The 56,977-nt window shown below is 69.2% G+C and carries 47 protein-coding genes and 2 pseudogenes (2 of these 49 only partly in view); 25 read left to right on the top strand and 24 right to left on the bottom strand.

The genetic code is table 11. The annotated features are described in order from the left end of the window. Positions 1–721: the 5' portion of a hypothetical protein gene (locus QFZ71_RS11670; protein WP_307668180.1), read on the bottom strand. It extends 191 nt beyond the left edge of the window; only the first 721 of its 912 coding nucleotides appear in the window; the start codon lies at positions 719–721; its stop codon lies off the left edge, out of view. Between the two features lie 51 nt (positions 722–772). Here QFZ71_RS11670 and QFZ71_RS11665 point away from each other — a divergent pair, with 51 nt between their 5' ends. Next, a complete protein-coding gene (locus tag QFZ71_RS11665) occupies positions 773–1,135 on the top strand; it encodes a helix-turn-helix transcriptional regulator (RefSeq protein WP_229823724.1) in 363 nt (120 codons plus the stop codon). Between the two features lie 212 nt (positions 1,136–1,347). Here the strand turns inward: QFZ71_RS11665 and QFZ71_RS11660 are convergent, their stop codons facing one another. From QFZ71_RS11660 to QFZ71_RS11630, 6 genes and pseudogenes are all read right to left on the bottom strand, one after another. Beyond that, entirely contained in the window at positions 1,348–1,926 is a 579-nt protein-coding gene (locus tag QFZ71_RS11660) for a hypothetical protein (protein ID WP_189431689.1), read from the bottom strand. 577 nt (positions 1,927–2,503) lie between these two features. Then, positions 2,504–3,234: pseudogene (locus tag QFZ71_RS11650) on the bottom strand (transposase family protein). A gap of 339 nt (positions 3,235–3,573) precedes the next feature. After that, positions 3,574–4,410 (bottom strand): phosphoadenosine phosphosulfate reductase family protein, encoded by an 837-nt coding sequence (locus QFZ71_RS11645; RefSeq protein WP_031082430.1) that lies wholly within the window; start codon positions 4,408–4,410, stop codon positions 3,574–3,576. Further along, a complete protein-coding gene (locus QFZ71_RS11640) occupies positions 4,407–8,087 on the bottom strand; it encodes an ATP-binding protein (RefSeq protein WP_307668179.1) in 3,681 nt (1,226 codons plus the stop codon). The genes QFZ71_RS11645 and QFZ71_RS11640 overlap by 4 nt, the downstream gene beginning before the upstream one ends. Next, positions 8,084–9,208: a DUF4007 family protein gene (locus QFZ71_RS11635; protein ID WP_307668178.1), complete on the bottom strand. Its 1,125-nt coding sequence runs from the start codon at positions 9,206–9,208 to the stop codon at positions 8,084–8,086. The genes QFZ71_RS11640 and QFZ71_RS11635 overlap by 4 nt, the downstream gene beginning before the upstream one ends. Before the next feature lie 35 nt (positions 9,209–9,243). Beyond that, complete coding sequence (locus tag QFZ71_RS11630; protein WP_307668177.1) at positions 9,244–10,419, bottom strand: cysteine desulfurase family protein; 1,176 nt, start codon at positions 10,417–10,419, stop codon at positions 9,244–9,246. A 419-nt stretch (positions 10,420–10,838) separates the two neighbouring features. On the opposite strand from QFZ71_RS11630, the gene QFZ71_RS11625 reads away from it, so the two are divergent. The 5 genes from QFZ71_RS11625 to QFZ71_RS11605 all read left to right on the top strand — a co-directional run bounded on the left by QFZ71_RS11625 (position 10,839) and on the right by QFZ71_RS11605 (position 16,191). Then, positions 10,839–12,455: a DEAD/DEAH box helicase gene (locus QFZ71_RS11625; protein WP_307668176.1), complete on the top strand. Its 1,617-nt coding sequence runs from the start codon at positions 10,839–10,841 to the stop codon at positions 12,453–12,455. Continuing rightward, positions 12,440–14,323: an ATP-binding protein gene (locus QFZ71_RS11620; protein WP_234433249.1), complete on the top strand. Its 1,884-nt coding sequence runs from the start codon at positions 12,440–12,442 to the stop codon at positions 14,321–14,323. The genes QFZ71_RS11625 and QFZ71_RS11620 overlap by 16 nt, the downstream gene beginning before the upstream one ends. Beyond that, the gene (locus tag QFZ71_RS11615; protein ID WP_307668175.1) at positions 14,320–15,237 is read left to right on the top strand and encodes a phospholipase D family protein; all 918 of its coding nucleotides are present in this window, start codon (positions 14,320–14,322) and stop codon (positions 15,235–15,237) included. The genes QFZ71_RS11620 and QFZ71_RS11615 overlap by 4 nt, the downstream gene beginning before the upstream one ends. A gap of 19 nt (positions 15,238–15,256) precedes the next feature. Continuing rightward, a complete protein-coding gene (locus QFZ71_RS11610) occupies positions 15,257–15,592 on the top strand; it encodes a nucleoside triphosphate pyrophosphohydrolase (RefSeq protein ID WP_031082445.1) in 336 nt (111 codons plus the stop codon). A 323-nt stretch (positions 15,593–15,915) separates the two neighbouring features. Further along, positions 15,916–16,191 carry an IS3 family transposase gene (locus QFZ71_RS11605; RefSeq protein ID WP_307668174.1) on the top strand — a complete coding sequence of 92 codons (276 nt, stop codon included), beginning with the start codon at positions 15,916–15,918 and terminating at the stop codon, positions 16,189–16,191. A gap of 164 nt (positions 16,192–16,355) precedes the next feature. Here QFZ71_RS11605 and QFZ71_RS11600 read toward each other — a convergent pair whose 3' ends face one another. Next, positions 16,356–16,775 carry a hypothetical protein gene (locus tag QFZ71_RS11600; RefSeq protein ID WP_307668173.1) on the bottom strand — a complete coding sequence of 140 codons (420 nt, stop codon included), beginning with the start codon at positions 16,773–16,775 and terminating at the stop codon, positions 16,356–16,358. A 773-nt stretch (positions 16,776–17,548) separates the two neighbouring features. Here QFZ71_RS11600 and QFZ71_RS11595 point away from each other — a divergent pair. Beyond that, positions 17,549–18,775 (top strand): DNA cytosine methyltransferase, encoded by a 1,227-nt coding sequence (locus QFZ71_RS11595; RefSeq protein WP_307668172.1) that lies wholly within the window; start codon positions 17,549–17,551, stop codon positions 18,773–18,775. Between the two features lie 58 nt (positions 18,776–18,833). On the opposite strand, the gene QFZ71_RS11590 is transcribed toward QFZ71_RS11595, so the two are convergent. Beyond that, positions 18,834–19,595, bottom strand: a complete 762-nt coding sequence (locus QFZ71_RS11590) for a hypothetical protein (RefSeq protein ID WP_307668171.1) — start codon at positions 19,593–19,595, stop codon at positions 18,834–18,836. Between the two features lie 315 nt (positions 19,596–19,910). On the opposite strand from QFZ71_RS11590, the gene QFZ71_RS11585 reads away from it, so the two are divergent. Next, positions 19,911–20,582: a hypothetical protein gene (locus tag QFZ71_RS11585; RefSeq protein ID WP_307668170.1), complete on the top strand. Its 672-nt coding sequence runs from the start codon at positions 19,911–19,913 to the stop codon at positions 20,580–20,582. Between the two features lie 206 nt (positions 20,583–20,788). Here QFZ71_RS11585 and QFZ71_RS11580 read toward each other — a convergent pair whose 3' ends face one another. Beyond that, the gene (locus QFZ71_RS11580; protein ID WP_307668169.1) at positions 20,789–21,664 is read right to left on the bottom strand and encodes a pyridoxal-phosphate dependent enzyme; all 876 of its coding nucleotides are present in this window, start codon (positions 21,662–21,664) and stop codon (positions 20,789–20,791) included. Positions 21,665–22,174: 510 nt separating this feature from the next. Between QFZ71_RS11580 and QFZ71_RS11575 the strand changes: the two genes are divergently transcribed. Next, on the top strand, positions 22,175–23,392 hold the full coding sequence (locus tag QFZ71_RS11575) for a S1 family peptidase (RefSeq protein WP_307668168.1): 1,218 nt from the start codon (positions 22,175–22,177) through the stop codon (positions 23,390–23,392). A gap of 101 nt (positions 23,393–23,493) precedes the next feature. On the opposite strand, the gene QFZ71_RS11570 is transcribed toward QFZ71_RS11575, so the two are convergent. After that, positions 23,494–24,615, bottom strand: a complete 1,122-nt coding sequence (locus QFZ71_RS11570) for a helix-turn-helix transcriptional regulator (RefSeq protein ID WP_307668167.1) — start codon at positions 24,613–24,615, stop codon at positions 23,494–23,496. A 199-nt stretch (positions 24,616–24,814) separates the two neighbouring features. On the opposite strand from QFZ71_RS11570, the gene QFZ71_RS11565 reads away from it, so the two are divergent. Next, a complete protein-coding gene (locus tag QFZ71_RS11565) occupies positions 24,815–26,317 on the top strand; it encodes a sigma-70 family RNA polymerase sigma factor (RefSeq protein ID WP_307668166.1) in 1,503 nt (500 codons plus the stop codon). A 23-nt stretch (positions 26,318–26,340) separates the two neighbouring features. Here QFZ71_RS11565 and QFZ71_RS11560 read toward each other — a convergent pair whose 3' ends face one another. Next, a complete protein-coding gene (locus tag QFZ71_RS11560) occupies positions 26,341–26,832 on the bottom strand; it encodes a GNAT family N-acetyltransferase (protein WP_307668165.1) in 492 nt (163 codons plus the stop codon). Positions 26,833–26,881: 49 nt separating this feature from the next. On the opposite strand from QFZ71_RS11560, the gene QFZ71_RS11555 reads away from it, so the two are divergent. Next, on the top strand, positions 26,882–27,697 hold the full coding sequence (locus tag QFZ71_RS11555) for an exodeoxyribonuclease III (RefSeq protein WP_307668164.1): 816 nt from the start codon (positions 26,882–26,884) through the stop codon (positions 27,695–27,697). Between the two features lie 155 nt (positions 27,698–27,852). On the opposite strand, the gene QFZ71_RS11550 is transcribed toward QFZ71_RS11555, so the two are convergent. Continuing rightward, positions 27,853–28,494, bottom strand: coding sequence for a MerR family transcriptional regulator (locus QFZ71_RS11550; protein WP_307671417.1), 642 nt, complete (start codon positions 28,492–28,494; stop codon positions 27,853–27,855). A 169-nt stretch (positions 28,495–28,663) separates the two neighbouring features. Here QFZ71_RS11550 and QFZ71_RS11545 point away from each other — a divergent pair, with 169 nt between their 5' ends. From QFZ71_RS11545 to QFZ71_RS11530, 4 genes are all read left to right on the top strand, one after another. Then, the gene (locus tag QFZ71_RS11545; protein WP_307668163.1) at positions 28,664–30,274 is read left to right on the top strand and encodes an NAD(P)/FAD-dependent oxidoreductase; all 1,611 of its coding nucleotides are present in this window, start codon (positions 28,664–28,666) and stop codon (positions 30,272–30,274) included. Further along, complete coding sequence (locus QFZ71_RS11540; protein WP_307668162.1) at positions 30,271–31,254, top strand: alpha/beta fold hydrolase; 984 nt, start codon at positions 30,271–30,273, stop codon at positions 31,252–31,254. Before QFZ71_RS11545 ends, QFZ71_RS11540 begins: the two co-directional genes overlap by 4 nt. Continuing rightward, positions 31,251–32,144, top strand: coding sequence for an SDR family oxidoreductase (locus tag QFZ71_RS11535; RefSeq protein WP_307668161.1), 894 nt, complete (start codon positions 31,251–31,253; stop codon positions 32,142–32,144). The genes QFZ71_RS11540 and QFZ71_RS11535 overlap by 4 nt, the downstream gene beginning before the upstream one ends. Before the next feature lie 134 nt (positions 32,145–32,278). After that, complete coding sequence (locus QFZ71_RS11530; RefSeq protein ID WP_307668160.1) at positions 32,279–32,476, top strand: hypothetical protein; 198 nt, start codon at positions 32,279–32,281, stop codon at positions 32,474–32,476. 178 nt (positions 32,477–32,654) lie between these two features. Here QFZ71_RS11530 and QFZ71_RS11525 read toward each other — a convergent pair whose 3' ends face one another. Beyond that, on the bottom strand, positions 32,655–33,020 hold the full coding sequence (locus QFZ71_RS11525; RefSeq protein ID WP_307668159.1) for a helix-turn-helix domain-containing protein: 366 nt from the start codon (positions 33,018–33,020) through the stop codon (positions 32,655–32,657). Between the two features lie 216 nt (positions 33,021–33,236). Further along, positions 33,237–36,671 carry a S41 family peptidase gene (locus QFZ71_RS11515; RefSeq protein ID WP_307668158.1) on the bottom strand — a complete coding sequence of 1,145 codons (3,435 nt, stop codon included), beginning with the start codon at positions 36,669–36,671 and terminating at the stop codon, positions 33,237–33,239. 188 nt (positions 36,672–36,859) lie between these two features. Between QFZ71_RS11515 and QFZ71_RS11510 the strand changes: the two genes are divergently transcribed. Then, positions 36,860–37,432 carry a TetR/AcrR family transcriptional regulator gene (locus QFZ71_RS11510; protein ID WP_307668157.1) on the top strand — a complete coding sequence of 191 codons (573 nt, stop codon included), beginning with the start codon at positions 36,860–36,862 and terminating at the stop codon, positions 37,430–37,432. Between the two features lie 126 nt (positions 37,433–37,558). Continuing rightward, a complete protein-coding gene (locus QFZ71_RS11505) occupies positions 37,559–39,796 on the top strand; it encodes an MMPL family transporter (protein ID WP_307668156.1) in 2,238 nt (745 codons plus the stop codon). A gap of 280 nt (positions 39,797–40,076) precedes the next feature. Here QFZ71_RS11505 and QFZ71_RS11500 read toward each other — a convergent pair whose 3' ends face one another. Next, complete coding sequence (locus tag QFZ71_RS11500) at positions 40,077–40,508, bottom strand: SsgA family sporulation/cell division regulator (RefSeq protein WP_307668155.1); 432 nt, start codon at positions 40,506–40,508, stop codon at positions 40,077–40,079. 491 nt (positions 40,509–40,999) lie between these two features. On the opposite strand from QFZ71_RS11500, the gene QFZ71_RS11495 reads away from it, so the two are divergent. The 4 genes from QFZ71_RS11495 to QFZ71_RS11480 all read left to right on the top strand — a co-directional run bounded on the left by QFZ71_RS11495 (position 41,000) and on the right by QFZ71_RS11480 (position 44,070). After that, on the top strand, positions 41,000–42,166 hold the full coding sequence (locus tag QFZ71_RS11495) for a serine hydrolase domain-containing protein (protein ID WP_307671416.1): 1,167 nt from the start codon (positions 41,000–41,002) through the stop codon (positions 42,164–42,166). After that, a complete protein-coding gene (locus QFZ71_RS11490; RefSeq protein ID WP_307668154.1) occupies positions 42,163–42,966 on the top strand; it encodes an SDR family NAD(P)-dependent oxidoreductase in 804 nt (267 codons plus the stop codon). The genes QFZ71_RS11495 and QFZ71_RS11490 overlap by 4 nt, the downstream gene beginning before the upstream one ends. A 41-nt stretch (positions 42,967–43,007) precedes the next feature. Beyond that, positions 43,008–43,490 (top strand): N-acetyltransferase, encoded by a 483-nt coding sequence (locus QFZ71_RS11485; RefSeq protein ID WP_307668153.1) that lies wholly within the window; start codon positions 43,008–43,010, stop codon positions 43,488–43,490. 64 nt (positions 43,491–43,554) lie between these two features. Further along, entirely contained in the window at positions 43,555–44,070 is a 516-nt protein-coding gene (locus QFZ71_RS11480) for a hypothetical protein (RefSeq protein ID WP_307671415.1), read from the top strand. A 120-nt stretch (positions 44,071–44,190) separates the two neighbouring features. On the opposite strand, the gene QFZ71_RS11475 is transcribed toward QFZ71_RS11480, so the two are convergent. Together QFZ71_RS11475 and QFZ71_RS11470 are read right to left on the bottom strand one after the other, a co-directional pair. Next, a complete protein-coding gene (locus QFZ71_RS11475) occupies positions 44,191–44,781 on the bottom strand; it encodes a hypothetical protein (protein WP_307668152.1) in 591 nt (196 codons plus the stop codon). A gap of 58 nt (positions 44,782–44,839) precedes the next feature. Next, positions 44,840–45,277, bottom strand: a pseudogene (locus tag QFZ71_RS11470) (hypothetical protein); the annotation flags it as partial. A gap of 95 nt (positions 45,278–45,372) precedes the next feature. Here QFZ71_RS11470 and QFZ71_RS11465 point away from each other — a divergent pair. Then, positions 45,373–45,954: an exonuclease domain-containing protein gene (locus QFZ71_RS11465; protein WP_373465190.1), complete on the top strand. Its 582-nt coding sequence runs from the start codon at positions 45,373–45,375 to the stop codon at positions 45,952–45,954. A 276-nt stretch (positions 45,955–46,230) separates the two neighbouring features. On the opposite strand, the gene QFZ71_RS11460 is transcribed toward QFZ71_RS11465, so the two are convergent. After that, complete coding sequence (locus QFZ71_RS11460; protein WP_307668151.1) at positions 46,231–47,871, bottom strand: penicillin-binding transpeptidase domain-containing protein; 1,641 nt, start codon at positions 47,869–47,871, stop codon at positions 46,231–46,233. A gap of 288 nt (positions 47,872–48,159) precedes the next feature. Here QFZ71_RS11460 and QFZ71_RS11455 point away from each other — a divergent pair, with 288 nt between their 5' ends. Further along, a complete protein-coding gene (locus tag QFZ71_RS11455) occupies positions 48,160–49,668 on the top strand; it encodes a hypothetical protein (RefSeq protein ID WP_307668150.1) in 1,509 nt (502 codons plus the stop codon). 160 nt (positions 49,669–49,828) lie between these two features. On the opposite strand, the gene QFZ71_RS11450 is transcribed toward QFZ71_RS11455, so the two are convergent. Next, complete coding sequence (locus QFZ71_RS11450; RefSeq protein ID WP_307668149.1) at positions 49,829–50,674, bottom strand: hypothetical protein; 846 nt, start codon at positions 50,672–50,674, stop codon at positions 49,829–49,831. Positions 50,675–50,929: 255 nt separating this feature from the next. Here QFZ71_RS11450 and QFZ71_RS11445 point away from each other — a divergent pair, with 255 nt between their 5' ends. Further along, on the top strand, positions 50,930–51,448 hold the full coding sequence (locus QFZ71_RS11445; RefSeq protein WP_307668148.1) for a DUF3592 domain-containing protein: 519 nt from the start codon (positions 50,930–50,932) through the stop codon (positions 51,446–51,448). A 444-nt stretch (positions 51,449–51,892) separates the two neighbouring features. Here QFZ71_RS11445 and QFZ71_RS11440 read toward each other — a convergent pair whose 3' ends face one another. The 3 genes from QFZ71_RS11440 to QFZ71_RS11430 form a co-directional block, all read right to left on the bottom strand. After that, positions 51,893–52,516 (bottom strand): hypothetical protein, encoded by a 624-nt coding sequence (locus QFZ71_RS11440; protein WP_307668147.1) that lies wholly within the window; start codon positions 52,514–52,516, stop codon positions 51,893–51,895. 89 nt (positions 52,517–52,605) lie between these two features. Continuing rightward, positions 52,606–52,731: a hypothetical protein gene (locus QFZ71_RS11435; protein WP_307668146.1), complete on the bottom strand. Its 126-nt coding sequence runs from the start codon at positions 52,729–52,731 to the stop codon at positions 52,606–52,608. A 102-nt stretch (positions 52,732–52,833) separates the two neighbouring features. Further along, positions 52,834–54,177: a Fic family protein gene (locus tag QFZ71_RS11430; protein WP_307668145.1), complete on the bottom strand. Its 1,344-nt coding sequence runs from the start codon at positions 54,175–54,177 to the stop codon at positions 52,834–52,836. Between the two features lie 583 nt (positions 54,178–54,760). Here QFZ71_RS11430 and QFZ71_RS11425 point away from each other — a divergent pair. Continuing rightward, positions 54,761–55,438, top strand: a complete 678-nt coding sequence (locus QFZ71_RS11425) for a hypothetical protein (RefSeq protein WP_307668144.1) — start codon at positions 54,761–54,763, stop codon at positions 55,436–55,438. Between the two features lie 329 nt (positions 55,439–55,767). Here QFZ71_RS11425 and QFZ71_RS11420 read toward each other — a convergent pair whose 3' ends face one another. Then, positions 55,768–56,977, bottom strand: the 3' portion of a protein-coding gene (locus tag QFZ71_RS11420; RefSeq protein WP_307668143.1) for a dolichyl-phosphate-mannose--protein mannosyltransferase. It continues 560 nt past the right edge of the window; the window shows 1,210 of its 1,770 coding nt (coding positions 561–1,770); its start codon lies beyond the right edge, outside the window; its stop codon occupies positions 55,768–55,770.

The following is a 56,977-nucleotide window of genomic DNA, read 5'->3' as shown; positions in this document are numbered from 1 at the left end:
TCGGATCGCCGGGCTTGGTGCGTTTGACCCAGTTGCTGATGGCGTTCTTTGGGTAAAGGACTTGGCGGTCGGGCGCGTACAGGTAGTTGTCCCCGGCGGTCTGGGCGAGGTTGGCGAGGGTCTTCTCCCACAGCGAGCGGCACACGATGAGCCGGTCGGTCTCCGGGACGTGGACGACGACGGCGTCGCTGGGCAAAACGTGGATGTCGGTGCCGCGCACGGTGAGCATCTCCTTGGGCGGCAGGCCGCAGCCGGCGCCGAGCGCCAGCAGTGCCTTGCCATTGCCCTGGCCGGTGGGGGTCGGCGGAAGGTTGTTGGACCAGACGTCCAGACGGGTCAGGTCGCTGGTGCCGTAGGGCTCGGCGCGGGAGCGGTCACCACTCAGGTGAGGACGGGGCGCTTCGCCGCGCTCGACCCAGATGAGGGTCTCCCGGACGCGGGCCAGGATCGAGGCGTAGGTCTGCGTGCTGTTTGGGGCGATGTCTGTATTCAGCAGGAGCGAGCGGGTGATGGTGCCTTGTTCCAGCCAGACAGCCGGATCGCGTGCCAGTCCTGCGCGCTCGGCGCTGACGGCAAGGGTCGCCATGACGCCCAGCACCGTGGTGAGCCGGTAGGGAACGTGGTCGGCGACGGTGGCGACGACCATACGCACCCCGTCGGCCACCGCCTCCCACTCGGGAGGAGCGTCCTTGGGGCGGTACCGCAGGATTGCCTGACTCATCTCGGTCTCCAGCGCGATGCACCACGAATACCGGCTGAACAAATAGCCGCTTTGTTCGACATAGTGCACATCAACCTGGAGGAGCGCATCTCGATGCCCGGTGGCACCCAGCGCAGTACGACGCCGAGGGACCTTGCCGAGGACCCGGACGCGTGGCCCCACGCGATCATGACCGGTCACCCTCAAGCTCGGGTCGTCCAGGCGCTCGCGCGCGCCCTCGGGGAGAGGCTGAAGGAGCGAGGGCTGAGCCTGCGGCAGGCCGCCACCCTTACCGGGGTCAACCGGCAGGCGATCGTCAATCTGCTCAACGGGATCAGCTGGCCCGACGTGGTCACCGTGAGCCTGCTGGAGGACGGTCTCGACGTCGCATTGTGGCCGGGGGCTGCGAGCCCTGCCTCGGAGAAATGCGGATGAGTTCGGTGGATAAACCGGCACGAAAGCCTACTTTCCAAGCCATCGGTGAGCGGAATGGCATACAGAACTAGGCCACGCGCCTCCCAGCGGACGTGCCGTCGACTAGGCTGGGATGCACGTGAACCATGATCAGGGGCACGTATCGGTGCCGCCGGATTGCCCTCCGGCGGCACCACCCCTCTCACACAACTGATCAGAGGCGCATATCTAGGTCAGGCAGCCTCAGCTTTCTGCGCTGTCGGTAGGTCCCGGGCCACGGCGTAGGTGGCGGCGGCGACCTTCTCCACACGCCCCTTGCCGACCAGCCGGTTGAGCGCGGTGCGCACGTCTTCGCTGGGGCGTTTGGAGTTCCCGAGCTTCTCCGTGCGCCCCCTGGCCCGCAGAATGACGATGGCTTCGACCACCTCATCGACATGCATGGCGCGATCGGAGGTGGCGAGAATCGTCATGACGAAGTCCTGCAGGCTGTTGGACTCGTCGTCCTGGAGCTCGTCCAGAGAAGCCGTGGCAGAACTCTGCGGCGGCATGGGCGGCTCTTCCTCTGAGCTCTCCGGCGCGTCCGCCCCGGGTGCAGGAATGCGGTCCTCGACGAACTGGTACATCGTCTCCGCCTGCTCCAAGCCTTGTTCCTCGCCCGCGAGCCGGTCCTGAAGTTCGCTGACGCGGTTGAGGGCCTGGGAGAGCTCGTCGCGCAGTGCCGCACAGTCAGCACGCCGTTCGTCCCGGTCCTGGCGGATCAGAGCCAGTGCGTCAAGGAGCAGGTCGGAGCGCCTACTCGCTCCGTGCGCCATGTGGCCTCCCGTGTCTGACGTTGCCTACAGGCACACCCTACGGGTCTGACAAGCAGAGCGTAATGTAGTCTTCCAATCTTGTGGGTTGTGAGGGTCCGTTGGCGGGGGTGTGCTCTCGTGCGGCTTGCAGACCAAGACAGCTGAACCTACTTCGGTGCAGCAGGCGCATCATCAGGCTCTGTCCATGTATCGCCAGTTGGCGTATAGGGCGCTGCTTGAAGTCATCGATGCGGCATGGCCCACCGGGACTGCTGGCGCGGACTGCGTACTGGCTACGGTGCAGACGCCCGTCGAGGCGCTGCGCGAGCGCTATGAAAGAGCCCAGCAATCGCTTTCCGGCAGGAGGAGTCACGACGCAGCGAGTTCACCGACGACCTGCTGTACGGACGTGGCGACTTGGGACTCTGGTGGAGCGGGCAGAGCAGTTCGGGCTGAAGCTTTCCCACACAGTCGCCGTCGCCGAAGGCCCGCCCCCTACACCGAGGGCGAAGTCGTGCCCCGCCTCGTGGAGCGGGCCGTGAACGTGCGCTTCGGCGATCGCAACACCATGCTCACCATCAAGGAGCCTTCTCCAACCTCACGCTGATGCGTGGTGAAGGGCGAGGACTGCCTTCACCAGGGTCGGTGATGCGCTCGGTGCTGCAGTGGAGCTTCTGCAGGAGCCGCCAACCTTTGAAGGTGGCCATGGCCTGCTCGCCGAGGCAGGAGATCTGGGCGTGGGTGCTGTTGTGCCTGCGCGGCCACCGCTTGAGGCGACGGCCTCAGGAGGGCACCTGGATGGAACCGCTGGCGCTCTGATAAGCCTTGCCGGCCCAGCACTTCAGTCCGGCCTCGGCGAGTGCGGCGACGATGTCGTGGGTACGGGCGGCGGTCAGGTCGCGAGTGGGGCCGGGGAGCGCGGGTGAAGCCCACAGCAGCCGTCCACATAGGTCGGTGAGGACTTGGACGTCATGCCGTGCGCTTGTGCTTGCCGGGAGTGGTACGGGGTGTCGGCGGCGATTCGGTCGAGGATGACGAAGACCAGCTGGCGTGCGGTCCGCATCGCCTAGGCCAGGCTTGGAGCGAGTGAGGCCAGGGCCTTTATCGCTTCGCTGACGTAACGGTAGACGGTCCCGATCCCGATGCCGAATGCAGCGGCTGGCTGAGCGTGGGGGTCGCCGCGGCGCAGGTGAGCCAGGACCACAAGCGCCTGCCTGTTCGGCGTGATGCGGCGCGGGTGCCGATCATGCGGCGATGAGCGGCCAGGCACCGGGCAAGGTGACGAAGGTGCGCGCTGGACAGATCGATCGCCGATGGGTAAACAAGCACGCGAAGCTCCCCGCGACATGGGTGATCTTGGTCGTGAACCCTGCTAGGAGCTTCGTCATTCACCTCACGCAGCGTGCCCCAACCTGCCAGCCACGCCCGAAGGTTGGAAAAGGCTCAGTATCCTGCCCGCCCCCACACCAGGCCCATGACCTACGAGCTTCATGATGTACAGGTCTCAATCGACCGACCGTCAACGAGCGTTTCAGAGAGGGGGATTTGTGGTGCGTAAGTGGTGGGTTACAGTCTGGCATCCAGGGCCGACGCTCCGTCGGAAGACGCGAAGACCCGCCTGCCCTGTGCTTGTGAGCACAGGGCAGGCGGGTTCGGGTGGGAGTCGGATCAGAGGTGGCAGACCGCGCAAGCCGCCGAGTCGTCATCCTCGTCGAGCGCATCGGAGAGGATCTCCAACAGCGGCCGGTTCGGCTTCACACGCTTGGCTGCGCGCTCAAGGGCAGCCTCGTGCTTGGCCTCGATCTCGTCGCGGCGTTCTATCAGTTCACCCAAGGACTCGCCCTGAGACCAGGTGTACTTGCGACCCTGCATGGCCGTGTCCTGGTGCTTGAGCTTGTCTTCGTAGGCGACGGCCTTCTCGTATAGCTCTGGGTGTCGGTCCTTGAGGCCCACCCACTCGTGCTTCCGCTGGAAGAAGCAGAAGTAGCAGCCGGAGCGGGTACGCCACTCGTAGTAGCCAGGCAGGCCAATGCCGGCCTCTTCGAGGATGCGGTCGACGCCCGCGCGGTCGATCCCGTCTTCACGGAAGGGGAAGACCGCCGTGATGTTTGGCTTGGTGCTGACGTAGCCCAGCCGATTCTCGTCGGCACGGATTGCGACGTATGAGATGGCTTCGTCGTCGCCGATCCACTCTTCGAGCGGCCGGATCTTCAGGTTCTTCGTGCACCAGCGCATCTGAGGGCTGGGCAGCGTCCCCTGGTAGACCTCCAGCCAGTGATCGAAGTCGCGGGAGGAGTTGAGCCGCTCAATGGGCTTGCCGAGCGCGCCTTCGAGGCGATTCAGGTACTCGTAGGTCTCGGGCAGCTCGGCCCCGGTGTCGCAGAAGAAGTACTCCATCTCCGGCACCCGGTCGCGCATGTAGATCGCGAGGGATGAGGAGTCCTTACCCCCTGAGATCCCGAGTACGTGGCGCTTCTTGCTGCTCGTGCCGTCGGCGTCTGTCACGGCTGCTCCTTCCTTTCGGATGTGGCGCTGTCCTGCTGAGACAGGCGCTCGGCCAGCGCGGCGAGGAGGATGCGTGCGCCGTCCGGGCCCAGTGCTTCCTCAGCTTGCCTGATGACACTGACAACGAGCTTGTCCGCGGCATTCCGCGACTTCTTGGGTACGTGGATGAGCGTGCGCTCTTCAGCACCCTGGGGGGTGGTGAGTGTCAGGAGGTGAGTGTCGATCTGCCGCGGCTTCGGCTTGGCCCGCTTTGTGGCTGCGGAGCGAACCGTGACAGGTGAATCCTTGGCCTCGGCCTCCTCTAGGTCCTCGACTTCCTCGGCCTCCGTGACACTGTAGAGGTGGCTGACCCGGTCGAGGGCGCGAGCCCTGTCCTGTACGACACGAGGGAAACGATCCATATCGCGGTCGGTCCAGTCCCCGAGGGCCTGGTTGACCAGCTGGACCACGACCGTGCCGAGCCAGTCGTCATCGGGGAGCATCTCGTTCGTTACGCGGGACACGAAGCCGTGAAGGCTGACCTCAAGAGACGCGTCCGCGAAGCCCTGGAGTCGCTCGGCGAGACCTGCACGGAGTTCCGTGATGCTGGTGGCAGGAAGCCTGAACTCCTTGGCCAGAGTGTCCACCACGTACCGCTGGAGGCTCTCACTCGCGCCGGTGAGCTCGTTGAGCGCGGAGGTGAGCCGCTCGATGAACGACTCGGCCGCTTCCGCGTCCTTCTTGGTTCCAGGAGTGATCTCCTCGAAACCAAGCGCTTCCGGCAGCTCCTTGAAGACAAGATTGTCCGGGTCGGTAGCCCTGGACAGAACGTCGCGGACTGCGAGGGTGTCCTCACTGAGCCGCTGAGTCTTGCGGGAGTACTGATCCAGGACCAGGATGCGGTCCAGCATCCCGCGGGTGACGGCCAGCAGCGCCGGGTTGCGGTTTGCACGACTGCGAGGAATGTCGACGTCGAGCGACTTCACCAGGCCATCGAGCACGAGCCTGCGCTGTCCCCGGTCCACGGGGGTCGACTTCACGGTAAAGCGTTCCGGGTAGGGAACGTTGAGGCGCTCCACGATGGCGGCGGTGAGGCGAGGGCAGTAGTTGCCCTCCTCGAACAGCGCTACGTCGTTGCCCCGCAGGATGAGCCCTGCGACCACCAGGATCGGGACCACACCGGCCTTCACGCCGTACGGCGCAGCCATGAGACGCTCGTAGATGTCGACGATGGGGGTCGGCTCGGTGGCCTCGCTCAGGGCCTCCTCGAGAGCTTCCCAGACGGGCATGACGCTGGAGTTCTTCTCAGCGTTGGGGCGAGCCATGCCATGGGTGTGGAGGGTGCCGCCCGAGCTCGCGCTGCCGCTGACCTCGCCAGTGGCGCGGTGCAGACCGAGGTGCTCGACGACTCCGTCGTAAAGGGCACGCTCCGCGGGGAACTTGTCCTCGGGCCAGCCGAGCCGTGCCAGGCCGGTCTTCTCGATCATCGCCGTGAGGACCTCACGCCGCGTGCGAGCCGCGTTGCTGGTGAGCTGGTGGCGGCCCACCATTTCGTTCCTGACATGCGGGGTCTGGTGGTAGACCACGTTGCACGCCTCAGAGACGAGCCCTGCGTAACTGCGGGCACTGAGCTCCTGGGCGGGATCCCCGTCGGTGTCCTCACCGCTGGCCCAGAGGTACCAGCTCGACTCGTCGCTGCCAGGGCGGAACGCCTCCGCGAGCAACGCCGTGATCTTCTGGGAGAACTCCCCGGCTCGTTCTTTGATCTCTCGCCGGGCGACATGGTCGAGTTCCTCGTCGCCCATGAGGTCCTGAAGAGCTACGAGAGTGGTACCCGCGGCCAGCACCGCCTGCGGATTCCGGGTGAGCCCAACCACGACAGGAAGGGGAGAGTCCACTTGCGGGCTGTTCTTCAGTTCACCGAGGTGGAAGACCAACATGCCGTCTGCTGCGTCCTGCACGATCTTCGGGCCGCGCAGCTTCTCGGTCTTGTGGCTAACAGCGGTCACGAAGTGGCGCTGCATGCCGGTGAGCTGGCTGTGGGCGCCGGCAGCGACCGCGTTCGGGAGAACGTTGCTGCCGAGGTGCTTGTTGAAATAGCGGACGACGTCATCAGGCTGGAGCTGCGAGGCGATCTCGCTGACCCGGGCGTCGATATCGACATCGGTGCCCTGCCAGATCCGGTACTCGTCGCTGTACTCGCGGTGGACGACGAGCCCGTCCTTCACCAGCTTGTCCAGCCGCTTCTTCAGCTGCTCGAAGCGGTTGACGTCGGTAGCGTCGATCGGGTCGTTCAGCGCGAACTGAATCATCGCTGGCGTCGCCCGCAGCATGCCGTCCGCGTCGATGAGGTTCAGGACGCCGATGGCCTTGAGGAGCGACTGGTCTTCTTCCGGGAGGCCGTTAGCCTCTTCGAGCCGGGTGTTGATCTCCAGCCAGCGGCTCGCCTTGGAAGAGGCGAGAATCGTGGTCCGCCCGGCAGAGAAGAAGAAGTCGTACAGCTGCGGAATGCGCAGCGTTGAGGCTCGTTCCGGAGAGCTGGCCGCAAACGTGTCCAAGCTGCGCCGCACGGTGAACGGTTCGTCGTTGACGAGGAAACCGCTGAGGCTGCGGTCGTTCTGGCCGATCTGAGATGCCATGAGCGGCGCGGCAACTGCAGTGAGCGGGTGCAGCGGGTACAGGTTGGCGAATGACTCTACGGAGACATCGACCACCGAGTGCAGCGACTGGTGACGCCAGATTCCGTGGGCGGCCTGAGCCTGCGCCTTGATCAACTTGTGGCTCTGCTCCGGCAAGGCGGAGTGGTCCAACTTCCGCTGAAGAAGGTAGAGCGCGTCACCGAGGTTCGGGGCGAAGGTGACGTCCTCGAAACGGCCCTGGATCTTGGCCCATTCCTGGGTCTGGACCGAGTTCGACCGAGAGGTGTAGTCACTGAACGCCAGGTGCTGCAGGGTGAAGATGTAGAGCGGGAGGCCCTTTGCTCCGGCACCCTTCTCCGCGAGGAGTTGGAGCAGGAAGACGTCGCTGTCGGCGTTCTTCCTGTTCGCCTCGACGGACACCAGGTGTTCCAGCGTCTTGCCGAACTCATCGATGATCAGTAGAAGCGGTGCCCTGCCGCACAGCGTGGTGACGGCATTCAGCAGGCTGTCCGTAGTCGGGACGTCCGTCTCAGCGCAGGCAGCCATGACGGACGCGATGTCCTTCGGAACACGCTTCTTCCACTTACGTTCCACCGCAGTCTGGAGTGCCCGGTGGACGGTAACCGCCAGCGGCTCACGACGAGCCGTGGTGACTGCGCCCAGGAAGCCGTCGCCAGGGTGGGTATCCCGGTTCTCGGCGATCTCCTGCGCAAGTGCTGGGTGCGTTGCCGAAACGGCCTCGTGAGCAGCGGCTCTGCGGTTCGTGTCGTGACCGAGCAGAGCGTCGATCAAGTTGGAGAGCGTCGACTTGCCGGACCCGTACGGTCCGGTGAAGGACCATGCGCGGGAGCGCTTGAGGTCGCCCAGAGCGTTGCCCACGCGGTCGAGAACGTCGAACGCGCGTACACCGACGTACGGGGAATGCAGGTCCGCGTCGTATACGTCGCGTTCGAGGTTGGTGGAGCGGAACTCCGTGCCAACGAAGCTGATCCCGGCGGGGATCTGGGCACCAGTGTGCTTCGCCCTGGTGCGAGCAGAAGGCTGGGTGGCCGTGGTCACGCGAGCTCCTCGTTCTTGTCAGCCTGCAGGGGGAACAGCTCCTGGGCGGTCTCAGCGTCATCCGTGGCCTTCTTCAGGCCCGGCTTCTCCCGCATCCACTCCTCAGGGGTCGGGAAGCCGTCGCGGTCACGTACGCGGCCGTACTGCTCGTCGAGAATGTCCCAGGCGAGAGTCTCGGGATTGTCCGCGAAACGCAGACTCCGCTGTCCGAGAGACTCGACGATCTCCAGCTGCGGGTGCTTCTCGACGAGCGCTTCGATCGACCGCGCGAGCTCAGGGTCACGCATTCGGAAGGCGAGCCCGGGTGCTCCAGGCTCGTTGGCGAGCCGGGCCAATGAGATGGAAGCCGGCCTGCGCGAGAAGCGCGCGGCATAGTCAAGGCAGGCGTACAAGAGGACGCGAGGCGGGAGGCTGGGGCGGATGCCGCTGGTGAAGCGGTAGGTGCGCTCCTTACCGCGCCCTCCCTGGTACTCCAGCAGGCCGAGCTCGCGGAAGGGGCAGAGGAGCGAGTCCTCGAAGCTGCCCGGGGACAGGGGGTTCGCGTCGGGGTCGGGTGCGTACATCTTGATGAAGCACTCGGCATCGCGGGTGACGGACTCAGCCGCCGGCCACTGCTCACGCTCGAAGCTTTCGTGCACCTCGCGCGTAATGAGTGCGGTCATCTCATCGATCGTGACGCGGGCCAGCGGAGCGAGGTGGAACATCGTGTACCAGCTCGGGGCAAGGCAGGGAGCTTCCTCGCTGCCCGAGACGAGCCACCAGTGCAGCAGCCACAGGCTGCCGGTGTCCTCAAGGTAGGGATCGGCCCCGTCCTCGTCCAGGAGCCACCGGGCACGCCAGGTCGGTGCGGCTGCGAGGGAACGTGACTGGTTCTCGGCACTGCGGTATTCATGGGTCAGCTTGAAAGCCTGCGACCAGTAACGCATCGAATAGACCATGTTCTTACCCACACCGAGACGCACAAGAGCGTCTGGAGCATGGAAGAGCATCTCGTCCTGCTTGACCTGAAGGTATGCCTTGTGCAGCCAGCCGAAGCGCGGGGGGAAGCTTTCGTGGCGGTTGAATTTGAGTCCGACGACGTCGTAGAGGCGGCCTTCTGGCATTACAGTCGAGCCCTTCATTGCGAAGTGTGGATAAGAAGTTTTGGAAAGTCCGGTCAAGGGCCGGCGGTGGCACTCATGAGCGCTTGGACATGTGTGACGGCCTGCGCTGTGGAGGCCACGGCCCGACGGACCTCTTGTTCCGTTGTGGAATAGCCCAGCGAAAAACGGATCGTGGCATCGGCGTCTTCGCGGCTGAGGCCCATGGCGACAAGAACATGACTTGGGCTTGGAGCGCCCGCAGCGCAGGCGCTGCCGTCGGAGGCGGCCACATCCGGCATGGAAGAAAGTACCGCGTCGGCGGGAGCGCCGGGGAAAGTGATGCTTGTTACGCCGGGTAGCCGGGGCGCTCCGGCGCCGTTGACATAGCTACCAGGAAGACGGGCAAGTAGCTCGCCTTCCAGGAGGTCTCGCAGCTTGGTGCTGCGGGAGGCGTCCTCAAGGAGATATCGGTTGGCGGCCTCGGCGGCAGCCCCCAGGCCGGTGATGCCGGGAACGTTGAGAGTGCCGGCACGCCAGCCACGCTCGTGACCGCCGCCGAAGGTCAGGGGACGCCGTGGCAGCCGGATACCACGCCGGATGAACAGTGCACCGACGCCTTGCGGACCCCCGAATTTGTGCGCGGAGAGCGACATCAGGTCGACGTTGAGCACCCCCAGGTCAAGGGGGAGCTTGCCGACGTACTGTGTCGCGTCCGTGTGAATCAGGGCTCCAGCCGAATGGGCGGCCTCGATCATCGGACTGAGGTCGGTGATCACGCCGGTCTCGTTGTTCGCGAGCATCAGCGAGACGAGGGATACGTCTCGCCCCAGGAACGAGGCTTTGAACGCCTCTGTGTCGAGTTGGCCTTGTCGGTCTACAGGCAAGATGGTGAGGGAGTCTGAGGCGCCGCAAGTGAGAGCTCGTGCGGTCTCCAGCACGGCCGGGTGCTCGACGGCGGAGGTGACGATTACCTGCTGCCCGGTGTGAGCGGCGTGCAAGGCAAGGTTGTTGGCCTCGGTGGCGCCAGAGGTGAAGATGATCTCGCCAGGGGAGCAACCCAGTAGATCTGCGAGGCTTCGGCGTGCTCGGTCGACCCTGCCTGCGGCACTGCGGCCGTGATGGTGGACGCTGGAGGCATTGCCTACGGCGCTGAGCGCTTCGTTCATCGCTGCGAGTGCTGCCGGGCGCATGGGAGCTGTGGCGTTGTAGTCGAGGTACGCCGACCGCGACTCGATCGCATCAGATTCCATGAAATGCCCCCACTCGTCGTGATTCGCTCCTTATGCCGCTCGTCCTGGTGGGCGTTCTCGACCGGTAGCTCAGGTTCCACCAGGAGCGTCCTGCGATCCTAACGAACCTTCGGGGCTAGTGGGACCGGCACGCCGCAGGTAGTGCAGGCACTAGCGCTGCGTGAGCATCTCGCATCGAAGAGTGTTCTCTTTTGTTCGTGAGCTTCTGATCAGGGCGGATGTGCGCCCGGTGAAGCCTGAATCGGCGATCTTCGGCCCGTTGTCAGTGGTGGCCTCTACTGTGGATCGCACGTCGTGACCCGAGTCACGGCGGCAACAAGGATCGGACAGCACGGCGTGGTGGAGAGTCGGCAAGTGCAAGGTGGGGACGCGAGAGGCGCGGAAGCGCCTCGGCTGAGGCGCGAGGGAGCTGAAGCGGGATGAGTTCACCCGGCATCGCATTCGCGCGCGTCCTAGATGCGGCCTCCCTTGATTACGTACGCGGCCTTCTCGGTGAGGAGGCGTGCACGCTCCTTGACCTTCTGAGTGGTGGGGATGCCGACGAGGCAATGCTTCGGTCGGTAGCGGCGGCGGCTGTATCCCCTGAGCAGATTTTGTCCGATGTCGATAAGCGGCAAGAGTTTCTGGATATTTTGCCGGGTGGCAAAACGGATGAGCTTGCAGGAAGGCTGGGGTGGAAGGGGTCTGGTCGAGCTGCGACGTTCCTGCGGAAGTGCGATTGGACGGCGGAACAGCGCAGGACCCTTTTGGGTTTTCTGGGCTTGATTGTCGAACGAGCGCCGAAGGCTCCTCCTGCAGTGCGGGGTACGGCAGAGGCGGGCTACGCGCTCTTCTCGCATCAGCGTCGCGCGGCGGCACGAGCTAGCGAGCGGTTGTACGCGGATGAGCGGCGGGTCGTCCTCCACCTACCGACTGGGGTAGGGAAGACCCGGACGGCGATGAACATGATCAGTGATCATTTGCGATCACACGAACCGACACTCGTTGTGTGGCTGGCGCGCGGGAACGAGCTTCTAGAGCAAGCCGCTTCGGAATTCGAGCGAGCGTGGGCAACCCTCGGGAACAGGGATGTGCACGTGGCCCGGATGTGGGGGGACGCAGCAGCTGATCTGACAGGGGTCACCGACGGGATCGTGGTCCTGGGGCTCGACAAGGCGGTCGCCGCGATCAAGAAGGACCGAGACTTTCTCGACCGCTTGGCACTGAAGACGACCCTGACTGTTTTCGATGAGGCGCATCAGGCCATCGCGCCGACATACAGCAGGGTCACGGATGCACTGACGCTTCGCCGGGACTCAAGCCTGCTGGGACTGACCGCGACTCCTGGTCGGACCTGGGCAAACGTCGAGGAGGACAAGCGGCTGTCTGAGTTCTTCGCTCGACACAAGGTCATGCTGGAAGTCGAGGGGCACGACAACCCGGTTAGCGCCTTGATCGAGGACGGTTACCTGGCTCGTCCTACCTTCCGGACCGTCGCTGCCGACTCCGGCATGAAGTTGAGCAGAAGCGACTGGCACGCGTTGGTGGATGCGTTCGACATCCCCGAGAAGCTGATGTCTCAGCTGTCGATGAGCGCGCAGTGGAACCTGCAAGTCGTACGGACGGTGCTTGAGCTGTCGAAGGAGCACTCGAGGATCTTGCTATTCGCGGCCTCGGTGGAGCACAGCCGACTGTTGGTGTCCACGCTGTCTGCTCTCGGTATCGATGCGGAGCAGGTGACCGCCGACTCTTCTAAGCAGCACAGAGCGAAGGTGATCGCTCGGTTCAAGGGGAAGTCGAACCGCCTCATGGTGCTGTCGAACTTTGGAGTGCTGACGACCGGGTTTGATGCTCCGGCTGCCAGCGCTGCTGTTATCGCACGTCCTACAACCTCTCTGGTGTTGTATAGCCAGATGGTGGGGAGGGTGATCCGCGGGCCGAAGGCCGGCGGCACCTCGACGTGCGAAGTTGTGACCGTAATTGACCCTGATCTTCCGGGGTTTGGCGATGTGGCAGATGCGTTTACCAACTGGGAGGACGTGTGGAGCAGCAGATGATCGATGTCGACAGCTACCCGATTGTCAGCGCGGACATGACGGTCAAGGCGATGCGAGACAGTGGGTACAAATCCACCGCGCACGCCATCGCCGAGCTGATCGACAACGGCATCGAAGCGAAGGCGGACGTCGTTGAACTCTTCACCGTAGAGGCGACTGAGAAGCCCACGGAACGATCGCGCTACCCGATCGCGAAAATCGCGGTGATGGACAACGGCACCGGTATGGATCGGGAGACGCTTCGGAGGTCGCTCCGGTTCGGCGTGGGAAGCCGCCAGGAGCGCAAGGGCATAGGGCGTTTCGGCGTGGGCCTCCCCAACTCCAGCATGTCCCAGTGCACTCGCGTGGACGTGTGGTCGTGGCAGAACGGTCCTGAGAACGCACTCCACACGTACCTCGATCTGCACAGGATCGACGGCACCGACGCGCAGGTTCCGGAGCCGGCGCTGAAAGCAGTTCCGCAGGAGTGGCAGAAGTTGAGCCAAGGGCTCGGGACGTCCGGAACCTTGGTTCTCTGGACCGATCTCGACCGCGTTCAGTGGATCGGCACGGCCACAACGCTGAAGCACACCGAATGGCTCATTGGCCGGATCTATCGCAGGTACATCACGGATGGGCGGTGCCGGATCCGTCTGGTCCCGGTCCGTGGAGGGGAAGAGCTCCCTGGGGCTGCCGACGCTCTGCCTAACGATCCGCTGTACCTGACGCCGAAGTCATCCACCCCTGCACCGTTCGATACAAAGCCGATGTTCAGGCCGATCGGCGCAGGGTCCGTGGGAGAGATCGGCGTCGAAGAGTTCATGGTCAAGGGAGTTGACGGTAAGTCGTATCCGGTCACAGTCCGAGCCTCGATCGCTACGGACGCTGCTCGCCGCTCGGATATCGAGGATGAGCCCTGGCCGGAGGACGTCACTCCGACGCTGGATCCTGGTCGAACTCTCTGGGGCAAGCACGCAGCCCGGAATCTCGGTATCTCGCTCATGCGGGCGGACCGTGAGCTGGACCTGGACAACGGCTGGACCAGCACGTCCGATCCGGTGGAGCGGTGGTGGGGAATCGAGATCGACTTTCCGCCTCAGCTCGACGAAGTCTTCGGCGTGACGAACAACAAGCAGTCAGCCACGAAGTTCACGGCCCTCTCGCACTTCAACTGGGAGGAGGAAGGAGAAGGGCTCACCCAGCTGGAGTTCAAGGAGCTGCTGAAGGAGGAGGGGGACGGCCGTGTACCGCTGATGGAGATCGTCTTCCACGTGCGGGACAAGCTTCTCAAGCTGCTGAGGGACGAGCTGAAGCAGCAGACTCGAGGTACGCGGAAGGCGCGTAGCCGCCATGAGTCGGCTGAGAAGCAGGCCGAGCAGGCTGTAAGGCGCAGGCGTGAGGAAGCCAGCCCCAGCGAGACGGACTTGCTGGAGGATCAGAAGACGGCCGAAGAGAGTCGGCAGGAACAGATCGACGACTTGGTCAAGGAGCATGAGTACACGCCTCTTGACGCAGAACGGATGGTCGCCGAGACCATGGCGCAGAACCGCCATGTCCGGCTGATCACCAGCCGTTCCCCTGATTCACCTGCGTTCTTCAACATCAAGTACTACGGCGGCGTGCTTCAGGTTTCGTTGAACATGGACCACCCGGTCTACGACGACCTGGTGGCAGTTCTGGACGATGAGTATCAGGACTCCAGCCCGAGCGAGCTCAAGGACAGACTGGAGCGGGCTTCGAGCGCCTTCAAGTTGCTGCTGTTCTCCTGGGCGCGCTTCGAGGATGAGACGACGCAGCCGCGCACGAAGGAGCGCATCAAGAGCTTCCGGCAGGACTGGGGTCGCATGGCCAGGGAGTTCTTTACGGTCGACGAAGAGGACGATGAGTGAGATCGGATTACGTCTGGGGGCAGCTTCACGAGCTGTTGAGCTCGGCGAGCGAACGTGTCGTGCTGGTGGCGCCCTTCATCAAGAAGGAAGTGTTCGCTGCGGCTGTTGCTGCCCTCGGTGATCGAGATGTCGAACTGCTCTGCGTGACCCGCTGGGCAGTCATGGAGATTGCGGCCGGTGTCTCCGATCCGGAGATCGCGGAGGTCGCAGAGCGGGACCCTCGTGTCTCCATCGTGCTCTGCCACGACCTCCATGCGAAGGTGTACGTGGCGGATGATCGCTGCCTCGTGGGGTCGGCCAACCTGACGGGGCGGGCGACCGGGCGGAGGATTCCGAAGAACCTCGAAGTGCTCGTCGAGGTACCCGCCGATCATCCGGAGGTGAGGTTGGTCCTTGACCAGGTTCAGCGGACAGCCGTGCCGGCAGATGCAGAGATGGGGCGGCGCCTTCGAGAGCAGGCGAACCTCCTCGCTAACGATGAGGACCGGCCGGATCTTGTGGTCGTCGTGGACGAGGTGGATTCGACCCCCACACGGTGGCGTCCGGAAACGCGCATGCCGGCTCGCCTCTCCAGGGTCTATCGCGGGCTGAAGTGCGATTTCCCGCATGAGATTCTTGCTGGCGTTGTACGGGACCTGGCGCATCTGGACATCTCGCCCGGCTTGGACGAGACAGCCTTTTCCTCGGCTGTACGGACCCGTCTCTACGAGCTCGCCGAAGTCGCCGCGCTCGCGAGGACGGGGAGCCTCAACCAGGTGGACCTTCAGCGGTCGATCATGGAGGCGGATGGCTGCGAGGAGGAGGTCGCGCAGCGCGCGGCTGAGAACATTGCTGAGTGGCTCAAGTACTTCGACGAGGTCAGGATCGTCCAGACCGGGCCCTGGGAGCTGATGCAGGGGCGGGAGATTCGATGATCTTGAAAGGGTGTTCCTGATGAGGGCGGGCGGGAAGCTCGTACGGGACCGGATCCCGGAGATCATCCGCAGGAACGGCGAAGAGCCGGTTTCGTACGTCGCCGATGCGTCGGAGTATCGGCAACGGCTGCGTGACAAGCTGAGCGAGGAGACTGACGAGTTCCTTCAGGCAGACGGCGAGATCGCCAAGGAAGAGCTCGCCGATGTACTTGAAGTAGTTCAAGCGCTTGCGCGCAATCTAGGCATGACTCTGGACGATCTGGAACGCCTTCGCGCGAGCAAGGCCGCCGAGCGGGGTGGTTTCGAGAACCGCATCATCTGGATGAACAAGGTGGGCGGTGAGGGTCGCGAGTAGCTGAGCTTGGCCTCTCTACCAAGGGTTGGGGGTGCCTGTGAGGCGGATGAGCCACCGACGGGAAGCGCGGCGACCACGCAAGTAGACGATCTCCGCCTCTGGGGCGAGGCGTGAGATCGCCGCTTCGTGGCGTGCCGCGGCCGAGTCGTGGCGGAGGCGCCGGATGAGTGCACGGTGCGGATGAAGGGCGCGGTGCGGCTTCAGGATGACGACTATGTCGCAGGCTGACAGGTGACTGTCGGTAGGTGGTGGTGATCGGTTTCGCGTACCTAGGGTGCCACGGGCGGGACCTGGCTGGTGCGCTCGGTGCGGCGGCGGAGGCAGTGCTGACCGAGCAGATCCGCAGTATTTACATCGAGACCAAGGGCGCCTACGGCGTTCCTTGGATCACGCGTGAGCTGCGGGAATCCAGTCCGGTGGTGAACCACAAGCGGTTGGCGAGGCTGATGCGGGCCGCCGGGATCACCGGCCGCCACCTGCGGAAAGGCAAGCGCACCACCGTCCAGTACGCACGGGCGCCGAAGGCCCCGGGCCTGGTGGGCCGGGACTTCACCGAGCCGAGAACGGATGTCCGCTGGTTCGGAAACATCACGTACTAGCCGGTCAGGAACGACTGGTTGTACCTGGCCACGGTCATCGAAATGCATTCAAGGCGCGTGGTCGGCTGGTCGATGGCCGAGCACATGCGGGGCAAGTCACTGTCACCTGAAGGTGCAGCAGACCCGATGACATGTTAGTCCAAAGTGATCGTTCCGTCTGGAAGTCAGCCGTCAAGGTAGCCGTCGGTGAGGACCTTCACGGTCTCGACCTCGGGGTGGTCCAGCCAGAGGTCGAGGGTGGCTCGGGGAGTCCAGAAGATGTTCCTGCCCGAGATTTCATCAGCTGACCCCGCAGCGACTCGGACGATGTGAAAGCGCTCCTCCCTCCGCAAGGTGGCGCGTTCGGGGGCGGAAGCCCAGCGGTGGCCAGTGACTGTGCCGATTCTCATCGGACGCACGGGGAAGAGGTCGCGACAGAGTCGGTATGCGGTGTCTGTGTAGTTGGCGCCCAGCAGAGCCGGGCGCTGAGGGAGAGTCCACTTCGGGTGACCGGCCTCTGGGGGCAGCAGGGCGATGCGGTGAGTGAGGTCGATCGCGATGACCTTCGCGATGCGGTGCAATCGTGGAGCTGGCAGGTATCCCATGTTCGAAGGCTTTCTTGTGGCTAATCAAATAGCCAACTTGGTGCGGCGTGCGGGTGATGCGTTTGTTGTGGACATGGCGATTCGGGAAGTGGTCATGCGGTTCGCGGGAAAGAGGGTGTGAAGACCTGGCATCGCCGCAGGTCAGACCTACTCGTGAACACCCCACAACCGACAGTTTCTGAGCTAGCTCAGAAGCGTTGACGAGATCCCGTCCGATCGAAAGATCGGGCGGGATCTTCGTCGTTTCAGGGATCGTTCGATGCCCGCTCGGGGTGTTCGGTGCCCGCTCGGGATGGGAGAGGGCGGCGTATTGGGGCCGGCGGGCTGGTGGGCGGGTTCCAGGCCGATGCCGGCGGATGCCGCCCTTGTCGCGGATGGCGTCCGGGTGCGCGATCGCCCGCGAGCGTGTGGCGATGCCTTCCGCGCCGGGGCGGGCGGGAGCTGGAGTGGAGGGGGCCGTAATCCCCCGCGCCGGTGCAGCTTCAGGCCGGAGTCATTCCAAGACTTGTGGACGCCCGGTCGTCCCGGTTGCCCCGCCGGAGCATCCGTTCCCAGCAGCAGCACCACGTAGACTCCGCTGATGCTCTGTCGCCGGCTGCCACTGGCGCGTCCTGCTCCTCCGGCCACGACCGGGGACGGATGAGAGGACAGCGCGCGCCGCGAAGTCAGTGGCTCCCGCCACCATGGGTGCTGACGGGGATCCTCATCGAGCGTTGAGGAGTTCGTTAGGATCAGTCGGCGACTGCTGCGGTCGCCGAGGAAAGGACAGCTGGATGCAACGATGGACGTTTGCCGACCTTTTCAGCGGCGCCGGCGGAATGAGCTATGGGTTTCATGCACATGGCGACTTTGAGCTGGTCGGGGCCGTCGATGCCCAGCTGGGTAAGCCCAGCAGCGGCAGGGGGACGCTGGAGTGCAATGACACTTACGCGGCCAACATGCACATTCAGCCGTTCGAAGAAGACATTGCTGAACTTTCCGGATCGCGGCTACGGTCCCTTCTGGACGTGAGGCTTCAGGGGCGAGAGCTCGACGTACTCAGCGCTTGCCCCCCCTGCACAGGTTTGTCCCGAGCCAACCCGAAGAATCATATCGAAGACGATGCACGGAATTCGCTGATCGCGAAGACCGCGGAGTTTGTCGCAGAAATGATGCCTTCCATCGTGGTGATGGAGAATGCGCGGGAAATGCTTCAGGGGAACTTCCGGCATCACTTCGAGCAGCTCCGCGCAGACTTGAAGGACATGCGCTACAGCGTTCACGCAGGTACGCACATGCTCACGAGGTTCGGACTGCCGCAGCAGCGTGAGCGGGCTCTGGTCATCGCCGTTCGTGAGGACAAGCAGCTCCACACCCTTGAGGAGCTGTGGGGTGATTCAACCGTGAAGCCGGAAGCCATCGCCGTACGGCGGGCGATCAGTCATCTGCCTCGGGCGGCGGCGGGCGAACGGCATCCAGCCGATCCCATGCACCTCTCGCCTTCCATCGGTACGGACGTCACGCTCAGACGGCTCAAGGCCACCCCCCGCGACGGCGGATCGTGGATCGATATGCGAGAACACCCGGATGCCGACATCGTTCTGACGCCGGCCATGAAAAGGACGATCGACGCCGGAAAATTCGGTTCCTATCCCGACATCTACGGGCGTTTGTGGTGGGACAGGCCCTCGCCCACGATCAAGCGGGAGTGCTCACACTTCGGGAACGGAAGGTACACGCATCCCGAACAGGACCGGCTGTGCACCGTGCGCGAGCTCGGCCTTCTGTCGGGCTTTCCGGAGAACTACATCTTCAAGGCGCGTTCGGTCTCCAACATGTACCGCCACATCGGCGACGCGGTGCCCCCGCTCATCTCGTACCAGTTGGCACACGTGGCCGAGTGGGTCCTGACAGGCAGGCAGCCCGAGCTGGAAAGCGTCGTGCTGCCCGGAACGAGCCTGCGAGCCGATGACATCGTGTCCTCGGACCAGCCGGTCCCCGTGGGGTTCGCCGCAGCGTGATGCCGGCGCGGCGGAGCACCGTTCCGCGGGACGGTGCCGCCGCGCGATGCGCCTTCGGCTATTCCTCGTCCTCGGGAATGGTGGGCACCGTCCAACTCGCGTGGGACCAGCAGCGCTTGACCGGGAGCCGACTCAGAGTGACCTTTTCCACGCTCCCGTCGAGAACCAACTTGAAGGCGAGGCCACTGGCGTCCCGGACGAGCGCAGAGCTGCCTCCGTTTTTCGTTCGCGCCGTGAAGTCGCCTTCCGTGAGGTCGGCCGCGCGCATCAAGAGTTCTTTCGGTATCTCCACGAGTTCGTAGTGCACACGCTCGGGCCCCACCGAAAAGGCGCGCAGCGTGGCGATCCTGTCGTACTCGTCCAGGTGTGCAAGGAACCGTGGCACACATTCACGAGCAAAATCGCCGGGTGTCTCGCAATCGCGGATCCAGCGAGCCTCGGAAAACTTCGAGACCACAATGGACGCCTTGCTTATGCCTGCTGATGCCTCGGTCTTCAGTGACCAGCGCACCCCGCCGACTACGGCATCAGCGCCTTGGAAGGTCTGCGATCTTGTTTTGTGAGCCGAGAGGCCCGCGTAGCGGGCCGCAGCGATGAAGGCATATTCGAACGAGGCCTTCTTGAACTTCTCCTCCGATGTTGCGTGATGAATCTTCAGGCGGTTCAAAAAGTAATCACTGAATGCGCCGCCGGCCAGATCGGAATCAGGATGGACTCGAACCTCGCACGGCTGCTGCAAAGCCTGGGCCATCTCCTCCAGCATCTCCAGCTGGGCACTGTCCAAGAATTGCGCTTGTGCCACCAAACGCTCCAGTGTCACTTTGAATACCTCCCGTAGCATCAATGGGGGTCATGTGATCATCCGGACTGGAATGCTGTCAACCAGCGTCGATCATTCCTGCTGGTTCGTCGGTTTCTTCTTCTTCGGCGGGCCGTTTCGGTTGTTCCGGCAGTGCGATGGTCCGCACTGTCGCGCCGGCTGGGCATCTGCGGGGTCGTCGACCGGGACGGGCATGGGTCCGGGCGACCATGCGAGCAGGTCGAGGGTGATCCGGGCCACCTCCTGTTGTGGTGATCGCGTCATATCCCGGGTCCCCGCTGAGACCCTCGGACCTTTCCCGGAGAGGAGCGCGACGTGATCTCGCACACCGGCGCCCTCTTCTTCGACGGGCCGCTCAGGCGTGTGGTCGAAGCGGCCTTGCGCGTCCGGGAGTCACGGGGCGTGCTCGACCTGGACGACGAGCTCGGGCGTTTCGTCCGTACCGCGCGGGTCCCCGGCCCGTCGGACTGGCTGCTTCCCGTCGTGTCCGTCGCGGCCCTGCTCGATCACACGGCCGACCTGCTCCGTTCGGAGAACGCGGCATTCTTCCCGCGTGCGTTCACCGAGCGGCTGGACGAGGCGCGTGGCGGCATTCCGGGAGACGAGTACCTGCGCACGCCGGCCCGTTCCCTCAGGGCCGTAGAGCAGGAGCCGGACGCCGGATTCGCCGCTCTTCCGCCGGCGCGCTGGGAAGCAGCAGCCCGTTTTCCGGAGCTTTCCGGATTCGGCGCCACCTGGGTCTACGACGGCGAGCACTCCTCACCGGCCGATGCGGTCGCCGCCTACATCGAGGCGGAGCACCCCTTCTGCAGCGAGACGTTCTTCCGGCCGGCAGCCGAGGCCCAAGCGGTGCTCGTGATGTTTCCGGAGCCCGCGGCGCTGTCCGCCCAGGTGACCCGTTGGATTCCCCGGGTTTCGCACGACGCGCTGCGCGAGGTCGTCCGGAGCATCGACGGCCATATGCGGACCGGGCATTCCGGTTCCTGACCTGCGCGCGTCCACAGGTTTCGTCGCTCGACCGTCAGGCCGCTCGACCGACCGCCCCGCGCCGGGGACCGGGACGCCCCGGGCGGCGATCCGGGGCCGGTCGCCCGGCTCGCGGGTGAGCTGCGCGTGCCTTTCGGGCGGGGCGCTGCCCCTTCCAGGCCGAGTGCCGCCCCCACCGCCCGCCCGCTGTCGGCGATTCCCTGTGGTCACCCCCTCGCCGTGATCAGGGCCACGATGCCGCCGCCGTCGCCGCGTTGCCGGAGTGCGGTCGCGCCGACCAGGGCCGCGGCGGAGGAGAGTTCGACCAGGTGGCCGTGGGAGGCGGCCTTCGCCCGGGCGGCGGTGAGGGTGTCGTCGTCGACGACCAGGACGTCGCCGCCGCTGTGACGGGCCGCTCGTACGGCGGCCGTCGCCCGGGGGGCGCTGATCGACAGGGCCGCCACCGTGTCGGGGTACGGGCTCGGCTCGGGCTGCTCGCCGCCGTTCCGGATCGCCTCCTGGAGGCTGGGGAAGCGCACCACCGCGAGCATCCGAGGGGTCCGGGAAGTCCAGCCGAGCCGCCGGAGCTCGTCGAAGCCCGCCACCAGTGCGCAGAGGGCGTCCCCGCGGGAGACCGGCACGGTGATCCAGTCGGGTACGGACCAGTCCCGCTGCTCGGCGATCTCGTAGGCGAGGGAGCGGTAGGAGCGTACGCCGACGGGCTGGCTGCTCACGGGCGGGACGCCGTAGTTGCTGACGGGGAACCAGCCCTGGTCGCGGACCCCGCGTTCCAGTTCCGTCCACCGCGCGTGCCAGGTGGCGGTGAGGCGGACCTCGGCTCCCAGCGATCGCAGCGAACGTTCCAGCGCGTTCGTCCTTGATCCGGACGTCCGGTAGGTGCCGCAGAGGGACCAGCGGGGTGCCGCCCTCGCCCAGCGAGACCGGGTCCGGGAGGGGAGGGAGGAGAGCGCGCCACCTCTACATCGAGGTGTCGCCCGGCAGCGGGGCGGGGCGCCGCCGAGTGCCGCCCCCGTCTTCCCGGTGCACCTCGACGGCCATGTGGACGCCCCGGACCCGGCAGCGGGGGCACGGCCGGATCTCATGGGTCACCTCGCCCTCCCATCGGCGACTCGGGCATCGCAGGCTTCAGACGTCATGCCGGTCGGTCACGTTCGATCGTCCCTTCGGCGGTCGGCGGTCGGCGGTCGGCGGTCGGCGGTCGGCTCGGCGGTCGGTGCTCTGCGGTGCGGCGGTGCTCTGTGGTGCGGCGGTGCGGTGTTCGGCGGTGTCGCGTGGGTCGCCCGGACGGGCCGTGCGGCGGTGCGGCCGTGGTCGACGCCGTGCCCGTCGGCGGGTGGCCGCGCAGGTCCGGCGGGGTGCCGGGCGGTGAACGGCCGGTGTCTTCTCTACAGTTCTCGGCCAGTTCTGTAGAAAAGAGCCCCACCGCCACTTCTTGTCGCGGCAGTTCCGGCTACGCCAGAGTTCGAGGCGCGGCGACAGGAACATGTCATCGCCGCCGGGCAGTGTCCCCGGAGCACCTCGCGCCTCCCCAAGCGCGGTGTGGCCACCCCCCCCATTGTCTGGACGCTCGCCCGCGTAGCGGAAGGATTCGCGTGAAGCACGGAAAGAAGAACGCGCGCAGATACATCGTGGCCGCCTCCATCGGCGCCCTTCTGTCGGCCGGAGTCGCCACAGGGGCCTACGCCGGTACGACAGGAGAGCCCTCGGCCCCCGCGGCGGCGGCCTACCACCCGGAGATGATCGAGGCGCTCGCCACGACCCTCGGCGTCAGCGAGAAGGCCGCCGTGCGGCGGCTGGACCGCGAAGCCCGGCAGCAGGACCGCTTCGCCGAGCTGCGGAAGGACCGGGTCGACACGCTCGGGGCCTTCTTCGCCGAGGACGGTTCGCTGGTCGTCAACGCCGCCGACGTCGCAGCGGCGAAGGAGGTCCGGGCCGCCGGTCTCCGGGCGCGGGTCCCCGAGCGGGGCGAGGGCGAACTCGGCCGCATCAAGGCCGAGCTCGACGCCAAGGCGCTCGAAAGCGCCCCGGCAGGAGTCTCCGCCTGGTCCGTCGACCTCGCGTCGGACACCGTGACCGTCGAGGTCAACGGCGCGTCGGACGCGGCCACCCGCAGCTTCCTCAAGGCCGCGAAGAGCAACGGCGACGCCGTGCGCGTCGTGGAGGGCCAGGAGAAGCTGGAGACCCAGGCCGTCGTTCCGCCCGGCAGCCGGATGACCTTCAACGGCTACCTGTGCTCCGTCGGTTACGGCGCCAAGGACCGCAACGGCAGGCAGGTGCTCGTGACCGCCGGGCACTGCATCGAGGACCTGCCGGTGCTGGCGTACAACGGCACCCGGTTCGCCCGGGGCACGCACACCCGGTTCGCGCTGGGCACCCGCAGCGTGGACATGGGCATCGCGGCCGTCGACGCCGGCCACGCGATCGGCCTCGACATCACCACGTACGGCAAGGCCGGCACCGTCCCGGTCAGGGGCAGCAAGCGGGCCCCCTCCGGCGCGGCGCTCTGCAAGTCCGGCCAGACCACCGGCTGGACCTGCGGCAAGGTCGGTTCGTACAACGTCAGCGTCACCTACACCGACCAGAACGGCGGTCCGGACACCGTCGTGACCGGTCTGGCCAGCTCCAGCGTCTGCACCCAGGGCGGGGACAGCGGCGGCGCGTACGTCTCCGGCTACCAGGCCCAGGGCATGACGTCCGGCGGCCCGTCCGGCCAGCGCTGCAACGGCCAGGTCAACTCGCCCGGCTCGTCCTACTTCCAGCCGCTGGACGACGCCCTCGCGTACTACGGGCTGACGCTCAACACCAAGTAGCCCGCGCCGGGAACGGAACGGACATCGGGAACGGAACGGAACAGCACGGTCCCAGACCTGCCGAAGGCCAACCCCCCCCCTGTACGCGGGAGGCCGTCCACTCACCCTGGGCGGCCTCCCGTCCCAGCTGTCCCGGTCCCGTAGTCCCACGCCACCCCGTGCACGCCGGGCTTGCACCGGGAGGTGAGCACATGGACGTCGTGCGCGGCGCCCAGCGGGACCCGCCGCCTGGCGCGGGGCGGGGCGCCGACCTTCTCCCGGACGTAGCGGTGGCAGTCCGCCGGCAGGGCGCCGGGGTGGAAGAAGACCTGCTGGAGGTACTCGTGGAGGTTCGTCCGCGACCAGCGTTCGTAGTGCGTGGCCGGGGTGTCGGACGGGCTCACCTCGACCGCGTAACTCACCACCGTGGTGTCGAGCTTGGCCAGTTTCCGGCCGAAGTGGATCTCCAGCACCAGCGATGTGAGCCTTTTGAGGTAGGTGGCCTCGACCAGCCGCCCGCAGGTGACCCTGATGTCGACCGGCTCGGCCGCCTCGTCGTCGAAGCTGAGCACGAAGACCGCCCGGTCGGCCCCGGCCCGGCCGGCCCGCAGCACGTTGGTGGTGGAGAGCCCGCTCAGGGTGCCGCTCTCGCCGACCCGCACGATGTCGTGGACCATCAGCGAGCTGGTCTCCTGGTTGAAGTGGCGGAAGCGCGCGCCGAGCGCCTTCTCCACCACCGAGTCCTCCCCGAGGATCTGGAGCGCCGCGCCCTCCGAATCCGGCTGGGTGGTCCGGCCGCGCGGGCGGCGCGGTCCGAGCAGCGAGCGCAGGGTTCCGGCGGGCAGTTCCAGGATCTCCTCCAGCACCTCCACCGCCCGCAGGGAACGGGCCCGCTCCGGCTGGCTGCGCCCGCGCTGCCAACTGCTGAGGGTGGCCCGGCTGATGGTGATGCCGCGCGCCTTGAGCCGTTCGCTCACCCGCTCCAGGGACAGCCCGCGCCGGCTCAGCGCCTCCCGCAGGACTGCCGGGAAGGTGTCGGCGCCGGTCGCGGCCGCGTGCAGGGCCGAGGCGGTGATGGCCCTGCCGGTCCGCGCCGCGGTGATGTGCGCCTCCTCCGGGCGCGCGGGCTGTCCCGCGCGCGCCGCTGTGGTGTCGGGACCGGTGAAGGACGGCCCTTCGGCCGGCGCCCCCGCGGTCTCCGGGCCGCCGCCGCATGTCTCGTCGGTGTCCGCTCTGCTCGACATGTCTCTCCCGTTGTCCCGGAACTCTCCCGGCGGGCCGGCCTACGGGCCCCCGCATACTGGTGGACCACCGGGCGGCGGGCGGATAACAGAACCCGCGGGCGTGACCTGCCCCACATCCGGGGCGAACCGGAACGCACACACGGCGGGGCGGGGCACGCAGGCGACCGACCGCACGTGGTGAACGGAACGAAGGGGCGTGATGGCCGTGGACAGCACCGCTCTCGTCGTCGCGGCGAGGAACGGCGACCGGGCCGCCGGGGAGCGGCTGGCCGCCCAGTACCTCCCCCTCGTCTACAACGTCGTCGGGCGCGCCCTCAACGGGCACCCCGACGTCGACGACGTGGTGCAGGAGACCATGCTCCGGGCCCTGTCCGGACTGCACGCGCTGCGCGAACCGGCGCGCTTCCGCTCCTGGCTCGTCGCCATCGCCATGAACCAGGTGCGCAGCCGCTGGTCCGGTCTCGGCCACCGGCCCGCCCCGCTGGAGGCGGCCGAGGAGCCCGCCGACCCGGCCGCCGACTTCGTCGACCTGACGATCCTGCGCCTCGAACTCTCCGGACAGCGGCGCGAGACGGCCGAGGCGACCCGCTGGCTGGACGACGCCGAACGCGATGTGCTGTCCCTGTGGTGGCTGGAGACGACCGGCGACCTCACCCGGTCCGAGCTGGCCGAGGGGCTCGGCCTTTCCCCGCAGCACGCCGCCGTACGCGTCCAGCGGGTGAAGAACCAGCTCGACGTCGGCCGTACCGTCGTCCGCGCCCTGGCGTCCGACCCCCGCTGCCCGGCCCTGGCGGACCTGCTGGGCGACTGGGACGGTACGCCGACGCCCCTGTGGCGCAAACGGATCGCCCGCCACGTACGCGGTTGCGCCTCCTGCTCCGAGGGCAGTACGGGTCTGGTCCCCGCGGAGGGACTGCTCTCCGGGCTCGCCCTCGTGGTGCCCCTCTACGACACCGGGCAGCAGACGGCGGCCGCTGTCGCCTCATCGGCGGGCCCGGTCACCGCCTCCGCGACGGCACCCGCCGCACCGTCCGCGTCCGCCGCGTTCTCGGTGGGGAAGGCGGCGGGGCTCATGGCCGGGGCGGCTGCCGTGACCGCCCTCGCCGTACTGATCTGGCCCTCCGCGCCCGGCCCGCCCGAGGCGCGGGGCGGTGGTGCCACCTCCAGCCCCGTGCCGTCTGCCGCGCACACCTCCGCCGAGCCGCGCCCCACGCGTTCCGCACTCTCTCCGACGCCCACGCCCACGCCCAGCCGGACGCCCACCGTGTCCCGGCTCCCCGCCGCCACCCCGACGCCCCCGCCGGCCGCGCCCGCCGAGCCGCGCCCCGGACCGGACGCGCGCGTGGTCACGCGGGTCAACACCCTGCGCGCCGCCAACGGCTGCCCGGAGCTGGCTACCGACCCCCGGCTGACCGAGGTCGCCCGGCGGCACTCCGCCGACATGGCCGCACAGAACTACTTCGCCCACACCGACTCGTCGGGCCGGGGCATGGGCGAGCGGGTCGAGGCCGCAGGGTACGACTGGTCGGCCGTGGGGGAGACCATCGCCACCGGGACGAGCGATCCGGCGGCGGTCGTCGAGGAATGGCGGGCGGGCTCGGGCCACGACCTTCTCAACTGCGATTTCACCCACGTCGGCGTGGGCCTCGCCGACTCCCCGCGCGGCCCGTACTGGACCCAGGTGCTGGCCGCCCCGAGGTAGGGATCAGGCTCCGGCGCGCCGGGTCATGCTCCGGGCTGCCGGAGCGGCTTGGACATGCAGATGCTGCTCGCGTAGTCCCGGTAGTAGCCGAACTTCTCGCACACCGAGTAGCCGCTGGACGTGTACAGCGCGACGGCCTCCGGCTGCTGGTCGCCGGTCTCCAGGACCATGCGGACACGGCCGGCCGCGCGGGCGTCCTCCTCCAGGGCCGCCAGCATCCGCCGGGCCAGGCCCCTGCCGCGTCCCTCGGGTATCACGAACATCCGCTTGATCTCGGCATCGCCGTCCCGGTAGCCCTGGTCGTTGCGGTCCTGGGTGCGCCAGCCGCCGGTCGCCACCGGGCGCTCGCGCTCGTCGTAGGCGATCAGGTACAGACCGTGCGGGGGCGTGAACATCGACGGGTCGAGCGGTGTGACATCGCCCTCCTCGCCGTAGCGCTCGGCGTATTCGAGCTGCACCTGGTCATTGAGTTTGACGGCGTCGGGGTGGTCGAACGTCCGCGGGTGAATGAGCATGCTGAACATCGCAAATCTGTGCGTCGGAGTGAGTAGGTACTGTTTACGGATGCTGACCGTTACCTCCGTGAATGTTAACGGCCTCCGCGCCGCCGCCAAGAAGGGCTTCGTCGAGTGGCTGGCGGGGACCGACGCCGATGTGATCTGCCTCCAGGAGGTGCGGGCCGAGCTCGCCCAGCTGCCCGAGGGGGTGGGTAGCCCCGAGGGGTGGCACACCGTTCACGCGCCCGCCGCCGCCAAGGGCCGGGCCGGTGTCTCGCTCTACTCGCGGCAGGCCCCCGAGCGGGTCCAGATCGGGTTCGGGGGCCACGGGGTCGCCGGTGCGGAGGAGTTCGACGCGAGCGGCCGGTACGTGGAGATCGACCTCCCCGGCGTCACCGTGGCGAGCCTGTACCTGCCCTCCGGCGAGGTCGGCACCGAGCGCCAGGACGAGAAGGAGCGCTTCATGGCGGCCTTCCTGCCCTACCTCCAGGGGCTCAAGGAGCGTGCGGCGGCCGACGGCCGTGAGGTCGTGGTCTGCGGCGACTGGAACATCGCCCACCAGGAGGCCGACCTGAAGAACTGGAAGGCCAACCGCAAGAGCTCCGGCTTCCTCCCCGAGGAGCGCGCCTGGCTGACCCGCGTCCTGGAGGAGGCCGCCTACGTCGATGTCGTCCGGGCGCTGCACCCGGACGTCGAGGGGCCGTACAGCTGGTGGTCCTACCGGGGGCGCGCCTTCGACAACGACACCGGCTGGCGCATCGACTACCAGATGGCCACGCCGGGACTGGCCGCGCGTGCGGTGAAGGCGTGGGTGGAGCGGGCGGCCACGCACGGCGAACGCTGGAGCGACCACGCGCCCGTGACGGTCGTCTACGAGCGGTAGCCCGCGACGGTCGTCCACGAGCGGTGGCTGGGCGCGTGGACGCGCACGAGGGATGGGCGTTCGCGGGGGCGTGCGCGATGGCCGGACGTGGGGCCGGTGCGCCGGTGTGCGCGGGGACCGGCGCGTAAGGGCTCATGCGGGCCGCGCGCCGGCGCTCACGCCTTCGGGGGCTGTGTGCCGTCCTCGCGCCGGAGCCTGCGGTCCAGCGCCATGGACAGTTCGGCGTCCACCACCGCGCGGGCCAGCGGGCGGAGTTGGGCCGGTTCGGTCTCCTGGGCGTGGGCATGCAGTACGCGTACGAAGATTTCGGCGAGCGCGTCCGCGTGCTCGCGGACGCGGCGGCCCGAGGAGAGCACCGTGGACAGCGGCACCCCTTCCCGTACCAGCTCCGCCGACACCTCCAGGAGGCGGCGGCTGATGTGCACGATCTCGTCGCCGTCGGTGGCGAGATAGCCCAGGTCGAGGGCGGTGGCCAGGTTCTCCGGGGTGACCTCGCCCTCGAAGTAGTCCGCGAGCTGCTCCGGGGTGAGGCGGACCGGGGTCTCCTCGGTGGGTTCGCCCAGGCCCAGCACCTCGGCGACGTCGCGCCCGCTCTCGAAGGTGGCGGCCAGGTCCGCGATGCCGTTGAGGGTGTGGCCGCGCTCCAGCAGGCCGGTGATGGTGCGCAGGCGGGCCAGGTGGTGGTCGTCGTACCAGGCGATACGGCCCTGGCGCCGGGGCGGCGGGATCAGCCCGCGCTCGCGGTAGAAGCGCAGGGTCCGCACGGTGATGCCCGCCTCCTTGGCCAGCTCCTCCATGCGGTATTCGCGGTGCTCGCGTCCTTCAGCCACAGGGGCACCCTATGTTGTACCGCCGGTAACTTTCCCCGGTCTGCCCCCTACCCATCAGTACGGTCCTGCTCTACTCTCCGAACCATGCCAGTGATTGCTGGCAGAGTGGTGTGACGTACCGCGGGGAGGCGGCAGCATGGCCCAGCAGGAACACGTACGTGTGGCGGTGATCGGAACCGGATTCGGGGGCCTGGGGGCCGCCGTCCGGCTGCGCCGCGAAGGCATCACCGACTTCGTCGTGCTGGAGAGGGCCGGCTCGGTCGGCGGCACCTGGCGCGACAACAGCTATCCCGGCTGCGCCTGCGACGTACCGTCCCATCTCTACTCCTTCTCGTTCGCGCCCAACCCCGACTGGCCGCGCACCTTCTCCGGCCAGGAGCACATCCGGGCCTACCTGGAAGGCGTCGCCGACACCTTCGGGCTCCGTCCGCACATCCGGCTGAACCATGAGGTGAAGCTGATGACGTGGGACAAGGAGAACCTGTACTGGGTGATCGAAGGTGCTGACGGATCGATCCTGCGCGCCGACGTGGTCGTCTCCGCGACCGGGCCGCTCTCCGACCCCAAGATGCCGGACATACCGGGGCTCGACTCCTTCCCCGGCAAGGTCTTCCACTCCGCGCGCTGGGACCACGACTACGACCTGGCCGGCAAGCGCGTCGCGATGGTCGGCACCGGCGCCTCCGCGATCCAGATCATCCCGGCGATCCAGCCGAAGACCGCGAAGCTCACCCTCTTCCAGCGCACCCCGCCCTGGGTCATGCCGCGCATGGACCGCGCCATCGGCAAGGCCGAGCGCGCACTCCACCGGGCGATACCCGCCACCGGCACCGCGCGTCGCGGACTGCTGTGGGGCATCAGGGAGTTGCAGGTGAGCGCCTTCACCAAGCACCCCCAGCAGCTGGGCCTGGTGGAGAAGCTGGCCAAGTCCAACATGGCGCGGGCCATCAAGAACCCCGTGCTGCGGGCCAAGTTGACCCCGGACTACCGCATCGGCTGCAAGCGCATCCTGCTCTCCAACACCTACTACCCCGCACTCGCCCAGCCCAATGTGGACGTGGTCGCCGCCGGTCTCAGCGAGGTGCGCGGCTCCACGGTGGTCGGCGCCGACGGGAGCGAGGCGGAGGCCGACGCGATCATCTTCGGCACCGGCTTCCATGTGACGGACATGCCGATCGCGGAACGGGTCGTCGGCACGGAGGGGATCACCCTCGCCGAGACCTGGAAGGACGGCATGAACTCGCTGCGCGGTGCGACCGCCGCCGGGTTCCCCAACTGGATGACGATCATCGGCCCGAACACCGGGCTCGGCAATTCCTCCATGATCCTGATGATCGAGTCCCAGCTGAACTACATGGCCGACTACCTGCGGCAGTTGAACGTGCTGGGCGGACGGGCCGCGCTCGACGCGCGGGACGCCTCCGTCACCGCGTGGAACGACAAGGTCCAGCAGCGGATGAAGCGCACCGTGTGGAACACCGGCGGCTGCACCAGCTGGTACCTGGACGCGGAGGGCCGCAACACCACGGTCTGGCCGGGCACCACGAGCGAGTTCCGGCGGGAGACCCGGTCGGTGGACCTCGCGGAGTACGACGTCGTCCGGGCCGGCGGCACGCCGAGGGCCGTCGGGAGCGGGCGCGTGCCCGAGCAGCCCGGCCGCACCGACCGCGAGACCGTGACCGCCGCGTCGGACGCGGCACCCGCCACCTCGGACGCGGGACCCGTCGCCGAGGAGGCCGCGCGATGAGCCGCCTCCTGCACCGCGACACCGTACCGCCGGTGCCCGCCGCCGAGTTGGCCGTACGGTCCGCCGACGGCGCGCGCGTCCACGTCGAACTGCACGGCCCCGAGGACGCCCCCGCGGTGGTCCTGGCCCACGGCTGGACCTGCAACACCCGTTTCTGGGACGCCCAGATCCGCGACCTGGCCATCGACCACCGGGTCATCGCCTACGACCAGCGCGGACACGGGCTCAGCCCCGATCCGGGCCCCGGCGGCTACAGCACGGACGCGCTGGCCGACGACCTCGAAGCGGTCCTCACCGCCACGCTCGAACCGGGCCGCAGGGCGGTGATCGCCGGGCATTCCATGGGCGGGATGACGGTGATGGCCGCCGCCGCCCGGCCCGCGCTGCGCGAGCACGCCGCCGCCGTCCTGCTCTGCTCCACCGGCAGTACGCGGCTCACCGCCGAGGCCCTGGTCGTGCCGATCCGCGCGGGGGTGCTGCGGACCCGGATCACCACCGCCGTACTGGGCGCGAAGGCGCCCCTCGGGCCGGTCAACCCGGTCTCGAAGAAGGTCCTTAAGTACGCGACGATGGGGGCCGGTTCGGCGCCGGACCGGGTGGACGCCTGCGCCCGGATCGTGCACGCCTGCCCCCGCCGGGCGCGGGTGGCCTGGGGCCATGTGCTCGCGGAACTGGACCTCGCTCCGGGCGTGCGGGAGTTGAGGGTGCCGACCGCGGTGATCGCCGGCACGGACGACCGGCTGACCCCGCCGGTCCACGCACGGGCCATCGCGGACGCCCTGCCGGTCGGCCTCGGGCTGACCGAGCTGGCGGGCATGGGCCACATGACGCCGGTGGAGGCCCCGGAGGCCGTCACCGCGAAGATCAGGGAGCTCGTCACCCGGTACGTCGCCACGGGAGCGGGAGCGCAGGGGGCGGCCGCCACGAGGACGGCCACCGAGGGGAAGGCCGCCACGGCCGGGAAGGAGGATGTCGCATGAGCGGCAAGCGGAGTCTGGAGGGGCAGGTCGTCGTCGTCACCGGCGCGGCCCGCGGCGTGGGCGAACTGCTGGCCCGCAAGCTGTCCGCACGCGGTGCGACGCTGGCGCTCGTCGGCCTGGAACCGGACGAGCTGAAGCAGGTCTCCGAGCGGCTGCACGGCGAGAGCGACCACTGGTTCGCCGACGTCACCGACCATGAGGCGATGGCCCGGGTCGCCCGCGAGGTCAAGCAGCGCTTCGGCAAGGTGGACGTGGTCGTCGCCAACGCGGGCGTCGCGGCCGGCGGCCCGTTCGCCGACTCCGACCCGGACGCCTGGCGGCGGGTCATCGAGGTCAACCTCATCGGCGGCGCGGTCACCGGGCGGGCCTTCCTGCCGGTGCTGATGGAGAGCCGCGGCTATTTCCTCCAGATAGCGTCGCTGGCCGCGATCACCCCGGCCCCGATGATGACCGCGTACTGCGCGTCCAAGTCGGGCGTCGAGGCGTTCGCGCACAGCCTGCGCGCCGAGGTCGGCTACAAGGGTGTGAAGGTCGGCGTCGGCTACCTCTCCTGGACCGACACCGACATGGTGCGCGGTGCGGACCAGGACGACGTGATGCGCGAGCTGCGGCAGCGGCTGCCGTGGCCGATGAACCGCACGTACCCGCTCGGCCCGGCGGTCGACCGGATCGTGGACGGCATCGCCCGCCGCTCCCCGCACGTCTACGCCCAGTGGTGGTTGCGCGGGATGCAGTCGGTCCGCGGCTACCTCCCCTCCGTCATCGCGATCGGCGGACCGCGCGAGATGCGGCGCGTGGAGCCGCGTCTGCACACCGTGTCCAAGGGGCTGGTGGGGGCCGGGGGAGCGGCGGACCAGGACGCGCGCGCGGAGCGTGCGGAGCGTCCATAGGGGCGCGGCCCAGCCGTGCGTCACGGTGGGTAGCGGTCCGACATGCGCGGTATGTCGGTGCGTGCGAGGCTGATCACGGCCCCGCGGGGGGCCACCCTCGTACGCACCCCACGCATCCCACAGGAGTGAACAGCATGGGTATCGCAGACCAGTTCAAGGACAAGGCGCAGGAACTCGCCGACCAGGCCGAGCAGAAGGCCGGCCAGGGCAAGGGCGAGGCCGAGGGCCACACCTCCCCGGCCCGCGGCGACCGGAAGCCGGACTCCTCCTCGGGCATGAAGGACCGTGCCCAGGACGCGGCGGACCGGGCGCGCGAGCGTTTTGACCGTTGACGGTCGCTGAAGTGTGACGCGTACGCGCTGCGGTCCGCGCGTGCGTACGCGTCGCGCCAGGAGGCGCACCCGGACTTCCGGGTGCGCCTCCGTCATGTGCGGGGCGCTCCCGTGCCCTCGATCGCCGGACGTACGCGCCGTCGCGCTCGCCGGGCGATCGGTCCCGTGCGGCCTCCGATCAGGCCGCGGAGTGCCGTCCGCTCGTGGGTTCTTCCGGGCGATGGCGTTCGTGGGGAGTGAACGCGAAGGCCGACGTGTCGCCGTCCAGGTCAATGCTCAGGGACGCGTCCAGGGCAGTCGCGAGACGTGCCAGCAGCGGGAGGGTGGGCACGGAGTCGCCGCCCTCGATGTTGGAGATCTGCGGCTGGGGCATACCGGCCCGGCGCGCCAATTCGGCCTGGGAGAGTCCGAGTGCGGTGCGACGATCGTAGACGGCCTGCCCCAGGGCGAACGCGTGGCCGGCTTCGATGTAGGCGGTGGACTCCTCGACCCTCTCGCCCAGAAGCTTCCGGGTCCGGCGGGTTCTCCAAGCGGAGTGGTTCATGGGCTCTCCTCCTGCGTCCGGTCGTAGCTGTGCTCGGCCGGCCCATGGTCGGGTTCGCACGTCTGCTGCGCCTGCCTGGCTCGATCGACCTCGCCGCCCTCACGTTGCCTGGTCTTGCGGAACACCGTCAACAACACGATGCGCCGGCCGGGGGCGAGCCTGGGCAGACGCGTTTCGCGAGGACGGACGGGGGCCGTGGCTGAGCCCGTGCGGCCCCTACCGCGGCGGGAGCGGGGGCCGGCTCAGGTTCGGGGCCGTGTCGTACGACGGAGGGGTGGCCGCCGGGTGGGCTTCGAGCAGTTCCAGGGCGAGGCGGACCGCGTCGTCCAGAACCGCGTAGCGGCCCTCCGCCCAGTCCAGGGGGGTGCGCAGGGCCTCCACGTCCGGCTCCACGCCGTGGTTCTCCACCGACCAGCCGTACGTGTCGAACCAGGCCGCGTTCATCGGCACCGTGATCGACGTGCCGTCGCCCAGCCGGTGGCGGCCGGTCATGCCGACCACGCCGCCCCAGGTGCGCTGGCCCACCACGGGGCCCAGTTTCAGCAGCCGGAACGCGGCGGTGATCATGTCGCCGTCCGAGGAGGTCGCCTCGTCGGCCAGGGCGACCACCGGGCCGCGCGGCGCGTTCGAGGCGTAGCTCACCGCCTGGGCGTTGCGGGTCAGGTCCCAGCCGAGGATCGTGCGGGTCAGCTTCTCCACGACCAGCTCGCTGATGTGGCCGCCCGCGTTGCCCCGGACGTCCACGATCAGTGCCGGCCGCGCCACCTCCAGGCGCAGGTCCCGGTTGAACTGGGCCCAGCCGGAGCCGCCCAGGTCCGGGATGTGCAGGTAGCCGCACTTGCCGCCGCTCAACTCGCGGACGACGTCCCGGCGTTTGGCCACCCAGTCCTGGTAGCGCAGCGGCCGTTCGTCCACCAGCGGCATGATCGCCACCCGGCGCGACGGACCCCCGCCCGCCGGGGAGAAGGTCAGCTCCACCGTGGTGCCGCCCGCCGCCGTCAGCAGCGGGAACGGTCCGGCCACCGGGTCCACCGGCCGCCCGTCGACGTGGGTGAGGACCGCGCCCTCCCTGATCCCCGTACCCGCCAGCGGCGAACGCGCCTTGGAGTCGGAGGAGTCGCCGGGCAGGATGCGCTGGACCACCCAGGAACCGTCCCGGCAGACCAGGTTGGCGCCGAGCAGGCCGATCGCGCGCTGGTAGTGCGGCGGGCCCTCGTTGCGGCGGGCCGGGGAGACGTACGCGTGCGAGGTGCCCAGCTCGCCCAGCACCTCGCGCAGCAGATCCGCGAACTCGTCCGGGGACGCGACCCGTTCGACCAGCGGGCGGTACTGGTCCAGCACCCCGTCCCAGTCGATGCCGCACATGTCCGGCTCCCAGAAGTAGGAACGGATGATCCGCCCCGCTTCCCCGTACGCCTGCCGCCACTCCGCCCCCGGATCGACCTCGTGCAGGATGCGGCGCAGGTCCAGGTAGACCGTGGAGTCGCCGTCGCCCGGCTCGGTGGCGGGTACGGCGCGCAGTTCGCCGTCGTCCATCACGACCAGCCGGGAGGAGTCGCCGCTGACCGCGAACCAGTCGAGGTGGTCGACCAGTTCGGTCCTGCGGGCCTTGGCGATGCTGAAGTGTTCCAGGGTGGGCCGCCCCGACATGTCGGCAGGGTTGGCGAACGTCTCGCCCAGCGCCCCCGAGATCGGCCAGCGCAGCCACACCAGCCCGCCGCCGCTCACCGGAGCGAGCGCCGAGTACTTGGAGGCGGAGACCGGGAACGGCGTCACCCGGCTCTCCAGCCCCTCGAACTCCACCATCACCGTCGAACCCTCCGACGCGCCCCCGTCCGGCACGTCCACGGGGTCCAGGCCGCCCGCCGCCGGACGCCCGTCCGGGGAGAGCGCGAAGGGGGACGGGGTCGCGGAGGAGAGCGGGACCAGGTAGGGGCGGCAGCCGAGCGGGAAGGACAGGTCGCCGGTGTGGACGTCGTACACCGGGTCGAAGCCGCGCCAGGACAGGAACGCCAGGTAGCGGCCGTCCTCGGTGAAGACCGGGTTCTCGTCCTCGAAGCGGCCGTTGGTGACGTCCACGATCACCGGGGCGCCGGGGCCGGAGATCCGGGCCAGTTTGATCTGCCGCAGCGAGCGGCCGACGCCGGGGTGCGACCAGGTCAGCCAGTCGCCGTCGGGGGAGAAGGCGAGATCGCGGACCGGGCCGTTGACCGAGCGGATCAGCTCGGTGAGGCCGGGGTGCCGGTCGGCCGGGGCGGCGCTCTGCGGGGCCGGTGCGCCGGTGGCCGCGTAGAGGTCGGCACGGGTCGAGCCGCTGGGGGACCGCTCGGTCGTGCCGGGTTCCTCGGCCGTTCCTGCCGCCCCTGCCGCCTCCGCCGTCCCGGTGGCCCCCACCGTCTCCGGCTCGCTCGTGTCCAGGAGCAGCAGACGGCCGTCGTTGGAGGCGATGGCGAGCCGCTCCCCGTCCGGGTCCGCGGCCATCTCCTGGACGCGGCCCAGCAGCCCGGTGGCCAGCCTGCGCGGTGGGCGGTCGCCGCTGGCGCGCGGCAGGTACGCGATCTCGACCGCGTCCGGTCCGTCCGCGTCGGTGACGTACGCGACCCGCCCCCCGCTGCCGAGCATCTCCGGCAGCCGCACCCGTACGCCCGGTGTGTCGGCGATGGTGCGGGCGGGGCCGTCGCGGTGGGTGAGCCAGTAGAGGCTGCCGCGTACGGTGACGGCGCTGGCCCGGCCCGTCTCGTCCACGGAGAGCGAGTCGACGTTGCTGGCGGCGGGCACCTGGTGGACGCGCCGGCCGGTGCGCGGCCCCCCGAGGCGTACCTCCAGCTTGCGCGGGGTGGCGTCGGGCGACTCCAGGTCCTCCGCCAGCCACAGCTCGCCCGCGCACTGGTAGATCACCCGGTGGCCGTCGCTGGAGGCGTTGCGGGCGTAGAAGGCGTCGTGGTCGGTGTGGCGGCGCAGATCGGTGCCGTCCGTCCGGCAGGAGTAGAGGTTGCCGACGCCCTCGTGGTCGGAGAGGAACGCGATGCGGCGGCCGACGAACATCGGGTTGGCGAGATGGCCGTCGATGTCCGGCAGCAGCCGTTCGCCGTGCAGCCACAGCCGGCCCATGGCCCCGCCCCGGTAGCGCTTCCAGGCGGCCGGTTCGTGCGGGGGCGTGCCGGTGAGGAGCAGGGTGCGGCGCTCGCCGTCGAGGTCGGCGACCGCGATGTCGGAGACCGGACCCCAGGGGAGCCTGCCGCCGGGGCTGCCGTCGGTGGGGACGCTGTAGGCCCAGGAGAAGTACGAGAACGGCTGGTTGTGCGAGGAGACGGCGAGGATCTGGGACGCCCCGCCCGGATCGGGGGTCCAGCCGCAGACCCGCGCGTCCGTCGAGCCCCAGTAGGTGAGTCTGCGGGCCGGGCCGCCGTCCACCGGGGTGAGGTGGATCTCGGGGTCCAGGGTGCGCCAGGTCGTGTAGGCGATGGAGGTGCCGTCGGGGGAGAAGCGGGGATGGCTGACCCGCGTCCGGTCGACGGTCACCCGCCAGGCCCGTCCCGGCCGGTGCCCCGCGGCGGCGAGAGGGGCGACCCAGAGGTCGTCCTCGGCCGCGAAGCACAGCATGTCCTGGTGGAGGTGCGGGAAACGGAGATACGCGACGTCGTCACTCACCCCCCAATGTTTTCGGTGCGCGGGGCCGGGGGCAACTTGTGGTGCACGACACAAGCGAAACGATTTCGTTTCGCTGAGAAGCGCGGGTACGGTTCATGTGTACGAAACAGTTTCGTTCAGTGTTGAGCGGGGCTGTTGTGCGAAACTGCCGGACGGAACTGCCGGGTGAGCGCGGAGGAGGTCGGCCCATGGCACGCACCAGGCTGACCCCCGAGCGTGAGGGCGAGCTGTACGAGGCCGTCCTCGACCTGCTCCGCGAGGTCGGTTACGACGCCCTGACCATGGACGCCGTCGCCGCACGTACGCGGTCGAGCAAGGCGACCCTCTACCGGCAGTGGGGCTCCAAGGCCGAGCTGATCGTGAAGGCTCTGCGGCACAACGAGCCGGGGAGCCTCGCGGACATCGACACCGGCTCGCTGCGCGGCGACTTCCGTGCCGCGCTGAGTCGGACCGACGACTGCCAGATGGAGAAGGACGCCGCGCTGATGCGGGGTCTGAGCCATGCCGTCCACGAGAACCCCGAGCTGCTCAAAGCCCTGCGCGAGCTGCTGATCGAGCCGGAGATGACCGGCCTCGGCCAGTTGCTGCGACGGGCGGTGGACCGGGGTGAACTGCGTCCGGACAACCCGGCGCTGAAGTACGTCCCGCACATGATGATCGGGGCGCTGGCCGCCCGGCAGCTCATCGAGGACCGCCCTGTCGACCAGGCGTTCCTCATGGAGTACGTGGATTCCGTGGTGCTCCCCGCCCTCGGCGTCTGACGTCCCCGAACCCGCCCCACCCGCACGGCCCTCTCCCCGACGCTCCACCTGACACGCCGCTCTCGTCGTCGGGCTGGTTCCTCATGCCCCGTTCCCCTCATACGACCTGACCGGGAGTACGCCCCCGTGGCCACTTTCCTCTACAAGCTCGGACGGCTGACCTTCCGCCGCCGCCGCTTCGTCGCCCTGATCTGGGTGGCGCTGCTGGCGGTCGCCGGAATCGGTGCGGCCACCGCACCCGCCGCCACCTCCAGTTCCTTCTCGATCCCCGGCACGGAGGCGCAGCGCGCCTTCGACCTGCTGGAAGAGCGCAACCCCGGCATGAGCGCGGACGGCGCGACCGCGCGGGTCGTCTTCCGGGCCCCCGAGGGCGAGAAGGTCACCGACCCCGCCAACAAGGCCGCCATCACCGGCATCGTCAAGGAGCTGGAGTCCGGCTCGCAGCAGATCGCGCAGGCCGCCGACCCGTTCCGGACGCAGGCGGTGAGCCGGGACGGTTCGACCGCCTACATAGCGGTCACCTACCAGGTCACCTCCATGGAGCTGACCGACGACACCCGCAAGGCCCTGGAGGACGCGGGCGAGGACGCGCGGAAGAGCGGCATGACGGTGGAGATCGGCGGAGACGCCCTCCAGGTCATGCCGCACACCGGGACCGCCGAGATCATCGGCGTCGTCATCGCCGCGATCGTCCTCGTCATCACCTTCGGCTCGCTGGTCGCCGCCGGACTTCCGCTGGTGACCGCCCTCGTCGGGGTCGGCATCGGGGTCTCCACGATCACCGCGCTGGCTTCCGTGCTCGACCTGGGCTCCACGACCTCGATCCTCGCCATGATGATCGGCCTCGCGGTCGGCATCGACTACGCCCTGTTCATCGTCTCCCGTTACCGCGCCGAACTGGCCGAGGGCCGGGAGCGCGAGGAGGCCGCCGGGCGGGCCGTCGGGACCGCCGGATCGGCCGTCGTCTTCGCGGGCCTCACCGTGGTCATCGCCCTGGTGGGCCTCGCCGTCGTCAACATCCCGATGCTGACGAAGATGGGCTTCGCCGCGGCCGGCACGGTGGCCATCGCCGTCCTCATCGCGCTGACTCTCGTCCCGGCCGTCCTCGGCTTCGCCGGCAAGCGGGTCCTGGGCCGCAAGGCGCGCAAGGCCGCCGAGGCGGAGAGCCGCCCCGAGGCGAAGAGCCGCCCCGAGGCCAAGCCGAACATGGGCACCCGCTGGGCACGGTTCGTGCTGCGCAAGCCGGTCTGGGTCCTGCTGGTCGGTGTCCTCGGCCTCGGCGTCATCGCCGTACCCGCGGCCTCGCTGGAGATGGGCCTGCCCGACGACGGCGCCCAGCCGAAGTCGACCACGCAGCGCCAGGCGTACGACATGCTCTCGGACGGTTTCGGCCCCGGGTTCAACGGTCCGCTGATGGTCGTCGTCGACGCGAAGAACAGCTCCGACGGGAAGGCCGCCGCGGACCGGGTCGCCGAGGAGATCGAGTCGATCGGCGTCAGCGCCGTCGTCCCGCCCGGATTCAACAAGGCCGGCGACACCGCGACGATCACGGTCATCCCGAAGGACCGGCCGTCCTCCCACGCCACCGAGGAGGTCGTCCACGCCATCCGTGACGCGGGCGAGGACATCAAGGCCGACACCGGGGCCGAGGTGCTGGTCACCGGAGCGACCGCGATGAACATCGACTTCTCGCAGAAGATGAACGACGCGCTGCTGCCCTACCTGGCGCTCGTGGTCGGCCTGGCGTTCCTGCTGCTGATGCTGGTCTTCCGCTCGGTCCTCGTCCCGCTGAAGGCGGCCCTGGGCTTCCTGCTCTCGGTGGTCGCGGCGCTCGGCGCGGTCGTCGCGGTCTTCCAGTGGGGATGGCTCGGCTCGCTCTTCGGCGTCGAGCAGACCGGCCCGATCATGAGCATGATGCCGATCTTCATGGTGGGCGTGGTCTTCGGCCTCGCCATGGACTACGAGGTCTTCCTCGTGACCCGGATGCGCGAGGCGTACGTCCACGGCGAGAGCCCCGGCCAGGCCATCGTGACCGGCTTCCAGCACGGCGCACGGGTGGTCACGGCGGCCGCGGTGATCATGATGGCGGTCTTCTCCGGCTTCATCGGCTCCAGCGAGCAGATGATCAAGATGATCGGCTTCTCGCTCGCCGTCGCCGTCCTCTTCGACGCCTTCGTGGTGCGCATGGCGATCGTGCCCGCCGTCCTGGCCCTGCTCGGGAAGAAGGCGTGGTGGCTGCCGCGCTGGCTGGACCGGGCGCTGCCCAACGTGGACGTGGAGGGCGAGAAGCTGCAGAAGCAGCTGACCGAGGGGCCAGGCCCCGAGGGCGGGGACAGCGGCGAGCGCGAACTCGCCCGCGCCTGACGCCGCTGGGGCCGTAGAGCCCGCCGGGCCCCGGCCCCCGTCCACCTGTGGGGACAGGGGCCGGGGCCCGGCGGCAGTCCCCGTGCGAGCCGGCGGCACGGGGGCCTCGCGCGTGCGCCTGGAGCTTCGCCCGTACGTCGGGGGTTCCGGGCGGTCGGCGGAGGGTTTCGGGCCCGTGCGTTCACGGCTTCGGGCGGTCGGCGGAGGGTTTCGGGCCCGTGCGGCCGGGATCTCGGGAGGTCGGCCGGGGGTCTCGGGCGTACGTCTCGGGTTCGGGCGGTCAGCCGCGGGCCGGTTGCGCGCCCCGCTCCGGGCGGGTGGTCTCCGGGCGGGTGGTGCGGGACGGCGGCTGCGGCTTCCGTCCGGCGTCCGGCGGGGTGGCCGCCGACTGCGCGCGGGTGCGGGCGAGGAAGCGGATCAGGGTCCGGATCTCGAACTGGAACACCTCGACCCCGTCCGTCGAGTGCAGCTCCACGATCAGCTGCGTACGGCCGCACGGCCAGACGCGGACGTCGCCGCGCTCGATCGGGGTCAGCAGCCCGCGTTCCAGCAGGTCGCGGCCGAACGCCCAGTCGGTCCCGTCGGGCAGCCCTATGTGGACGGTGCGGCGCTCGTCGGCCGGGTCGTAGCGCAGCTCGACGGGGACCGGACGGGTCAGCGGCCCGTCGGTGATGAGCCGGGCGCGTGCGTGTTCTTCGATCACAGGGGACATGGCCGGCTCCTCCTATATGTCGTGCTCTGTCATCTAATGTCCCATATTTTGTGGGAACGGCACGATGAGCGTGTGCGCACCGTGACCGTGCGCGACCTGGCGCGGAGACCGCGCGGCCCCGGCGGAACGGGGCCTCCCCCCCTGTACCCGAGGAGCCCTCCCGCCCCGTAACCGTGGAAGCTCTCCCTCCGCGCATCCGTGGCAAGCCCTTCTTTCGTGTACCCGCTGGAGCGCCCGGCGTACCTGTTGCTCCGCTCACGCGACCGCTCCGCGCCCCTGCCACCCCCCCGGCCGCGCCCGCTCGTACCCCCTCGCCGCCCCGCGCGCTCGGCCGTGAACGGATCGTGACGGCTCGGTGGTCCCGGCGACCCGCTCCCCGAACACCCCGCCGTGGCGTGCACCATGGGGGGATGAGCGGGAGCGCGGGAGTGAGCACGACGGCGGGCGCGGAAACGGAAGGCGGTTCCGGAGCGGTGGGGGCGGAGTCGATCGTGGACGTACGGGGCACGGTGGCCCGCGGGTACGAGCCGGTCGCGGACGCGTTCGTCCGCAACTTCGAGCAGCGCGGGGAGCGGGGCGCGGCCGTGGCCGTCTACCGCCATGGGCGCAAGGTCGTCGACCTGTGGGCCGGTACGCGGGACGTCGACGGCGCCGAGCCGTGGGCCGTCGACACCGTGCAGATCGTCCGCTCGGCGGGCAAGGGCATCGCAGCGGCAGTCCCCCTGATGCTCCATCAGCGCGGGCAGGTGGACCTGGACGCCCCGGTCTCCACCTACTGGCCGGAGTTCAAGGCGAACGGCAAGGAACGCGTCCTGGTCCGCGACCTCCTCGCCCACCGGGCCGGGGTTCCGGCCCTGGACACCGCCCTCACGCCAGCCGAGGCCGCCGACGGGGTCTCCGGGCCGGCCGCCGTCGCCGCCCAACACCCTTACTGGGAGCCCGGAACCGACCACGGATACCACGCCCAGACCTACAGCTGGCTGATCGGGGAACTGGTCCGCCGCGCCACCGGCCGCACCATCGGCCGCTGGGTCGCCGAGGAGATCGCCCGCCCGCTCGGGCTCGACTTCTGGTTCGGGCTGCCCGCCGACGAGGCCCACCGCGTCGGCCGTATCGGCCCCGTCGAACCCCCTGCCCCCACCGCCTCCTCGGGCGGCCTGCGGGTACGCCCCAAGCGCTCCGTCGTCGAGGCGTACCGCGATCCGGAATCCCTCACCCGCCGGACGTTCGGCGCGATCGAACCGTTCCCCGACGAGAACGACCCCGCCTACCGCGCTGCCGAACTCCCCGCGTCCGGCGGCATCGCGACCGCGCGGGGCCTGGCCCGCTGCTACGCCGCGATGATCGGGCCCGTCGACGGCCACCGCCGCCTGTTCGCCCCCGCCACGCTCACCCTGGCCCGCACCGAGGAGTCGGCGGGACCCGACCGGGTTCTGGTCGTCAACACCCGTTTCGGCCTGGGCTACATGCTGCACGGGCCGGCCTCCCCCCTGCTCGGTCCGGGCTCCTTCGGCCATCCCGGCCGCGGTGGTTCGCTCGGTTTCGCCGACCCCGAGTCGGGCATCGCGCTCGGCTACGTCACCAACGGGCTCCAGAAGGGAGTCACCGCCGACCCCCGTGCCCAGGCGCTGGTCAGGGCAGTACGGTCGGCGCTATGACACCTGAACCCGCCCGCGATCCCGCCCGCTTCGACGGCTACAGCGTCCTGATCACCGCCGCCGGCCAGGGCATCGGCGCGGCAACGGCCCGCCGCCTGGCGGCGGAAGGAGCCTCCGTCCTCGTCACCGACCTGGACGCGGAGCGCGCCGCCCACACGGCTGCGGCGATACGCCAGGCCGGCGGCACCGCCGACTCCCTCGCCTGCGACGTGGCCGACCGGGCGGCGGTCGAAGCGGCCGTCGCCCACGCGGTCGCGGCCTTCGGCGGCCTCGACGTCCTGGTCAACAACGCGTACGCGGCGGGTCAGGACGCCCCGCTCTTCGAGGACGAGACCGACGAGGTCTGGGAACGCGACCTGGACATCACCCTCTCCGGCCCGTTCCGCTGCGCCCGCGCCGCCCTGCCGCACCTGGTCGCGTCGGGCCGGGGCGCGATCGTCACCATCGGCTCGGTCAACGGTGAACAGGACTTCGGCGGCCACGCGTACAGCGCCGCCAAGGCGGGCCTGACCAGCCTGACCCGTACGCTGGCGGGCCACGCGGGACCGCGCGGCGTACGCGTCAACCTCGTCGCCCCCGGCACGATCCGCACCGACGCCTGGGCGGGCCGCGACGCCGAGTTGGAGCGGGCCGCCGCCCTCTACCCGCTCGGCCGCGTCGGCACCCCCGAGGACATCGCCTCCGCCGTCGCCTTCCTCGCCTCCACCGACGCGGCCTGGATCACCGGGACGACGCTGCGCGTGGACGGCGGCATCCTCGCGGTGAACACAGGATTCCGGCAGGCGATGACGCGGCCGTAAACACCTGGTGGGGCGAGGCGCGGGAGCCATAATCTGCGCGGATGATCGACTACGGACACACCGACAGGACCGGTCGCCCCGTCACCCTCCACGACGTGGACGCGGACAACTGGCGGGCGGTCGCCGACAGTGCGCCGCGCGACGACCAGCGCGACTGGGTCCCGGCCCTGGCCGCCCGCTACCTGCTGCTGAGCAGCCGCGAGGACACCTGGAACTCGCTGGCCGTACTCGCGGGCGACGAGGTGGCCGGGCACATCATGTGGGGCCGGGACGAGGACGGTTCGTACTGGATCGGCGGCATGCTGATCGACGCCGCGCACCAGGGCGCGGGCATCGGCCGCGCCGCCGTACGGACCTTGGCCGCCTGGCTCTCCGCCCGCGAGGACTGCACGGCGGTACGCCTCTCGTACGCCCCGGAGAACGAGGCCGCCGCGCACCTGTACACCGCGCTCGGCTTCCGCCCGACCGGGGCGGACGAGGACGGGGAAGTGGTGGCGGAGCTGGTGGAGGCGGGGGAGTCGTGAGTGGCGCGTCCCCGTGTATCCCCGGACCCCTGACGCACTCCCCGCGATCCCGGTCGGCGGCCCGGTGAGCGGCTGGTGGGACTACCTGGAAGAACGGACCCGGCGGGAGATCGACGCCGACGTGCTCCGGGACCGCCGGCTGCCTGCGGTGAAGACCGCCTGGGAGGCGTTGCGTCCGCTGGGTGTGGGGCTGTACGACGCCGAGCGGGTGGTCCACGCCCGATACGAGGCGCTCGGCGACCGGGTGCGGCGCACACCGGCCGATCCGCTCGACCTCCCCTCGCTGGCGGCCCGTGCCGCGGACGCTCCGGGCCGGGTGGCGGCGGTGGAGGCGGTCTGGGACGGCGACACCGTGCACGACTGGTTCGTGGTCCTGGTCGCGGTCCTGGACTCCCCGGAGGGGGAGAGCCACCTGGCGACGGTCCACCACCGCCGCGATGCCCCGCCGCCCGGCGTCACCGCGGCCGCGGCCGGGCGGGCGCTGGCCGACCGCCTCGGCGTACCGTTCCACTTCCCTTCCCCGGACGTTCCGGACGACCTGGCACCGCGCTGGCGGTCGGCGGAAGGGCCGCCGCCGTGAGGGCGTGACCAGCCGCACGGGCGCGGGGCGATCCCTGCGGGAGCGCCCCGGGGGAACGGCCGGTCCCGGTGGCCGGCCCGCCGCCGGATCACCGAAGGCGCGCCGGACCGCCGCGAGCGCTCAGAGCTTGCCCGCGAGCAGCACCGTGCGATGGCCGTCGAGACGCTTCGTGAGCTCCAGCTCGAACGCGTGGCGCAGCGTGGGCCAGTTCCAGAACGTGAAGCCGAGATGGCCGAACACGATGCTGTCGTCGGCCCAGCCCCACGTGTCCACGCGAGCCGCCCGGCCGCAGGACGGGCACGCGACGGGCTCGTCGTCGTCCGTGTCCCAGGAGTGCACGGCATCCTGGAAGAGGGCCCACTTCTCGGGGATGAGCTGCCAGCCCCTGTCGACGAGCACGGTCGTCTGCCGGCAGTGCGGGCAGGTGGCAGCCGAGGGATCGGACCCTCCGTTGAAGAAGACCGAACGCCCTGCTTCGAGGCGCAGCCCGTTGGTGGACAGGGAGAGCAGTCCGGGGTCCCGGTCCTCGGTGATGTCGGCGTACCGCTTTCCCGGCGGGTAGCCCGGACCCCACCCGAGCACGCAGTCGTCCTGGCGTTCCGCGGCGATGACGCTCTCCGAGATCAGCCAGTCACGCACGTTCCCGGCGAGCCGCGGCGCGTCCTCCGCGGTCGCCTCGGTGTCGACGTACGTCTGGAACCAGTCGCCCATGTTCTCCCCCTGTCGTCACGGGTGTCCGGGCACTGTACGTCCCGCCGCGCCCCGGTGCTCAGGCGGCGGCCTGAACGCATGCGGTGCGGGTTTCGCGGCAGTCGCGGCAGTGGCCGGGGGTGGGTGAGCGGAAGGCGCGGTCGCAGTCGTCGCAGGTCTGGAAGGGGGTGACGGTGACGGGTGGCCGGGTGGGGCAGGTGAGGTCGTGAGCGCCGGGGAGGGGCAGGCCGCGTGCCGCGTACGGCTTCAGCTGCGGGATCAGGCCGGCACGGCGGCGGTGGTACGCGTACGCCGGGATCGCCACGCCCTCCAGGACCCTCAGCCGGGCGAGGTAACCCAGCGGGGTGCCCGACGCCCGGACGCCGACGCCGTCCACCGTCGTGTACCCGGCGACCGCCGCCCCCGTGCCGAGCGCCGCCACGATCGCCGGCCGGTACGGGCGGTGGCGCAGGACGCGTGCGAGGGCGGTTCCGGGGGAGCCGTCCGACCTCATCGCTCCGTTCGGGAGATCCGCGGTTCCGCGAAATCCGGGTGACCTGTAGGGGCAGAGCTTCTACGCTCACGCCCATGGACGGGGGCACGGGCAGAGGCATGGACCGGAGCATGGACGGCGGGCAGGGCGAGCACCTGCTGAACGTGGTGGACGTCGAGGCGACCTGCTGGGACGGGGAGCCGCCGCCCGGCCAGGTCAGCGAGATCATCGAGATCGGCCTCACCGTCGTGGACCTGCGTGCGGGCGAGCGGTCGGCCAAGCATCGGCTGGTGGTCCGGCCTGTCCGCTCGGAGGTCAGCCCGTTCTGCACGGAGCTGACCGGGCTGACGCAGGCGGAGGTGGACGGCGGCCTGTCCTTCGCGGATGCCTGCCGGACGCTGGCGGCCGAACACCGTACGGGGCTGCTGCCGTGGGCCAGTTGGGGCGACTACGACCGCAACCAGTTCACCCGCCAGTGCCGTACGGCGGGTGTGCGGTACCCCTTCGGGCAGCACCACACCAACGCCAAGATCGTGTTCACCGCCGCGTACGGGCTGCGCCGCCGCCCCGGCATGGCCCGGGCCCTGGAGGCGGCCGGCCTTCCGCTGGAGGGCCGCCACCACCGGGGCGACGACGACGCGTGGAACATCGCCGCCCTGGTGCTGGCCCTGGCGGGCCGGGGGAAGTGGCCGGGGGCGTAGGGCCTCGCCTGCGGATCGTGCCGGGAGCGGGGAGCCGCCCGGTGCGCGTCGGGCCCCGTGTCCTGGCCGCGCGGCCTCGTCATCCGTGCCCCGTCCGCCCCGCACCCCGCCCTCCAGGTCCGGCCTCAGCTGCGCCGTACCCCCTACAGGCCCGGCCTCAGCTGCGCCCGCACCTGTTCATCCCCGTCACCTGCCCGTCCCCGTGATCTGCCCGTCCCCGTGATCTGCCCGTCCCCGTCCCCGTCCCCGTCCCCGTCCCCCGTTCATCCCCCGTCGTCAGCCGCCCGCGCGCAGGACCTCCGCCACGACCGGGCCCGCCGCGTCGCCGCCGTGGCCGCCGGTCTGGACGACGGCTGCCGCCGCGAGGTCGTTGCTGAAGCCGGTGAACCAGCTGTTGGAGGTCTTCTGCCCGTCGACCTCCGCCGAACCGGTCTTCGCGCCCTTGTCACCGCCCACCGAGGCCATCGCCTGCGCGCCGGTGCCCCAGGCGGCCGTCGCGCGCATCATCGTCTTGAGCTGCTGGGTGACGGAGGCGGGCAGCGAGCGGGACGCCTGCGCCAGCTTCCGGTCGTCCAGCGACCGCGGGACGATGACCGGCTGCTGGAAGGTGCCGGTCATGGCGGTCGCGGTGATGGAGGCCATGTTGAGGGCGTTCATCTGGACCGTGCCCTGGCCGATGTACTGGGCGGCCGCCTCGCCGCCCACCTCCTCCGGCACACTGCCGTCGGTCGTGACGACGCCCGTCTGCCAGTCCAGGCCGATCCCGAAGACCTCCCGCGCCTCCTTGGCGAGGGCGGCGTCGTCCTTCGTGTCGTCGATGAGCTTGATGAAGGCGGTGTTGCAGGAGCGGGCGAAGCTCTGGGTGAACGTACTTCCGTCCGGCAGCGCGAAGTTCTTCAGGTTGTGGAACGAAGCGCCCTGGTAGAGCACGTCCTTGGGGCACTCCGCCGCCCCGTTCGCCGTGACGAGCCCCTTCTCCAGCAGCAGCGCCGCCGTCATGATCTTCAGCGTCGAACCGGGCGCCTGCTTGCCCTGGAGCGCCACGTTGAACTCGCTCACCGGGTTGTTGGCCACCGCGCGGATCGCCCCGGTGGACGGCTTCACCGCGACCACGGAGGCCTGCGCGTACTTCTTCACCGCCCGCTCCGCCGCCGCCTGCGCGTTCGCGTCCAGTGTCGTCTGCACCTTGCCGGGCCTGCCCTTGGCCAGCGTCAGCAGGTTGACGTCCGGCTGGGACTCGTCGGCGGGCTCGATCCAGGTCTCGATGCCGGCCGAACCGCCCGAGCTCTCTCCGTACTTCTGGCGCAGGGTGTCCAGGATCGGTCCGAGCGAGGGGTACTTCTCCTTGGTCAGCACCGTCCCGTTGCGGTCGACGGCCTCGATCGTCGGCGTCGAGGACTCGCCCGTCCTCAGCGTCGCGCCCTCCGTCAGCTGCGGGTGCACGACCGCGGGGACCCAGTCCACCAGGGCCTTCCCGGTCGTCAGGCCACGGACGACCGTCAACTCCGAGGCGTACGACAGGGGTTTCGACTTCCCCTCGAAGGTGACCGTGGCCTCGACCGTGTAGGGCACCTTCGTGCCGACCGGCGGCGCGGGCGTGATCTTCACCTTGCCGATGCGGGCGTCCTCGCCGTACGAGGTGAGCACCGGCTCCGCGCCCGCCTCGTTGTTGGTGAGGAGCGCCGCCGCCGTCGCGTCCCCGGCCGCCCACGCGTCGAAGAAGCCCTTCGACGTCTGCGCGATCTCCTCGGCGCTCGGCGGTCCCGTCTTCACCGTCGACGACTCGGACGCGCTCCGCGTACCGTCGCCGCCCACTCCAGCCGTGTCCCCGAGCACGCTGTACGCCCCGTAACCGATCCCGCCGGCCACCAGCACGAATGCTCCGCCGACCACGGCGACCTTCGCTCCACTGCGCATTCCGCAGTCCCCCTCCCCAGGAGAGCCCCCTGAACAAGTTCAGGGGGCAACTGTGAGGAACCCTAAGGGCTGGTGGCGGGGCGTGAGGGTGTCGTTACCGGACCGGAATGCTGGGCCGGGAAGCACTCTCTCCTGCTGGGCGGAGCCGCTGCGGGCAGCGTCGAGGCGGCCGCTGGGGCAGCCGCTGGGCGGTGCTGGGCGGTGCTGGAGCGGTCGGTTAAAGGCGGGCCGGGCCGGGAAGACTGGCCGGGGATGTACGGGGGACCAAGCGTCGGGGGGCGTGCGGGCATGAGCATGCGCAGGGATATATGGAGGGGGCGCGGAGCCGGTTCGACGGTGGCCTACCCGGTCAAGTACCTGCCGTCCGGGACACTTCCGCCGGACGCCGGGAACGGAACCGGAACCTCCGCCTGGTCCGTCACCGGGGGCGGCGTCGCCACCTGGTCGCCGGCCGGGGGCGCGATCTCCGCCTGGTCCCCGGCCGACGTGGAGCGCTGGCGGAAGGCGGGCGGCCCGGCGGTCCTGTCCCCGGCCTTCATCGGCTGGGTCCTCGCCGCACTGGTGGTGGCGGCGTACGTCCTGCTGTACGGGGCCCCGTCCACGTCCCCGGCCTGGCACGGCGGACGAGGGGCGGGGACGGACTGGCTGCGGTATCCGGGTGCGGTGCTGCTGGCCGCCCTGCCGCTCTGGTACCGGTACGTGCCGGTCGCGGCCGTCCCGGCGGCGCTGTACGTGGCCGTGGAGGCGGGCTCCCGGACGGTCGGGAGCGGCGGGACGGACACCGCGGCGCGGTCCGGCCAGTCGGTCGTCCTCGCCGCCTGCGCCCTGGCGTTCACCGGGGGCTGCCTGCGGCTGTGGGCCCGGCGGCGGCAGCGGGCGCTGACGCACACCGTGGCCGGAAACAGACGGTTCCCGCTGCCCGAGGGCGTCCCCGCATCGGACGGCCACCGCGGCCACCGGCGGGTCTTCCTCGGCCTCGCGCTCGCCCTGGCCGCCGCCGGCATCCTCATCGAGGGCCTCGTCCGGGACCTGACCTGGACCGGCGAACCGTACGACGCGGTCGGACAGCAGCGCATCGCCCTGGTGCTCCTCGTGGCCGCCACGACGCTCTACGGCCGGGGCCAGCTCGCCCACCGGGCGGCACGGCGGCTGTACGAGCAGGAGCAGCCCGCCATGATCGTGGGCATACGCGTCGGGAAGGACGGACGCCACTGGGTGTGTCCGGACGCCCGCACGACCTCTGCCGCCCCGCTCGTCGCGTACGTTCCCCAGCAGCGCGACACCCGCACCAGGACGAGGCTCCTGAGCAGCGGCTCCGCATACGGGACGGGGAACGGGCACCACGACGTCGACCCGGAGCAGGAGCCCTTCGAAGCGGTCCTGTACGGGACGGTCACGGAAGGCGACGAGGTGGTCCTCGTCCACGCCTGCGCCGAGTACCACCGCCACCAGGAGATGGGGCGGTTGTACGCGACCGTCACCACCGCCCCGCTCCGCCCCGACCGCCGCCACGGGCTCGGGCCCTGGGAACCGGCGGACGGGGTGGCCCGGCAGCGCGAGCGGCTCCGGGAGAGCCGGGAACGGGCGGAGCGCCAACGGGAGGCGGAGCGCGAGATGGAGCAGCACCGGGCCGAGCGGCGCCGGGAGGAGGAGCGCCGGGCGGAGGAACGCCGCAGGAACCCTCCGCGCCCCTCGCCGCCCCGGTCGCGCGGGGACAGCGACCGGCGCAGCGCGAACACCTGCGGCGGCTGCGGATCGAGCTGCGGTGGTGGCGGCTGCGGGGGCTGCGGCGGCTGAGCGTCAGCCCCGCCCCGCCAGGCCCTCAGCCCTGCCCCTTTCGGGCCCTGCCCCCTTCGGGTCCTGAGACCCTCGGGCGCAGGCCCTCAGATCCTCGGTCGGGAGGCCGACGCTCTACGGAGTCCGGCCGCCCGATGCCCGGCGGGCCGCACCGCGCGGGTCACTGCGCCCAGTCGAAGTAGCCCGTCTCCAGGTCGAGTTGGGCCGCGCCGCCGCCGAGGTTGATCCCGCCGACGCCGTCCTCCAGCTCCAATACGTACGGGGTCAGCCCTTCCGGCATCGCCTGGCAGGGCATCACCGTTCCGCCGAGGTGTGAGATCCCGTCGAGGGACGACCAGAGCGCTTCGAGTTCCTTGTCGTCCGAGGACCAGGCCGGCACATAGCCGCCCTCGCCCGTCCCGGAGGGCGCGATGCCGGTGTTCGGATCGCCGGTGCGCTCGCCGATCCAGACCGTGGTCTCGGGGGCGCTGTCGTCCCAGGCGTTCTGGCCGCGGCTGTACTTGTCGCCGAGGGCGGCGGGCCGGATGTCGGCCGGAGGGTCGATGCGGGGCGCGGCGAACTCCTCGGCGGTGAGCCGGATGAGCGCGTGCGCGCCGCCGATGAGGTCCTCCAGGTCCTCCTGCTCGGGGTGGCGGGCCGCCGCGGCTGCCGCCACCTCGGCCAGGAACGGATCGGCGGCCTGCTCGGCGGTGGGCGCGGCCCCTTCCAGCAGCTCGGCGACGCCCTCGATGTCGTCGGCGACGTGGTCGTCGGCGTGGAAGAGGGATACGGCCACCAGGCGGTCGCCCTTGCGCCGGTAGTCCTCGGGCAGTTCGAGGGTGAGGACGTGGGTCATCGGCAGCCCGGTGACGGGGCTCCGGGGCCACGCCGCCGTCTCGATGCCGGGCCCGCGTCCCCCGCACCACCCGGCGACGTGGGCGTCGGGCAGCTCCATCCCGACGGCTCCGCCCGGCCGGATCGACAGCTCGTCCGCGGCTTCCCCGAACCCCAGGTCGTACGCCTTCACACTGTTGCCTTCCGTTCGACTGCGACGGCGCTCAACCTACGCGAGGGCCCGTCCCGATTGCCTGGTGTCGGCAATCGGGACGGGCCCGCTGTGCCGACATCACCCCTGAAATCGCCCCGCCGACCCGTCTAACCTGCTCGAAAACGACGAAACGAGGGCCCACGCGACCACCGGAGGGCCCACACGACCATGCGGGCCCCACGGGGCCGGGGAGCGCCGGCCGGGCGCCGGTGGTCGCACGGGAGGGGGATCGGGTTGGACGGCACGGTGAACGGGGGCCGCTCCGGGGTGGGCACACGGTCGAACGCGGGCGTGTCCGGCGACGCGGGGAGCAGCGGGAGCGAGAACCATCCGGGGCCCCGCGCCTCCTTGCTCATGTCGCTGGCCCTCGCCCTGCTGCTGGGCGCGCTGTCGGCGCTGGTGATGTTCCCGGCGGCCCAGCATCTGCGCTCGCTCCAGAACGGCGAACGGGCTGAGGCGACGCTGCACACCGCCGGAGCGTGCATGACGGGCCAGTGCGAGGTGAAGTTCGAGGCCGGCGGACGGACCGTGGTGGCCGACCTCCCGGTGGGCAGCGGGGGCGGCAAGCAGTCCGTGGGCGCGGCCGTCACCGTCCGGTACCAGGCGGACGATCCGCAGGTGGTGGCCCGTGACGCGGACGTCGGGGGAGGCGGCGCGGCCCTGCTGGCATGGCTGACGGCCGGGGCGGCCGCGCTCTTCCTGGCCCTGTCGGGGGTGGCCGCGGTCTTCCTTGTATGGAAGCGACGCACCTGATCACGGCGGCGGCGAACGTAGATTCGATGATGTGTGGATGTGATGTGTGTAAGCGCCGAATGGCCGGGCACTAGGACGAACGCAACGAGTTCCGGTGGTGTTCCACCGCCGGAACCGATCGATCGGGTGCACCGCGACCGTTGCGAACTGTGGGTGCTCACGCACCTACTCGGACTCGGCGATGGGATTTGGCATGATTCTCCTTGGACTTCTTCTCCTCATCATCGGACTGCTCGTCGGTATGTCGCTCCTGACGACGGTCGGCGGAATTCTCATAGTCGTCGGAGCGATCCTCTGGATTCTCGGTGCGACCGGCCGCGCCGTCGGCGGACGAAAGCATTATTTCTAGGCTGACCGAGCCTGCTCCGGCACCACATGCGGGTGGCCGCGACGAGATCTCGTCGCGGCCACCCGCATGCGTGCGTGGGTTCGGTTCCGGTGGTGTCAGCCGTCGAACCGGACGACCAGGCGGACCCCTTCGTCGCCGTGCAGACCCGCCAGCGTCCGCATCACTGACCACACGGCCCCCCATTCGCTCTCGGGCACGACGTCCTTCCGCCGCAGTCGGCCTACGCGGAAGAGGCGGTTGCCGTCCGGCCACTCGGTGTTCTCGGGGTAGACGCTGCCCGCGGAGTGGACCTGCCGGGGGTCCGTGAGGCCGGAGAGCTCTGCGAAGCGGGTGAGACCGGAATTCCGTCCGTGCATCGTCCAGCCGCCGTCGGAACCCCGGCGGAACTCGTGGACGCAGCCGTCGACCTCGTGCGAGAGCTCGTCCCAGTCTGCGGTTGTCAGCTCTGCCCAGGAGATCCAGGACGCGCCGTGCTGATCGTCGTTCCAGGGCTCGAAGGCGGCGAGGACTCCTTCCGACACGTCCGGGGGCAGGCCCCGGTGATCGGCGAGCGGGCGGAACGAGGCGGTGTCGCGGACACCGAACAAGGAGCCGAAGGCGCCGTAGTCGCGCCCGTTGTAGAGGTGCGAGAGATCGATGGCCGGGAACCACACGCGATCGTCCTCGTCCAGCCAGCGGTCCCAGCGGCACTCGATGAAGCCGTGCAGGTCTGTCCCCATCCCGGCATTGTTCTCCGCGGACGCCGGGCGGGCGACGGATTTCCGGCTTCCCCCGGCACCACCAGGTGCCGGGCCCGCCGTTTCCCCAGCTAGACCCAGGTGTCCAGCCACATCCGGTCCCGCCACAGGTCCTCCGGGATCGACGTCCCCGTGTACAGCGGCCAGAAGTAGACCACGCTCTGCGACGTGGGCGTGGCACCGCGCTGAGCAGCCAAAACAGTTCCAGAGAGCTGGCCGCCGTCCGCCGTGGGCCGTCTCTGCACCCTGAGGAGGAGCGGAGGTGTCCGCTCATCCGACACGCCACCGACCTGGTGTGGTCAGTGGTCCTCAAGTTTACGCAAAACCTCTCGCAGGTTGCTCACGGGTGTCCAGATGAATTCACGCCCCTGGCGAAATCGAGTCAGCAATCCACGTTTCTCAAGCCCCATGAGGTCCTGCCTGGCCGTTTCGTAGACGACGTCATGGCTGTTCTTGTGCGACTTGGCGGTGAAGTTGGCGTTGGGCTTCTTCAGCGCATGCTCCAGTACGGCAGCTTGCCGTGCATTGAAGATACTGGGGGCGGTGGAGACGGTCTCCTGTAGCCTTCGCAGTTCACTCATTTTATCTGCGAGATATTGATGAAGCTGCTTGATGGCCCTCTGGAGTACCTCGATCTGATAGAGATAAAAGTACGTCAGGTCATTCTCTTCCTCGGCGTACAGATAGCTTCGCGCATACCTGGAGGGCGCCCCCTTGAGGATTGCAGAAATGACAATGAATTCCGTCAGCCAGTAACCTTGACTCAGCATCGACCAGTAGAAGATGGCGCGCGCGGTCCGCCCATTCCCGTCTTCGAAGGGGTGCTCGTACCCCAACATGAAGTGAAGGGTGATGGCTCTCAGAACAGGTGGAACGTATCCGTCTCCGATCTCACCGTTCGCAAAGTCACAAAGACGCTGGAGCCTGTCGGGCAGATTCTCGGCGTCGGGCGGCTGGTGCAGTTCGAGGCCGGAGTCGGTGAAAACGCCGATACGATCTTCGTCGGGCAACTGAAATCTGCCCGCGGCATCTGGGTTGGACAGAGTTCCTTTGGTTACGATCCTGTGAATGTCGCGGATAAGGTCGGGAGTGAGGCGCTCTTCTCTTATCGTCCCAATGAAGCGCATGGCTTCATAGTTATTCAAAATCATGCGCTCGTCGCGATCCCTGGGGGACCTGCCTGTGCGAATCATCTCCTTCGCAACTCGACGCGTCGTTGCGGCCCCTTCGAGCTGACTGGAGTTGATCGCCTCCTCGATCAGAGAGTTCACAAGATAGCGATCCCTGGTTGCGGGATTCGTCACTTGCTCGCTGATTGCGATTTGCCCACTCGTGTCGCGGTTGATCTCTTCGAGCGCTTTGAGGAGTACGTCAGGCAGCGCGAACGTGAACTCTTTCCCTTCTTTGTCCATCAGGGGTAGAGTCCGCTGCATTTGTTGCCGGACGAACTTGATGCCGAGCCACCATTCCTCGCGGGTCAACCCTGAGGGCGGCTCCTTGAAGCGCATCTTGTCCCAGGGCAGGTAGGGGTCGGATGGGCCGGCCGGGACAGCCTTGAGGACGACGGGCAGCCTGTTAGGGCTCTCCGTCACGACTTTTTGGAAGAGGACGCGGAAATCGGGCGGTGGTGATGGCTTCTTCAAGCAGGCCTCCCCGACATCTGGACGCAGTCGGCGTCCTTCCTACCAGTCACCTTCACAGTAGTAGAAGAGGTGGCCAGGGGGTGCGGAGCTGGGACGGCTGGGGCGGGTGGCGGGGCCGCTCGGAGGCGCTGGAGGCCAGGAAGCCCGGTCGGCCGAGCGGCTGCGGTGGGACTCCTGGCTCATGCTCTGATCTGTGGGGGCGAGTTTGTGTGAGCGTTGCCGCAGGGTGCGGCAACTACTAGAGCTACCAGTTCTCCTACTACTTGGGCGCGCCCTAGTAGTAGGCTTGGGTGGAGTTGTCCGTGGGGCGGCAAGGCGGCTCTGATCTGCGCAAACCGGTCTGTGGGGGCTTGGCGCCGAGGTGCGCGGGTAACTACTAGAGCTACCAGCCCTCCTACTAGGAGGAGCGTGCCCTAGTAGTTGGCCCCGGCCGAAACCCCCTCGGGCGATGAGGGGCCGACCGTTGCGGCCGGATCGTGGGGAGGCTGCCGGGGCAGGCCGGCGGGGGCCCTGGCCAAGCTGGTTGCGCAGTTTTGAAAGCCACCCCTGCCCATTGTCACAGCCCGGGTCTACGCTGCCGTGCGTGGACGATCAGACCTACGAAGATGCCTACCGCGGCTGGCGCGCATCGCTGACGACCCTGCTGGCTGATCCCCCGCGGCTTGCACGGTGGCAGGAGCGCCGCTTCCAGTTCGCCCACCGTGTCGGGGCCCTCCTGACCGAAGCGCACGGAGACAGCCCCGCCGTCACAGGGTGCGCCCTCTACGGGGTGTTCGCCGCGGGTGCAGGTCTTTGCTATGTGGGGCAGACACAGGAGGCTGGGCGTCGCCTGCGGGATTTGCCGGTGGGCGAGAGTCACCACCTGGCCAACACGGTGCCACCCGAACTCTGGGAGAGGGTGGTGGTGATCCGCTGGCCTCTGCTGCTCCCCGAAGCACCCTCGAAGGAATACGCGCTGGCCGAGGAGATGGGCCCGATCGTCTGCGGCCTTGCACTGGAACACGCCCTGCAATTGGCGACAGTCCCGCCGTTGAACAGCCGCAGGCGACGTACGTCCGGCGACTGGCAACCGCGCAACCTCGCACAGAGTCGCTCCCGTGGTGCAATCCACGCGCAGTCCGTACCTGGTCTGATCCACCTGACGCTCGCTGCTTGGACAGCCCTCTCCCAGGTGGAACTGCGGGAAAACTCGGCGGTTCTTGATACAGGGATCGGCCGAGTGGTGTCGCCGACAACATTGCATCAGCCACCGGATGTCTGAGGGGTCACGGCACGAATGTGAGCGGATCTCCCCGAGGGGCACCGGAGATCCAGCAGTCGGCGGGGCCGCAGCTCACGTCGCCCTCAAGACAGCCCGTTGCAGATGTGCCGCTCAGCAGGAGTCGCAGATGCCAGTGGCCGGAAGCTGGACGAAGCAACCACGGCATACACCAATACAGGCGGCGGCTCAGCAGTCCGGCACGGCGGCGCTCGATGGCTGCCGGGTCCCTGGAGGCAAGGGCGAGCCCCCCTCCGCCGGGGGCAGCGCTGCGCCGCCAACGACCACGGCGGGCCCGACACCAGCAGGTGCCGGGCCCGCCGTTCTCCCACCTACACCCACGTATCCAGCCACATCCGGTCCCGCCACAGGTCCTCCGGGATCGAGGTCCCGGTGTACAGCGGCCAGAAGTAGATGAAGTTCCAGATGATCAGCAGCACCAGCACGCCCACCGCGATCGCCCCCAGCGTGCGGCGGCGTTCGCCCGTGGGGTCGTCCTCGGTGAGACCCAGTTCGGCCCTGGTCCCCGTGCCCGCTGCCGGGCCGATGACCGCGCCGAGCATCATGGTGACCGCCAGGCAGAGGAACGGGACGAACACCACCGCGTAGAAGAGGAAGATCGTCCGCTCCTGGTAGAAGAACCAGGGCAGCCAGCCCGCCGCCACACCGCAGGCGATCGCGCCCGCCCGCCAGTCGCGGCGGAAGAACCAGCGCCACACCACGTACGCCAGCGCGAAGCAGGCCAGCCACCACAGCAGCGGGGTGCCGATGGCCAGGACCTCGCTGGCGCACTTGCCGGTCGTCGACTCCGTGCAGCCCGTCTGCTCCTCGTAGAAGTACGAGACGGGGCGGCCGAGGACCAGCCAGCTCCACGGGTTCGACTCGTAGGTGTGGCCGGAGGTCAGGCCGACGTGGAAGTCGTACACCTGGTTCTCGTAGTGCCACAGGCTGCGCAGCCAGTCCGGGAAGAGCCAGGACCACGCGGAGCCCTTGCCCTCGGTGGCCGCCCAGTTCCGGTAGTAGCCCTTGTCCGTGACGATCCAGCCGGTCCATGAGACGACGTACGTGACGATCGCCACCGGCACCGTGGAGATGAACGCGGGGGCCAGGTCCCGGCGCAGCACCGCCCCGTACGGGTGGACCGCGCCCGCCGTGCGCCGCGCACCCACGTCCCACAGGACCGTCATCAGGCCGAACGCGGCCAGGACGTAGAGGCCGTTCCACTTCGTGGCGAATGCCAGGCCCAGCATCACGCCCGCCGCCAGCCGCCACGGCCGCCAGCCCAGCCGCAGGGTCTCGGCGATCCGGGCGTCCGGGCGCAGTACCCCTTCCCCGTCCACCGGCAGCGCGGCGGCCAGCCGGCGGCGGGCGTGGTCCCGGTCCACCACCAGGCAGCCGAACGCGGCCAGCACGAAGAACATGACGATCAGGTCGAGCAGCGCGGTCCGGCTCATCACGAAGTGCAGGCCGTCCACCGCGAGCAGCAGTCCCGCCAGGCAGCCCAGGAACGTGGAGCGGAACAGCCGCCGGCCGATCCGGCAG

This window comes from Streptomyces sp. V2I9 (genome assembly GCF_030817475.1).
GTDB lineage: Bacteria > Actinomycetota > Actinomycetes > Streptomycetales > Streptomycetaceae > Streptomyces.
The sequence above is the reverse complement of the archived record's forward strand: the minus strand, read 5'-3'. Positions and strand labels throughout refer to the sequence as shown.

Coding starts and splice junctions, on each gene's coding strand:
- QFZ71_RS11545 (WP_307668163.1), top strand. CDS start 28,664: ATGGCCCAGCAGGAACACGTACGTGTGGCGGTGATCGGAACCGGATTC.
- QFZ71_RS11565 (WP_307668166.1), top strand. CDS start 24,815: ATGGCCGTGGACAGCACCGCTCTCGTCGTCGCGGCGAGGAACGGCGAC.
- QFZ71_RS11600 (WP_307668173.1), bottom strand. CDS start 16,775: ATGGGATACCTGCCAGCTCCACGATTGCACCGCATCGCGAAGGTCATC.
- QFZ71_RS11485 (WP_307668153.1), top strand. CDS start 43,008: ATGATCGACTACGGACACACCGACAGGACCGGTCGCCCCGTCACCCTC.
- QFZ71_RS11595 (WP_307668172.1), top strand. CDS start 17,549: ATGCAACGATGGACGTTTGCCGACCTTTTCAGCGGCGCCGGCGGAATG.
- QFZ71_RS11490 (WP_307668154.1), top strand. CDS start 42,163: ATGACACCTGAACCCGCCCGCGATCCCGCCCGCTTCGACGGCTACAGC.
- QFZ71_RS11630 (WP_307668177.1), bottom strand. CDS start 10,419: ATGGAATCTGATGCGATCGAGTCGCGGTCGGCGTACCTCGACTACAAC.
- QFZ71_RS11610 (WP_031082445.1), top strand. CDS start 15,257: ATGAGGGCGGGCGGGAAGCTCGTACGGGACCGGATCCCGGAGATCATC.
- QFZ71_RS11475 (WP_307668152.1), bottom strand. CDS start 44,781: ATGGGCGACTGGTTCCAGACGTACGTCGACACCGAGGCGACCGCGGAG.
- QFZ71_RS11535 (WP_307668161.1), top strand. CDS start 31,251: ATGAGCGGCAAGCGGAGTCTGGAGGGGCAGGTCGTCGTCGTCACCGGC.
- QFZ71_RS11530 (WP_307668160.1), top strand. CDS start 32,279: ATGGGTATCGCAGACCAGTTCAAGGACAAGGCGCAGGAACTCGCCGAC.
- QFZ71_RS11550 (WP_307671417.1), bottom strand. CDS start 28,494: ATGGAGGAGCTGGCCAAGGAGGCGGGCATCACCGTGCGGACCCTGCGC.
- QFZ71_RS11580 (WP_307668169.1), bottom strand. CDS start 21,664: ATGAGATCCGGCCGTGCCCCCGCTGCCGGGTCCGGGGCGTCCACATGG.
- QFZ71_RS11660 (WP_189431689.1), bottom strand. CDS start 1,926: ATGGCGCACGGAGCGAGTAGGCGCTCCGACCTGCTCCTTGACGCACTG.
- QFZ71_RS11635 (WP_307668178.1), bottom strand. CDS start 9,208: ATGAAGGGCTCGACTGTAATGCCAGAAGGCCGCCTCTACGACGTCGTC.
- QFZ71_RS11500 (WP_307668155.1), bottom strand. CDS start 40,508: ATGTCCCCTGTGATCGAAGAACACGCACGCGCCCGGCTCATCACCGAC.
- QFZ71_RS11540 (WP_307668162.1), top strand. CDS start 30,271: ATGAGCCGCCTCCTGCACCGCGACACCGTACCGCCGGTGCCCGCCGCC.
- QFZ71_RS11455 (WP_307668150.1), top strand. CDS start 48,160: ATGAGCATGCGCAGGGATATATGGAGGGGGCGCGGAGCCGGTTCGACG.
- QFZ71_RS11625 (WP_307668176.1), top strand. CDS start 10,839: ATGAGTTCACCCGGCATCGCATTCGCGCGCGTCCTAGATGCGGCCTCC.
- QFZ71_RS11460 (WP_307668151.1), bottom strand. CDS start 47,871: ATGCGCAGTGGAGCGAAGGTCGCCGTGGTCGGCGGAGCATTCGTGCTG.
- QFZ71_RS11570 (WP_307668167.1), bottom strand. CDS start 24,615: ATGTCGAGCAGAGCGGACACCGACGAGACATGCGGCGGCGGCCCGGAG.
- QFZ71_RS11440 (WP_307668147.1), bottom strand. CDS start 52,516: ATGGGGACAGACCTGCACGGCTTCATCGAGTGCCGCTGGGACCGCTGG.
- QFZ71_RS11560 (WP_307668165.1), bottom strand. CDS start 26,832: ATGCTCATTCACCCGCGGACGTTCGACCACCCCGACGCCGTCAAACTC.
- QFZ71_RS11510 (WP_307668157.1), top strand. CDS start 36,860: ATGGCACGCACCAGGCTGACCCCCGAGCGTGAGGGCGAGCTGTACGAG.
- QFZ71_RS11525 (WP_307668159.1), bottom strand. CDS start 33,020: ATGAACCACTCCGCTTGGAGAACCCGCCGGACCCGGAAGCTTCTGGGC.
- QFZ71_RS11465 (WP_373465190.1), top strand. CDS start 45,373: ATGGACCGGAGCATGGACGGCGGGCAGGGCGAGCACCTGCTGAACGTG.
- QFZ71_RS11555 (WP_307668164.1), top strand. CDS start 26,882: ATGCTGACCGTTACCTCCGTGAATGTTAACGGCCTCCGCGCCGCCGCC.